Here is a 44,466-nt window from a genome sequence, read left to right as displayed (position 1 = left end):
ATGAACTGCTCTTTATAGGTACCCGACAGCGAGTCGATGTACTGCTCGTCCTCGCCGGTGCCAAGCGTGGTCACCACCATCGCCTGGGTTTCACCGCGGGTGAACAGCGCCGAGCCGTGGGCACGCGGCAGCACGCCGACTTCGGCGATGATGTTGCGCACGGTCTTGACGTCGCGGCCGTCGATGCGTTTGCCGGTGTCGAGGATGTTCCAGCGCACGATCTTGGCTTCCAGCGACTTGAACACGTCGGCGACGCGCAGCTTGTCGTATTTCGGTTCCTGCCCTTCCGGGAAGAAGTGCGCCATCGCCTTTTCCTTGGCGGCGCCGACCGCGGCGTAGCGGTCCTGCTTCACGGGAATGGCGTAGGCCTTGCGCAGGTCCTGCTCGATCAGGCCGAGCATTTCCTTTTCGATCGCGGAATTGTCGATCGGCGTGACTTCGAGCGGCTCCTTGGCGGCCTTCTCGGCCAGCTCGATGATCGCATTGATCACCGGCTGGAAGTGGCGATGGCCGAACATCACGGCCCCTAGCATCACGTCTTCGTTGAGCTCCTTGGCCTCCGATTCCACCATCAGCACAGCGTCGGCGGTGCCGGCGACGACGAGATCGAGCTGTGTCTCGGTCATCTCATCGAGCGTCGGATTGAGGATGAACTCGTCGTTGGCGAAGCCGACGCGCGCGGCGCCGATCGGACCCTTGAACGGCACGCCCGACAGCGTCAGCGCCGCGGAAGCGGCGACCATCGCCAGCACGTCGGGATCGTTCTCCATGTCGTGCGACAGCGTGGTGATGATCACCTGGGTTTCGTTGCGCCAGCCGTCGACGAACAGCGGACGGATCGGCCGGTCGATCAGGCGGGAGACCAGCGTCTCCTTTTCGGTGGGGCGGCCTTCGCGCTTGAAATAGCCGCCGGGGATGCGGCCCGCGGCATAGGCCTTTTCCTGATAGTCGACGGTCAGCGGCAGGAAGTCGACGCCTTCGCGCGGCGCCTTGGCGGCCACCACGGTGGCCAGCACGATGGTCTCGCCGTAAGTGGCAACGACGGCGCCGCCAGCCTGGCGCGCAATCTTTCCGGTTTCAAGTTTGAGCGGACGCCCGCCCCAATCGATCTCGACCGAATGAGTCTTAAACATAGCAATCTTCTTTCATGAGTTAGCGAAAAGAAGAGACGCCACAAAACAAAAAACCATGCGCAAGATGGCGGGATGCTGCACGCCTCGCGGCGTCAGCATCCGGCGATCCTGCCATGGTTTCTGGTTTTAGGATGGCATCCATCCTTTCGCTTCAATCACGGGCACCTTGCCCGTTTCGCCCAGCGAGCCGGATTGCTGCTGGACGCTTGAAAAGGGCGAGACAGCTTCTGCTTTCTGCCCTTGCGCATCATCGTTTCGTCGAGCCCGACAACGGGCTGGCAAACGATCATGCAAAAACGCGCGCCAGATGACGCGCGTGTACTTCACTAAAAGCTCAACGACGGATGTTGTGCTTTTCAAGCAGCGCCTGATAGCGCGCCTCGTCCTTCTTCTTCAGGTAATCGAGGAGCGAACGGCGCGTGGCGACCATTTTCAGCAAGCCGCGGCGCGAATGGTTATCCTTCACGTGGCTCTTGAAATGATCGGTGAGGTTGTTGATGCGTTCCGACAGGATCGCAACCTGGACCTCGGGCGAGCCGGTGTCGCCGGCCTTGTTGGCATTCTTCTTGATGACTTCCGCTTTGCGTTCGGCGGTAATCGACATCGTCAGTTACTTTCGTTGTTGCGAGCCGGGCTGGCAGTCAGCCCGGTCAGGTTGAACACGCGCTTGGGGATGAGTTCGCCATTGCCAATTTCGGCAAGCGCCAAAAGACGGCCTGCCACCGTGACATAGACTGTGCCGCTACAATTGGGCGCATCCCGTCCGCGCAACAAAACGGCCTGGCCCCTGTGGAGCCTTGCCGCATCCGCCCGAGTGACGGCCAGTGCCGGGATGTCGTCCAGCGCGGTCTCAACGGGCAAAAGCGCGTCGGCGAGGCTGCCCTCGCCGGACGCGGCTCTATCGCACAAAGCCTCGAGCTGTTCCAGCGAAATCATGTCGTTTTCGTCGAACGGGCCGACCAGCGTTCGCCGCAGCGCGCTGATATGGCCGAAACAGCCGAGAATCCGGCCCATATCGCGGGCCAAAGCCCGCACATAAGTGCCTTTCCCGCACTCCGCTTCGAACACGGAGAGGTCGTTATCTAATTGTTCCGTAAGGGTTAATTCGTGAATCTCGACCGGCCGCGGCTTCAGCTCGACGGCCTCGCCATCGCGCGCCAGATCATAGGCCCGCTCGCCCTGCACCTTGATGGCCGAATATTGCGGCGGGATCTGCTCGATCAGGCCGGTAAACTGCGGCAGCAGTGCGCGGATCGCCTCGGCGGTGGGACGCAGCTCGCTCGACCTGACCACCCGGCCTTCGGTGTCGTCGGTGACGCGCTCCTCGCCCCAGGTCACGGTGAAACGATAACGCTTGCGACCATCCATCACGAAGGGAACGGTCTTGGTCGCTTCGCCGATCGCGATCGGCAGCCCGCCGGAGGCGAGCGGATCGAGTGTGCCGGCGTGGCCGGCGCGTTTCGCTGAAAACAGCCGCTTCACCACCGCGACCGCATGGGTCGAGGTCATGCCGATCGGCTTGTCGAGCACAACCCAGCCATGGACGTCGCGCTTGTCGCGGCGCGGCTGTTTGTTCTGTTTCGGTTGCTGCTGGCGCGGATCGTTATTGACGCGCCGCGCATCGTCGCGCTCTTCCGAAAAAATATTTTTGTCGGCCGCGGCCGAATCGACGTTTTGCGATTCGGTTGGGTGATCGGCGGTCGTCACAGTCATCATTCATCATCCTCGCCGGGTGCGAGATCTCGCTGCACCTCAGGTGTTCGCAGTAATTTCTCGATACGTTCCGCTTCGTCGAATCGATCGTCGACGCGGAATCGAATCTCAGGAGCAAATTTCAGGTTAACGCGATGCGCGATCTCGCCGCGCAGGAACCTCTTGTTGCGATTGAGCGCCGCGATCACGACTTCGGTGTCGCGTCCGCCGAGCGGCATCACGTAGATTGTCGCGAGCTTGAGGTCGGGCGACATCTTCACTTCGGGGACGGTGATGATGTGACCTTCCAGATCGGGGTCGTGGACGTTGCCCTGCGCGAGGACCTCGGCGATCGCATGGCGCACGGTCTCGCCGACGCGCAATTGGCGCTGCGAACCGCCGGCGGCGGAACCCTTGTTGTGATGGCGGGGCATTGTCAAAAATCCCGATGGTCGTCATCACCCGCGAAAGCGGGTGATCCGGTACGCCGTGCCAAGAGTATTCCGGTGATACCTGGATGCCCCGCCTCCGCGGGGCATGACCTTTTGATTTAGACTTCCAACGAAGCCGTAAGGTTCAGACTTACAGGCTGCGCTGGATCGTTTCGATACGATAGCACTCGATGACGTCGCCGACGCGCATGTCGCCGTAATTCTCGAACGCCATGCCGCATTCCTGACCGGCCTGCACTTCCTTCACTTCGTCCTTGAAGCGCTTGAGCGTCGACAGCTTGCCTTCGTGTACGACGACGTTGTCGCGGATCAGGCGGACATTGGCGCCGCGTTCCACGGTGCCGTCGGTAACGCGGCAGCCGGCGACCTTGCCGACCTTGGAAATGTTGAAGACTTCCAGGATCTGGGCGTTGCCGAGCATGGTTTCGCGCAAGGTAGGCGCAAGCAGGCCGCTCATCGCCTTCTTCACGTCATCCACGAGGTCGTAGATGATGTTGTAGTAGCGGATCTCGATGCCGTTGCGCTTGGCCGCGGCCGCCGCTTCCTTGTTGGCGCGAACCGAGAAGCCGATGATCGCGGCGTTAAAGCCTTCCGCCAGCGTGACGTCGGATTCCGAAATGCCGCCGACGCCGGCGTGCAGGATGCGCGCGGCCACTTCCTCGGTGCCGAGCTTTTCGAGCGATCCCAAGATCGCTTCCAGCGAACCCTGCACGTCGGCCTTGACCACCAGCGGAAATTCCTTGCGGCCGGAGGTCTTGAGCTGCGACATCATCTGCTCGAGCGAGCCGCGCATGCCGGAAACCGAGGCGGCGGCATTCTCGCGCTTCTGGTGTGCACGATAGCTTGTGACCTGACGGGCGCGGGCTTCGTTCTCGACCACGGCGAGGCGGTCGCCGGCCTCCGGCGGACCGTTGAAGCCGAGCACTTCAACCGGCACGGAGGGACCCGCTTCCTGGACGGTGTCGCCCTGATCGGAAATCAGCGCGCGTACGCGGCCCATCTCGGCCCCGGCCACGATAATGTCGCCGACCTTGAGCGTGCCGCGCTGGACCAGCACGGTGGCGACCGGGCCGCGGCCGCGATCGAGTTTGGCTTCGATCACGGTACCTTCGGCCGGACGCGTCGAATTGGTCTTGAGGTCGAGGATTTCGGCCTGCAGCGCGATCATCTCGAGCAGACGGTCGAGATTGGTCTTGTTCTTGGCGGAAACTTCGACGTCGACCACTTCGCCGCCGAGCGATTCGACCTGAACCTCGTGCTGCAGCAGTTCGGTGCGCACGCGCTCGGGTCTGGCGTCGGGCTTGTCGATCTTGTTGATGGCGACGATCATCGGCACCTTCGCCGCCTTGGCGTGGTTGATCGCTTCCACCGTCTGCGGCATCACGCCGTCATCGGCGGCAACCACCAGCACCACGATGTCGGTGACCTTGGCGCCGCGGGCGCGCATCGCGGTGAACGCGGCGTGGCCGGGCGTGTCGATGAAGGTGATCTTCTTGCCGCTTTCGGGCGAGGTGACCTGATAAGCGCCGATATGCTGGGTGATACCACCGGCTTCGCCCGACACCACGTTGGCATGGCGCAGCGCATCGAGCAGCGAGGTCTTGCCGTGGTCGACGTGGCCCATCACGGTCACGACCGGCGAACGCGGCTCGGTATCGGTGGAATCGTCCACCACGTCGAACAGGCCTTCCTCAACGTCGGAGGCGGCGACACGCTTGACGGTGTGGCCGAGTTCTTCCGCGATCAGTTGCGCGGTGTCGGCGTCGATCACGTCGGTGATCTTGTGCATCGCGCCCTGCTTCATCAGCATGCGGATGACGTCGACGGCCCGCTCCGACATGCGGTTGGCGAGTTCCTGGATGGTGATGGCTTCCGGAATCGTCACCTCGCGGACCAGCTTTTCCTTCGGCTCGCTGGACTGATGTCCCTTGAGCCGCTGGGTGCGGCGGCGGAACGAGGCGATCGAGCGCTCGCGCACGTCGTCGGCATCGAGCGCGGTGACGACGGTCAGGCGGCCGCGCTGTTTCTGCGGCGAGGGTTTGGCGGTCGTCTTCGGAGCGGCGGCGGGACGGCCGGGGCCGCCGGGACGCCGGCTCGGGCGCGGACCTTCATCCTCGTCGGAGGCGTCGGCCGCGATCCCCGGCGCACGTGCGACCGGAATCGGGGGCCGGGCTGCCGGACGCGTGGGGGCCGGGGCCGGGGTGCGCGCTTCGGTTTCGCCAAAACGCTTCTTGGCCTCGAGTTCGGCCTTGCGTTTGGCTTCTTCGTCCTGGCGGTGGCGTTCTTCCTCGGCCTTGCGGCGGGCTTCGGCGGCCTCACGCTCGGCCTGCTCGATGCCTTCGCGGCTGGCACGACGCTTGGCTTCTTCCTCGGCGATGCGCCGTTCTTCGACGTCGCGGAGCTTGGCATCAGCGAGCGCGCTGGCGCGGGCCGAACGCTCGTCCTCGGTGAGCGTACGCAGCACCACGCCGGAATTGCCGCGCGGCGCAGCCGGGGCTGGCGCGGTACGGGCGGCAGGCGCTGCCGCCGCCGGCTTGGCGGCCACCGGCTCGGGCGCATGGGTCTCGGGGACCGGGGTATCGCCGCCGACGCGGCGCTTGCCGCGCTTTTCCACCACGACCTGCTTGGTCCGGCCGTGGCTGAAGCTCTGGCGCACGGTTCCGGTCTCGACCCGCGGCTTGAGCGACAGGGTCTTGGTCGGCACACTGAGCTTCTTGTCGCCAGGCGTTTTGGTATCAACCATTCAGCAGTCCTAATCCTGTTCTTGCCGTGCGCATCCGCACGGTCCTTCAATTCGGCGAATTCTTGTCCGTGGCCACGGTTCCGTCCTCGTCCGCCATCCGGTATCGGACCAGCATTTGGCTACGTGACAGGAACGTATCGCTCGCCGGGCCCGCGAGCAGGGCAGCATGTATCACATTTGACCGCCCAAGTGCCAAATCCAATTGCGCCGATGTCAGCACATTAACGATACGAACTTCGGCCGAATGGTCGTTATTCCCGCCATTTTGCCTAACGACAGCGTCCAGCTTGCGGATTCCGTCCGCCGCCCCGTCGGTGGCGTGGATCAGCGCCCGAACCAGGCCCGGCGCCTGCCGCGCGAGGGCCTCCTCAACCTTGGCAAATCCGGAGATGACCTGGCCGGCCTTGGCCGCCATGGCAAGGGCGTCAATAACGAACCGTTCCAGCAGCGCCTCGGTGTCCGCCGGCAGCGTTGCCGCCACCTGGACGTCGCGTTTGAAACCCCTGCTAAATTGGTGACGCCGGACCGCTTCTGCAACCAGCCGGCGGGAGGCCGAAATCCAGAGACCTCGACCCGGCAGCTTGCGTTTCAAGTCCGCGACCACCTCCCCGGAAGGGGCGACCACAAAACGGATCAGCTCGTCGATCGGCCGAACTTCCCGCCTGACCGCACACATCCGCATGGTCGCGGACTTCTCAGCCCGCGGCCCATGGTCGAGTTCCGGATCAGCGATGGCGAGCATGGCGTCGGCATGGCTCCGGACATCAGGCCGGCTGACCTTCGGGGGCCGCGGCCTCCGCGGTCTGCTTGTCGAGTTCGGCCTGCGTGATCCAGCCGGCATGCACGCGCGCCTGCATGATCATGGCTTCGGCGTCGTCGCGTGACACTTCGCTGCCGTCGAGGATGCCGGCGTGCTTGGTGGTTTCGCCGCCTTCCTTGCGCTCGGTCCAGCCGACGAGATCGTCGGTGGCGCAGCCGGCGAGGTCTTCGACGGTCTTGATGTCGTTCTCGCCGAATTTCACCAGCATCTTCGACGTGACGCCCGGCACCTGCTTAAGTTCGTCGGCCACCCCAAGTTCCTTGCGCTTGTTCTCAAGCTCGGTCTCGAGCCGCTCCAGATATTCCTTGGCGCGAGCCTGCAATTCGTTGGCGGTCTCTTCGTCGAAACCTTCGATGCCGGCGAGTTCCCGGATATCGACCATCGCGAGCTCCTCCACCGAGGTGAAGCCTTCGGACGCGAGCAACTGGCCGACGACCTCGTCGACATTGAGCGCTTCCATGAATACGCGCGTGGAATTCTCGAAGTCAGCCTGGCGGCGCTCGGATTCTTCCTGCTCGGTGAGAATGTCGATGTCCCAGCCGGTCAGCTGCGAGGCAAGGCGCACATTCTGGCCACGACGGCCGATCGCCAGCGAGAGCTGGTTGTTGGTGTCGGGCACCACGACCTCGATGCGCTCGCGGTCTTCGTCGATCACGACCTTGGAGACTTCGGCGGGCGCCAGCGCGTTGACCACGAAGGTCGCGATATCGGGCGACCAGGGAATAATGTCGATCTTTTCGCCCTGCAACTCGTTGACCACGGCCTGCACGCGCGATCCGCGCATGCCGACGCAGGCGCCGACCGGGTCGACCGAGGAATCGCGCGAGATGACGCCGATCTTGGCGCGCGAGCCAGGATCGCGGGCGACCGCCTTGATCTCGACGATTCCGTCATAGATCTCTGGCACTTCCTGCGCGAATAGCTTCGCCATGAATTGCGGATGGGTGCGCGACAGGAAGATCTGCGGGCCGCGGGTTTCGCGCCGCACGTCGAAAATATAGGCGCGGACCCGGTCGCCGTTGCGGAACACCTCGCGCGGCAGCATCTCGTCACGCCGCACGATGGCCTCGCCGCGGCCGAGGTCGACGATCACGCTGCCATATTCGACGCGCTTGACGATGCCGTTGACGATATCGCCGATGCGATCCTTGAATTCCTGGTATTGCCGGTCGCGTTCGGCCTCGCGCACCTTCTGCACGATCACCTGCTTGGCCGATTGCGCCGCGATGCGGCCATATTCCAGCGGCGGCAGCGTGTCGGCAATGGTGTCGCCGACCTGAGCGCCGGGATTGGCGCGCTGCGCATCGACCAGCGAAATCTGGTTGGCCGAGTTCTCGACGTGCTCGACCACCAGCATGTGGCGCGACAGCCGCAGTTCGCCCTTCTTGGCGTCGATTTCAGCGTGAACGTCGGTCTCGCTGCCGTAGCGGGCGCGGGCCGCCTTGGCGATGGCGTCTTCCATCGCCGAAATCACGATGCTGCGGTCGATCGATTTCTCGCGCGCAACGGCGTCGGCGATCTGCAGCAATTCAAGCTTGTTGGCACTGACGGCCATGGCTCAGTCTCCTCTCACAGGATCGATGTCGCCGCGCCGCGCTCTCTCGGCGGCGAGGCGATGTTGTTTGGTGTTCTTTGGAGCCGGTTTCTTGGCCGGCTTGCGATTGGCATGCGGCGCTGCCGGCGGTTCGAGACCGAGGCTGCGCTTCAATTCGCGTTCGGCCTGCTTGCCGCGCCGCATCGATTCCGCAATCAGCTCGTCGGTGAGGACAAGCCGGGCTTCGGCGATGTCTTCCATCACCAAAAGAACGTCCGCGTCCTCGCCAGCCTTGATGTCGTCGCGCTTCAGCCGCACCGCCGAGCCCTCGACACCGACGATGGTGCCGCGAAAGCGCTTGCGTCCCTCATGGGCGACCGCCATCTCGATTTTCACGAGATGGCCGGCAAAGCGTTCGAAGTCCGAGCGTCGCACCAGCGGCCGGTCGATCCCCGGCGAGGAAATCTCCAGCCGATAGGCCCGGTCGATCGGGTCGGCGATATCAAGCACGGGCGAGAGCGCCCGCGAGATCGCCTCGCAATCCTCGATCTGCATCGAGCCGTCGGGGCGTTCGGCCATGATCTGGACGGTACAGCCGGCTTCTCCCGAAATCTTGATCCGGACCAGCCGATAGCCCATGCCGTGCAACACCGGCGCGGCCACCGCCGACACGCGCGCCGCGGCGCCCGGCTCGACCACGAGCCGCGGCTCGTCGAGCAGGTCGGTGTCAAAGGAACCAGGCGTCGGATCGGTCATATCCAGGGTCAATTTGCCGGTCTTGCTGTCGTCTCGGCGCGCATCTTGCCCGGGTTCTCAGGCCTACCGGGCTGAGGTGACTTCAGGTAATAAAAAAGAGCGGGTCCCGGGGGGCCCACTCTCGATACGCGACCGTATGAGAAACTGTAAGTTGAGGCGGATATAGCGGTTTTTCGCCAACCCGACAAGGCCCGCAGCGCACCGGCGCCATTAATTTTGTCGCCCCTTTCGGCTCCTTGCTGAGCCTGCCCTAACCCTTCCTTCACTACGCCCACCTAGATTTCCGGTGACCTGCGCTAGTGGCGTGGATTTGTCGTTCGCTACCCACCTAGCCGCGATTTCGAGAAGCGAACGTCAAATCCAAAACTCCACTAGAAGCTTATATTTGCTAGTGGTCCTTCTAATTCTAACATTCGCAAAAGCGCTGCTGAGAAGGGATGCGAATGTTAGAATTGGACCACTCGGGGCTCGGGATCGACGGTGCATGGCCGGGTTGGGTAGAGTTTCATGAGCGTCGCCACGTCGTTGCTCCCCGAGTTGGAGGAGATGATTTCGCGGGGCGATCCCAAGCGCCTTGCGCAAGTAAGCCGCGGCATTGCCGAGATGTTCGTGCAGGGCGCGTCCGGCTTCCAGACCCATCACGTCCAACTCTTCGATCACCTCTTGACCGGCATCGTTCCGCAAACCGAGCTTGCCGCCCGCGCCGATATCGCTGAACGCATTGCAGCGATCGCCAATGGGCCGCCGAAACTGATCGGTCAGCTCGCGCGTGAAGACAATATATCGGTCGCGGGTCCGGTGTTGCGCCGCTCACCGGTGCTGGACGAGCAGGCGCTGGTCGAGATCGCACGCATCAAGGGCCAGGATCATCTGCTCGCCATGACGGAGCGTGCAAGCCTTTCGCCCGGCCTGACCGATGTCATGGTCCAGCGCGGCGAGCGCGATGTCATTCGCCGTGCCGCGGCCAATACAGGAGCGGCCTTTTCGCCGATCGGTTATTCGGCACTGGTCAAGCGTGCGGCCAAGGACGGCGTGCTGACGATCACCGTCGGACAGCGCAACGATCTGCCCGACCGCTTGCTAAAAGAGCTTTTGGCGGGAACGGTCGATGTCGTGCGACGCCGGCTGTTCGATATGGCCGACCCTACCCGGCAGGCGGCCGTCGCCAAAGCGATGAGCGATCTTTCCGGCAAGCAGCAGGCGGAAAAGCAGAGGGATTTTGCGCCGGCGCAGCGCACGATTCTGTCGCTGTACCGTGCCGGCGAACTGAGCGAGACCGCGCTGCTGGATTTTGCCAAGGCTTACCGGTACACCGAATCGGTCGCCGCATTGTCGGCCATGTCCGGCGTGCCGATCGCGGCGGTCGATCGACTGATGGCAGGCGATCGCCATGATCCGATCCTGATCATCGCCAAGGCCATCGGGCTGGAATGGGCGACGGTGCGCGCCTTGGTGCTGCTGCGGCTCGGACCGGCGCGAATACCGGCCTCCGCCGATATCGACAATGTGCGCGCCAATTTCATGCGCCTATCGCCTTCGACCGCCGAACGCGTGGTCGGTTTTTGGCGGACCCGCGAAACGGCATAACGTTATCTATCCAGTCTTCCTGAAGATCAGATAGGCGGCGCGGCGCCCCTCTCGCTGCGCTTTGCGGCCGTATCGCGTCATCGTGTAACCGGGCCAGGGTTCGCGCCAATCGCGGGCGCGCTCCGCAGTCCAGATGAAGGAGCGGGCACGCGCAAAATGCCAAAGCGTCCAGGCGCAATAGTCGGCGATGTCGCAGACGAAGCGAAACTCGCCGCCGTTCTTCAAGACACGCGCCATCGCTGTTATCGTCAGGTCCTGCACGAAGCGCCGCTTCCAGTGCCGGCGTTTCGGCCACGGATCGGGATGGATCAGATCGATCCGTGCCAGCGCGCCTGCCGGCAACCAGGCCAGCAACTCCGCCGCATCGCCGGCAAACAGCCGGATGTTCTTCACGCCGTGGGCCTCAATCAACGACAGGATCTTCGCCATGCCGTTGACGTAAGGTTCGCAGCCGATGAAGCCGGTGTTCGGAAAGGCTTGTGCCTCCGCGATCAGATGCTCGCCGCCGCCAAATCCGATCTCGAGCCGCACAGCATCGACGGGGGTGCCGAACAATCGGCTCAGGCTTTCCGGCTGCGGGCCGGAAATATCGAGCGACAGCTTCGGCAATAGATGCGCGATCAGGTCGGCCTGATGCGCGCGCAGTTTGTGGCCCTTGCGGCGGCCGAAGAAAGCGCGCTGCGCCTGCAAGCTGGCATCGTTGTCGCCGTCTGGTTCGTTCATCGCAGCGTCTGGCAAATTCAAGAAGGGACTACTATCGAGGTCGTCCGCGCCATTTTTGTCGCGGCTTCGTCATGCGGTTTGCCGGTTCAATATCATCATTGTTGTTTCGGGCAATGGGCGGGCGACAGATGCGCTCAGAATGGCGAAGCTGCTGCCTGATCCTGGAAATCCGCATGACGGGCGCACCGCGCCCCGGGATGCTGGTTTCAGGCCGCTGCGCTAGCGCTTGTCGGGATTCCCGTTGGCGGCGATCTGTTCGACGAGGTCGACGATGCTGCGGCGGAGCTTGGCGTCGCTGATGCGGGTGAAAGCGCGGGTCAGCGCCAATCCCTCCGCGGTCGCAAGGAAGTCCGAAACGTAGGAGGGCGAAGCGGCCTCGGAAGTGCGATCGGCTTTCGTCGTTGAGGTCGGGCCGCCCTCGAACAAAAACGACACCGGCACCTGAAGGATTTCCGTGATCTGCTGAATGCGGCTCGCGCTGACGCGGTTGGTGCCCTTCTCGTATTTCTGCACCTGCTGGAAGGTAAGCCCAAGCGCCTCGCCCAGTTTTTCCTGGCTCATGCCGAGCATGATGCGGCGCATACGCACCCGGCTGCCGACATATTTGTCAACAGGATCGGGCGCCTTGGTTGACATCGCCTACGCTCCTCCAGACCGCGGGTGCTGCCACTGCACCAGTGCCCTGATTCCGAAATTCGCAACGGTTTTCGGAGCCGCGTTTCGAACTTCGGAATCGAAAGAACACCAGCAAACCTATTGATCCAGTGTGGCTTTGATTCAGAAGGCCGCATGATGGGCTCGCGCCACCAATGATGCGGACGTCTGGACCGCCACTAGAAGCGGATTATGCCTCAGCTGCCGATGTCGTCAAAGGAAAGTCGAGGGCGAACCCTGAACCAAAATGACGCTGCCCACTTATTTTGCGCTGCGACGGCGAATCACGAACAGCCATGCCCCTGCGAGCAGGATTGCGATCGGAATATCGCCGGTGCGCGCATAAGGCGTCGGCGCGATCGCGGCCGGCAGGCGGGAATCGAGCACCCCTTCAAGCCCAAGCCCCAGCTGCGCCACCACGCGGCCCAACGGGTCGATCACGGCGGAGATGCCTGTATTTGCGGCGCGAACCAGCGGCAGGCCCTGTTCGATCGCGCGCAACCGCGCCTGCTGCAAGTGCTGATAGGGGCCGGTTGAAATTCCAAACCAGCCGTCATTGGTGAGATTGACGATCCAGCCCGGCCGATCGCCGCGTTCGACAACATCGCCGGGAAAGATCGCTTCGTAGCATATTAGAGGTAGCATTCTTGGCGCGTTCGGCACATCCATGCTGCGCCTTCGGGCGCCCGGAATGAACCCGCCCTGAACCTTCGTCAGCTGTTCGAAGCCGATTTTTTCCATCAGGTTCTGAAACGGCAGGAACTCGCCGAACGGCACGAGGTGGAGCTTGTCGTAGACCGAGAGCACATTGCCGTCGTGATCGATAACGTAGATCGAATTATAGGCGCGGGTGATCCGCGTGCCGGGCGGCACGTCGGGCGCGCGCACCGATCCCGTGATCAGCACCGTTCCCTTCGGCAGGAGATCGGCGATCTCCGCCATCACGTCGGCCTCGCGGGTCAGGAAGAACGGAAACGCCGACTCCGGCCAGATCAGGATGTTGACGTCTTTCACGCCGGTCGATTGCGGACCGGAGGCGCGATCGGACAGCGTGAGGTATTTTTTCATCACCTCGGCCTTGGCGCCGTAGTTGAACTTCGCGTCCTGCTGCAGGTCCGGCTGCATGATCCGCAGCTTGGTGTTCGCGAGCATGACGGTCGGCTGCCGGGTGAGGCGGATCGCGCCAAACACCGTCATTGCGAGCAACACCGTGAGCGCCAGCGCCGGCGCCACCCAGGGCTTGCGTCCGCGCGATGTGCCGTCGATCAGCACGGCTGGGCTTGCGAAAATCGCGACGGCGAGAAACGTCAGCCCCCACAGCCCGATCAGCGATGCGGTTTGCGCCAGCGCCAGCGGTTCGCTCAAGGCGTAGCCGAGCGCGTTCCACGGAAAGCCCGTCAGTGCCTGGCCGCGCAGCCACTCGCTCATCGTCAGATTTGCGGCCAGCGCGATCACGCGCGAGGCATCGCGGGTCCATAGCAGTCGCGCCAGCGCAAAACCCAGCGCCATGAACAGCGCGAGATAGGCCGGCAGTCCCAGGATCGCAAATGGCATCAGCCAGGCGAAGGTCGGTGCGTCGACCAGAAAGGCGTAGCCGATCCAGTAAAGCCCGGGCACGAAATAGCCGAGGCCAAACCACCAGCCGGTCAGCGCGGCGGCCGGCACGCCGCGCCAGCGTCCCGCCGCGGCGCCGTCGATCTGCCACACCGCGACGGGCAGGGTCAGAAACAGGATCGGCCAGGCATTGAACGGTGCCATCGCGAGCGAGGACAGCGCGCCGGCGAGCAGCGCCAGAAGCGCGCGCTTCCAGCCCCAGGTCAGGATGATCGCCAGTCCGATGGAGCGAAATTTGCTGGGAGCCGTCACGATGAGGCAGCTCCGTCTCCCGGCGGGCTGGTCTGATCGCCCGGTTGCGTATTGTCCTGTGTCGGCTCGCGGCGGCGGTTTTCGCGCTGGGCGCGCAGCGGCGGGCGCTCCTTGCGCGGGGCGATGCGCAGGCGCTTGACGCGCCGCGGATCGGCATCAAGCACCTCGATCTCGAAATTGCCGGGACCGGAGATCACTTCCCCGCGCACCGGCAGCCGGCCGACATGGGTCACGAGGAAACCACCGAGCGTCTCGACTTCCTCGCCGGCCGCGCCGGTCACGAATTCGTCGCCGATCACCGAACGCACATCATCCAGGCTCGCGCGCGCATCCGCAATGAAGGAGTTGTCGGCCTGCCGCACCACGGCCGGCGGCTCGTCGCTGTCGTGTTCGTCGTCGATCTCGCCGACGATCTGCTCGACGATATCTTCGATCGAGACCAGCCCGTCCGTCCCGCCATATTCGTCGACCACCAGCGCCAGATGAATACGCGACGCCTGCATCTGCGCCAGCAGATCGATGGCGCGCATCGACGGCGGCACGAACAGCAATTTGCGGATGATGTTGGCCTCCGACAGCGGCATCGAAAGATCGACCGCGCGCAGGTCGAGGCCCGCCGCAGGCGGCTTCTTGGCTTTCGACTTGGCCTTGGGCTTGGCGGCACGCGATGTCATGAATGCGAGGAGATCGCGGATGTGGACCATGCCTTCCGGATCATCGAGGGTCTCGTTGTAGACGACGAGGCGCGAATGTGCGGCGCTTTCGAACAGGCTCATCAATTCGCCGAGTGCAATGTCGCGCTTGACCGCGACGATATCGGCGCGGTGGATCATGACGTCGGCGATCCGCCGCTCGTGCAGCGACAGGATGTTGCGCAGCATGGTGCGCTCGACGGCGGAAAAGCCGACCTCGTCGGGCGTCGAGGTGTCGAGCACAACCTGCAGGTCGTCGCGGACCGATCCCGGTTTCCAGCCAAACAGCGTACGGATCGCGCGCGTCAGCCAGTTGTCCGCGGCCGGGCGCATGATCTCGCCCTCCTGCACCACCGCCGGTAGGTTGCGCGTGGTGCGCGGATTGTCGTGGGTCGGGTCGGAGTCCGGCATTCTAGTGCCCACTTTCCGAAGTTCGTGCACCACCGCAGCGCCCACCTTTGACGAACTTCGGAAAGTCATGGGCACTAGCACAAATTTTTATTCTAGTGATCCCAATGATTCCAGCATTCGCAAAAGCTGCTGCTGAGAAGGGGTGCGAATGCTGGAATCGGGTCACTAGTGATTTCCCCGCTCCGCATAGGGGTCGGGAATGCCGAGCTGCGACAGGATCTCGCGCTCCAGCGCTTCCATCGTTTCGGCCTCCTGATCCTGCTCATGGTCGTGGCCGATCAGGTGCAGGAAGCCATGCACCGCCAGGTGGCTTAGATGATGTTGGAACGGCTTTTGTTCGTCATCGGCCTCGCGGCGCGTGGTTTCATAGGCAATCGCGATGTCGCCGAGCATGCGCGGCGCATCGCCGGGCTTTCGCGTGCCTTGCGGCGGCAACGCCGGAAACGACAACACGTTGGTCGGCTTGTCGATGCCGCGCCAGTTGCGGTTCAGCGTCTGAATGCCGTCATCGTCGGTCAGCATGACCGCAAGCTCGCTGTCGCCGACATCGGCGTTGACGAATTCGGCTGCGGCCGCGATCGCGCGTTCGATCACGGCCTCGGCCTCGGGCTCCGCCTGCCAGCAATCGGCAACGACGAGAATTTCGGTAATCGGAAGGGCAGACGACGCCATGAGTTTTGTAATTCGATCTTGATCCGCGCGCGCGGCGGTTCCCGCAATCACGTCTTGTCGGGCGCCGGCCGTTGCGGCAGCCCTTCATAGGCCGCCACGATCCGCGCCACCAGCTCGTGACGGATCACGTCTTCGGCCGTGAAGCGGACCTGGGCGATGCCCGTGACCCCTTCGAGCAGCTTGACGGCTTCGGCGAGACCCGAGGCCTGGCCATGCGGCAGGTCGACCTGGGACGGATCGCCGGTAACGATCATACGGCTGTTCTCGCCAAGGCGGGTCAGGAACATCTTCATCTGCATGGACGTGGTGTTTTGCGCCTCGTCCAGGATGATGACAGCGTTGGTGAGCGTGCGGCCACGCATGAAGGCGAGCGGCGCGATTTCGATCTCGCCGGTCTGCAGCGCGCGTTCGACAATTCGTGCATCCATCAGGTCGTACAGCGCGTCGTAGATCGGCCGCAAATACGGATCGACTTTTTCGCGCAGGTCACCGGGCAGGAAGCCGAGCCGCTCGCCGGCTTCCACCGCCGGACGCGACAGGATGATGCGGTCGACTTCCTTGCGTTCGAACAGCTGTGCGGCATGCGCCACCGCGAGCCAGGTCTTGCCGGTGCCGGCAGGGCCGATACCGAATACCAGCTCGTGGCGCTTGAGCGCGCGAATGTAGGAATCCTGGGCGGCCGTGCGTGCCCGCACCGGGCGCTTGCGCAGATTGATGGTGTCGAACGAGGATTTGGCAACCTTGGGATCGAATTCGAATAGCGAGCCCTGCGCGATCACCGCACGGATCGCGCCTTCGACTTCGCCCTGATCGACGTCCTGTCCCTTCACCGCCTGGGCATACAGCGCCTCCAGCACGCGTCGCGCCGCATCGCAGCCGTCGCGAGAGCCGGCGACCGTGATGTGGTTGCCGCGCGAGTCGACGACGACGCCAAGCCGACGCTCGATCAACGCAAGATTCTGGCCATAGGGTCCGACCAGCGCAGATGCGGCGCGGTTGTCGTCGAAATCGATGACGAACTGGGTCTCGGGCGGTACTTGCATGTCGCGGTCAGGTCTGCGGCTGGTGCTCACTTTGCGGGGTTCGTATTCTGTCGCGGAGGCCATCTGTTACGCACCCCGAAAAGTGATGAGCACCGGTAAAGCTAAGTTTCCTGAACCAGTGCGCTGCCAGCCATGCGGAAACTTCAAGTCGGCACCATGAGCGAGTGAAGGTGAATCCGATGCGCTCTTGGGCAAGGGTTCAGGCTCCGATGACCGTTTCAGGCGAATTGATGGAAGCTTGCGGCTGAGGCGCGGTCGGAGGGGCCGCCAGCTCGCCCAAGAGGCTGTAGCGCTCGAGACTGTCGATGCGGACCGGCAGCACCTGGCCGATGATGGATTCCGGCGCCATCACGTGCGCCGGCTGAAGGTAGGCGGTTCGGCCGACGATCTGGCCCGGATTCCGCGCCGCGCGCTCGAACAACACATCGACAGTGGTCCCAATCGCGGCCCTGTTGAAGGCCGATTGCTGGCTGTCGATCAATTCCTGAAGTCGCGCCAATCGCTCGTCCATTTCGTCCGCTGGCACCATCTCCTGCATGTCCGCCGCCGGCGTGCCCGGCCGCGGCGAATATTTGAACGAATAGGCGCCAGCGTAACCGATTTGTGTGACCAGAGCGAGTGTGGCCTGAAAATCTTCCCGGGTTTCGCCGGGGAAACCAACGATAAAATCCGATGAAAATGCAATGTCTTGGCAGACGGCGCGGAATCGCTCGACCGAGCGGCGGTAGTCATCGGCGGTATGTTTGCGGTTCATGGCCGCCAGGATGCGGTCCGAGCCGGATTGCACCGGCAAGTGCACGAACGGCATCACCGCGGGAATATCGCGATGCGCCTCGATCAGTGTCTCGTCGATGTCGCGGGGGTGGCTGGTGGAATAGCGCAGGCGGACGATCCCGGGGATCTCAGCGAGCCGACGCAGCAGCCTGCCGAGCGACCAGGTGCGGCCATCCGGTCCCTCGCCGTGATAGGCATTGACGTTCTGACCGATCAGCGTGATTTCGCGAACCCCGTGATCGGCGAGCCGCTTCACGTCATCGATGATCTTTGAAACCGGCCGCGAGACCTCGGCGCCGCGCGTATAGGGCACCACGCAGAAGGTGCAGAACTTGTCGCAGCCTTCCTGAATGGTGACGAACGAGGAGATGCCGCGCGCGCGGATCAGCTCCGGCTTCGGCGGCGGCAGAAATGCGAATTTGTCTTCGGCCGGAAATTCCGTCTCCAGCGCGCGGCCGTGTTTTTCGGCACGCGCGAGCAGTTCCGGCAGATGATGATAGCTCTGCGGCCCCACCACGACATCGACCACAGGCGCGCGGTTGACGATCTCTTCGCCTTCGGCCTGCGCGACGCAGCCCGCGACCGCGATGTTCATGCGTCGGCCCTGGCGCGCCGCCTCGTCCTTCATCACGCGCAGCCGGCCGAGCTCGGAATATACCTTCTCGGAGGCCTTCTCGCGGATATGACAGGTGTTGAGGATGACGAGATCGGCATCGTCGACGCTCGCGGTCTCGACAAAGCCTTCGCCCGCCAGTGTGTCCACCATGCGCTGAGCATCGTAGACGTTCATCTGGCAGCCATAGGACTTGATGTGCAGTTTGCGGGGCTTCATGGAACCGATCGTTGGTCGAAAAGGCGGCGTTCGCGCGCCGTCACGATTTATCGTCGTCGAGCGGAACGCAGTAGAGTTCCAGCCGGTGATCGACCAGGCGATAGCCGAGCTTGCGGGCGATTTCAGCCTGCAGCTTCTCGATCTCTTCGGAGGTGAATTCGATCACCTTGCCGTCGCGCAGGTCGATCAAATGATCGTGGTGACTGTCGCGCATCTGCTCGTAGCGGGCGCGGCCCTCGCGGAAATCATGCCGCTCGATAATGCCGGCGTCCTCGAACAACTTGACCGTGCGGTAGACCGTCGAAATCGAGATCTTGTCGTCGACCGCGACGCAGCGACGGTACAGTTCCTCGACATCGGGATGATCCTCCGCTTCCGCCAGCACGCGCGCGATCACACGGCGCTGCTCGGTCATGCGCATGCCGGTGGCGGCGCAGCGCGCCTCGATGCCGCCGGTTGCGAGCGCGGGATTGGGTTTCAGCGAGGTCATTTTCCGGATGTCACCAGAACAGGTTTGCAGCCATCATCGATCATCATATCACGTTCTGCCATCGCTAGTGGAGCGGCTTTGACATTCGCTACCTAGGTCGCCGCTTGTTCGTCAAGCGAATGTCTAAGACCAAGCTCCACTAGAAGTATAAATTTGCTAGTGGTCCTTTGAATATAACGTTCGCAAAAGTGCCTGCCTCGAAGGGATGCGAACGTTACATTCGGACCACTAGGATGTCACGACAAGTCGCGCCGCATCAGAAGCGCGTCCAGCGCTTCGGTACCGCTTTGCCGGTAATAGCGTTCGCGGCGGCCCACGATGCCAAATCCGGCCCCCTCATACAGCCGGCGGGCCGGCTGGTTGTTTTCTTCGACTTCCAGAAACACCGTCCGGACGCCCCGGCCGGCGAGGTGACCCAGGTGGGTCAACAACAGCTTGTTCGAAAGCCCGCGGCCGCGATGGGATTCGGCCACGGCGATCGACAGGATTTCGGCTTCGTCGGCGCCGATCCGCGACACTGAGAAGCCGATGGTTTTCCGTCCCATTCGCAAGCGATGGACCAGCGTGTTGCGTTCCGTCAGCATGCGCTCGAATTCGCTCTCGCCCCAGCCGCGATGAAACGAGGCGCCATGAATCTGCGAGAGCGCCGTCGCATCGCGCAAACTCGCCGGTTCGACCACTGCCGGCTGGTTGCCCCACAACTCGGATAACCACGTCATCATGGCGAAACCGGCGCCGCGCCCGCAAGGTGTTCTTTTGCCGGCTTGGCATCGGGTGCGCGCAGATAAAACGGTCGCGCGGGGGCCGTGTTCGGACTGACCGCCGCGCCGAGCCATCCGACCCATGCGATGTCGGGCGCGGCCTGCGGCTCGACCTTGGCAGGCGCAACGGCGTGCGAAGGCCAGCGTTCGGCGACAATGCTCGCGGCATTGCCGACGATATGCGGCGCGCCGAACCGCCAGGCGTTGAGCGCTTCCGAGATCGACGCAATGCATGGCCTCACCAATGCACTTCCGTTGCCGGCAACGACTTGAAGGTAGATATGGTCATGCCGCGCATCGATCGCCGAAATCACCGGATTTTCCGCGTTCTGGCTGACGATCGGCGCGGCATAGGCCGCGAGCGTGGTGACGCCGACCACGGGAATATTGGCGGCGAGTGCAATGCCGCGCGCCGCCGACAGCCCAACGCGAAGCCCGGTAAAGCTTCCGGGGCCCGTGGTGACGGCGATGCGGCCAAGGTTGGTGAAGGCCGTCCCGGACGCCGCGATCACGCGCGCTATCAGCGGCATCAGCGCCTCCGCATGGCCGCGTTTCATGGCCTGCGATTCCTGCGCGATCAATTTGCCGGTCTCGGTATCGAGCACCGCGGCGGCGCAGGCATCAAGCGCCGTATCAATGGCAAGGATCAGCATGGAGACGAGGCGAATAGCGAGTGGCGAGTAGCGAATGCAAGACCATCAACAATCATTCGCCATTCGCTATTCACTATTCGCGTCTCCATCACATCGGCCGCACTTCGACCACTTCTGGCACGAAGTGGCGCAGCAGGTTCTGGATGCCATGCTGCAGGGTCGCGGTGGAGGAAGGACAGCCCGCGCAGGAGCCCTTCATATTGAGATAGACGATGCCGTCCTTGAAGCCGCGGAAGGTGATGTCGCCGCCGTCATTGGCGACCGCTGGGCGCACCCGGGTTTCGATCAGGTCCTTGATCATGTCGACCGTCTCGGCATCGGCCTCGCTGAAGAACTCGTCGGCCTCGTCAGTTGCCTCGTCACTGCCAGCGCTGCCGTCGGCGAGCAGCGGCGCGCCCGACATGTAGTGCTCCATGATGGCGCCGAGGATCGCCGGCTTGAGGTGTTGCCAGTCGCTGTCGTCCTTGGTGACGGTGACGAAGTCCGACCCGTAAAACACGCCGGTCACGCCGGGTACGCTGAACAGCTTTTCGGCCAGTGGCGAGCGGCTCGCGGCCTCCCGGCTGGTAAATTCCATGGTGCCGCCATCGAGCACGGTGCGGCCCGGAATGAACTTCAAGGTGGCGGGATTGGGTGTGGCTTCGGTCTGAATGAACATGGTTTTCTCCGGCAACATTGGTTCAAGGCCAATGCGTGAGGTCTCTCTATCAAATGGCGATCGGGAACGCACGGTCAAGAGCGGAAATCGGCCTCGAAATCCGTCTAAGTGCTTACGAAAGCGCGTCGATTTCAGAATCGCTGAGCCCGCCGGGAACGATCACGATGGGGATCGGGAAGGTCCCGACCGCATTGGCCATCGCCGTGATGATCGGTCCCGGGCCCTCGGGGCCGGGATTGGCCGCCAAAACCAGCATGGCGATGTCGACGTCCTTTTCGATCACGTCGACCACCTGCTCGGCCGGGTTGCCCTCGCGGATCACGCGCTCGGGCGTAATCGCGGCAATGCCGTTGGCCCGGCCGGAGGCGCGATCCAGCGCCGCATTGGCGTCCTCCATCGCCTCGGCGCGCATGATGTCGGCCACCCCAAGCCATTGCTGATTCTGATCTTCGATCTCGATGATGCGAAGCATCACGACGCCGCCGCCGGCGCGAATCGCCCAGCGGCTTGCATAACGAACCGCACGATCCCATTCCGCGGTGTCGTCAACGATGACGAGACATTTCGGCTTGTGACCCGTCTCGTAGCTACGTCGCTGGGTGGTCATGCATGTTCCGAAGCTGCAACAAGCTGATCGCATGCTGCCATGGCGTGGCCATCCACGACAAGCGGAGCGCGGCGCGGTTTTCGCAAAATCTGAACCTGACTTGCGTGCGGCGCCACCGCGGTGCGCCGCGGCAATTCTCTCGGAACTAATGTTTCCGAATGAAGCCGACGATGTCCCGCGTGAGTTTCATGGTTTCATCGGCAATGGCTCGCGCCCGATCGGAGCCATCGACCAGGATGGCGTCGACATGGCCGGGATCGGCGACCAGCCGTTTCATCTCGGACGCGATCGGCGACAGCTTTGCGACGCAAAGCTCGACCAGCGCATTCTTGAAGCTGGAGAACTGCCCGCCACCGAATTCAGCGAGCACATCGACCTTGGCTCGGCCCGACAGCGCCGCGAAAATTCCGACGAGATTGTCGGCCTCGGGGCGGCTCTCCAGACCTTTTTCCTCCGACGGCAACGGCTCGGGATCGGTCTTCGCTTTCCGGATCTTCTGCGCGATGGTGTCGGCATCGTCGGTAAGATTGATCCGCGAATAATCCGACGGGTCGGATTTCGACATCTTCTTAGTGCCGTCGCGCAAGCTCATCACCCGCGTCGCCGGTCCCGTGATCAACGGCTCCGGCTGCGGGAAAAAAACTCCATCGTTGAAGCCGTGGCTGCGAACGGAATCGCTGAAGTCGTTGTTGAACTTCTGTGCGATGTCGCGCGACAGCTCGAGATGCTGCTTCTGGTCTTCTCCGACCGGCACATGGGTGGCGCGGTAGAGCAGAATGTCGGCCGCCATCAGCACGGGATAATCGTAAAGACCCACCGATGCGTTCTCGCGGTCCTTGCCGGCCTTCTCCTTGAACTGGGTCATGCGGTTCAGCCAGCCGACCCGGGCGACGCAGTTGAAGATCCAGGCGAGTTCGGCATGGCCGGTCACCTGGCTCTGGTTGAACACGATATGCTTCTTTGGATCGATGCCCGCGGCGATGAAAGCCGCAGTCACCTCGCGCGTGTTGCGCGCAAGTTCGGCCGGGCCGCCCCAGACGTCGATGCCCTGGGTGATCGCGTGCAGATCGACCACGCAGTAGAGGCAGTTGTGCGTTTCCTGCAGCTTCACGAAATTGACGATCGCGCCGAGGTAATTGCCGAGATGCAAGTTACCGGTCGGCTGCACGCCTGAAAAAACCCGTTCAACAATCGCCATGATCAGTGTTCCGAACAGCTAGCCATTTGTTGCGTCGTCCATTGCCATGCAAGTCTTGGCCGCGCAAGCTTTCAGGCCCGGCTTTGGCGCAAGTTGCGGATCGCGTCAGCCCAGCGCAGCACGCCGAACAAGGCCAGAAACAAGCCGTAGACGGTCATGCCGGCGACGATCAGCGCCGCAACCAGGAAGAAATGCAGCGGTCCGGCGTGGTTTCCGCTTAAGGCCAGCACCGGCGGCGCCGCGAGCCACAACAATCCCCCCATCGCGAGCGCGGCCGCCACAATGCGCCATAGCCGCCGGTGCGCAACTGCGTCGATCGCGAGGCCGAAGGTGGCGAGGCCGCGCCGGGCCAAATCGAGCGCGCTGCTCCAGCCGCCGAGCGCAATGGCCGCGGCGATGCCGCGGACATCGAACAGCCGGCCGAGCACGACCGCGAGCGCAATCGTCACCGCAAGGCCTTTGAGGGTGGACCATAATGGCGTGGCGGTATCTCCACGGGCAAAGAATGCTGGCGACAGCGCCTTGACCAGAACCTGCGCGGGGAGGGCAAGCGCAAGCCATCGCAGGGACGCCGACGTGCCGTCGCTGTCGGCTGCGGTAAATGCGCCATGCTGGAACAAGAGCTGTACGATCGATGTGCTCAGCACCATCAAGCCAAGTGTCGCCGGCAGCGCGAGCCCAATAGCCAATTCCAGGCCGCGCGATTGAGCGCGCGCCGCCGCAGCCGAATCCGCGGTATGGACGCTACGCGCCAGTTCAGGCACGAGCACGGCACCAACGGCAACGCCGACGATGCCGAGCGGCAGTTCGATCAGACGGTTGGCGAAATAGAGCCACGACACCGCGGATGGCGAAGCTGATGCGACGATCGCACTGGCCACGATCAGCAGTTGCGGCCCGGCGCCCGCCACCATTCCAGGAATGGCCTTGACGAGAAAGCCGCGCATTTCCGCGTCGAAACCAATACGCAATGGGGTCGCGAAATGGGTACCGCGCGATCGCCCGATCAGGATCAACAACTGCAGGAATCCGGCGATGCCGACCGTGGCGGCGATCGCAAGCGCGGTCTCCGCAGCGTCCCATCGCTGCAGCATCAGCACGATCATCGCCGCGATCAGCGCGCCGTTGAACAACAGCGGCGCAAATGCCGTCAGCGCGAAACGGCCTTGCGCGTTCAATAGCGCGATGGTCACAGCCGCCGGTCCTGCGAAGGCGAGATAGGGCAGCATCAGGCGCGCATCGTTGACGGCCAGATGCAGCATCTCTTTGCCGGCAAAGCCCGGCGCCAGCGCGACGATGATCCAGGGCATCAGAACGCCGGCGATGACGGTCACCCCGATCAGCGCGGCGCTGATGGTGCCGAGCACGCGGCCGGCGAAGGCTGCCGCCGCATCAGTGCCTCTTGTTTCCCTGACGGCAAGCCAGGCTGGCACCAGCGCGTTGTTCAGCGCGCCTTCCGTCAGCAGCCGCCGCACCACGTTGACGAGTTGAAATGCCACCAGAAACGCATCGGCCACCGGGCTTGCACCAAGCAGCGCGGCGACCATGGCATCGCGCGCAAAGCCCAGCAGGCGCGAGGCCAGCGTTCCCGTCGAGACCGTCAGAAACGAGCGAATCATGGCCTTTTCTATAGCAGAGTGCTGGATTGAGTTTGCCTCGGTCCCGGGGATCGTGATAGGCGGCTACCACCGTGAGCAGCCTCAAACGCCTCGTCAGGACAGATAAATGACCGCAGCGAAATACGATGTGCTCGGAATCGGCAATGCCCTTTTCGATGTGCTGGTGCAAACTGACGAAGGCTTTTTGAGTCGCCACGGCATGAGCAAAGGCGGCATGTCGCTGATCGACGAGGCACGCGCGGCGGCGATCTATCGCGACATGGGGCCGGCGACCCAGATGTCGGGCGGATCGGCCGCCAATACCATTGTCGGCATCGCCAGCCTTGGGGCACGCGCCGCCTATGTCGGCAAGGTCAGAGACGACGAAATCGGCCGCTTGTATACGCACGACATCCGCGCCGCCGGCGTCAGCTTTGAGACCAGGCCCGCGGCAAGCGGCCCGGCGACCGGCTGCTCCTATATTCTGGTGACGGGCGACGGCGAGCGCACGATGAATACCTATCTCGGCGCGGCGCAGGATTTGACGCCGGCCGACATCGATGCCGATCAGGTCGCGGCTTCCGCGATCCTTTATCTTGAAGGTTATCTGTGGGATCCCAAGAGCGCGAAGGAAGCCTTTGTGAAGGCGGCGACGATTGCGCACCAGGCCGGCCGTCAGGTCGCCTTGACCCTGTCGGACGCGTTTTGCGTCGATCGCTACCGTGATGAGTTTCTCGGATTGATGCGGAACGGGACCGTGGATCTGGTGTTCGCCAATGAGGCCGAGCTGCATTCTTTATATCAGACATCGGATTTCGATACGGCGCTGAAGCAGCTGCGCAGCGACGTCGGCCTCGCGGCGGTCACGCGGAGCGAGAAGGGATGCGTTGTCGCGTCGAAGCAAGACGTCACGGCGGTGCCGGCCTATCCGATCGAGAAGCTGGTCGACACTACCGGTGCGGGCGATCTGTTCGCGGCAGGCTTTTTGTTCGGTCTTTCGCGCGGCGTGGGCCACGAAAACGCCGGGCGGCTGGGTTCGCTCGCCGCTGCCGAGATCATCCAGCATATCGGTGCGCGGCCCCAGGTCTCGCTGAAGGAATTGGCGCGGCAGAGCGGCTTGCCGGTTTAACTCGCTTGAGAGTCTCTCCCCGCCACGAGCGGGGAGAGACGTGACAGCTTACGCCGCCTTCCGTCCGCCGGCCGCGTCGAGCCCGTCATAGACGCCGCGCTCGAAGCCGGCGAAGGCCTCCAGGCATTTGGCGTCTGCGAACGGCAATACCTGCATCAGGATGACCCCGCTCACATCGCGGGCCGGATCGATCCAGTAATAGGTATTGGCAAGGCCGGCCCAGGCGAGACTGCCGGGGCTGCGGCCTTCCGGTGTTGCGGCGGTCGTGATCAGGAACGAGAGACCCCATTTCTTGACCATGTCCGGATAGAGGTCGACGTCATTGGTGTAGGGCGGCGCCGCCGAGATCATCTTGGTAACGACGAGATCGCCGATCTGGTTCTCCCCCATCATCGCAACGGTCTCAGGCTTGAGCACCTGATTGCCGTTGCCGCGGCCCTTATTGAGAATCATCTGCGTGAACTTGATGTAATCGCCGGCGGTGCCGTAAAGGCCGCCACCGCCCATGTGGAATTCCGGATTCTGCTCCAGTTCGAATTCGAACGTCGCCAGCGAGCCATCCGCGCCGCGCGTATGCATGCCGACGCGCCGCTTGCGCATGGAATCGGTCAGCTTGAAAGCGGTGTCGTTCATGCCGAGCGGTGCGAACAGATGATCGTGCAGATAGGCGTCGAGCCGTTTGCCGCTCACCGCCTCAACCGCTTTGCCGACGAAGTCGATGTTGGTGCCATATTCCCAGCGCGTGCCGGGGTCCGACGCGATCGGGGTTTTCAGCGCGGCGTTCTGGCAGGTGATGATGCCGGGGATGGCGGCCTTTGCCAGATAGGTCCCCATATCGCCGTTCCACATGTCATAGCAGAAGCCGGCGGTGTGGGTCATGAGCTGGCGCAGCGTGATGGCGCCCTTGGCGGCCCGCAGCTTCGGCTCGCCCGCGGCGTCGAACCCCTCCAGCACCTGAGGCGCGGCGAGATCGGGCAACAATTTGCCGATCGGCGCATCCAGCGCGAGCTTGCCTTGTTCGACCAGCTGCATCGCAGCCGCCGTCGTGATCGCCTTGGTCATCGAGGCGATCCAGAACACGCTGTCGGCGGTCATGGCGTCCGGCCTCGACAAGTCGCGTTTGCCGAATGCGCCCTGATAGAGCACTTCACTGCCGCTGGCGGCCACGGCAACGACGCCGGGAATTTCCATGGCATCGCTCTTCTGACGGAGAATCTGGTCGATCTGGGCTTTGCTCTGCATGGGTCTCCTCCAGATTGTTTTTTGAAAACGTTTGATCTTCCTCCCCGGGTTTTTCTGCCGCAAGCGCGGCGCATTCCGGTCGCGGTCTCGTGAACTTCGAAAGCAAGTTGGGGATGGCGCATTGCGCCCGACCTGCGCCACAATTTTTGACGAATCGGGCCGCATCGTTGGCAAGTTCCGATTGATGGCGATGGCCCCCCTGTGTCAGACTTCGCCATCTGCATTCCGGTATTGCGTTTTCGTCAAAGCAAAAACGCCACCTAGATATTGCGTTTGGTGGGCTGGCGGATCAATTGATTGATCGGCGGATCGCCGCCAAGAGGAACTCAGATGATTTCGACTTGGAGTGAGTGGAAGCGGTACCCCCGGACTGGCCGTGGCGAAAATCTGGAAGCCCCGATTTCGCCCGGTATTTACGAAGTCCGCTTTGCCGCCACCGGCGCGCTGCATTCGTTCGGCGCGGTCGACAATGTGGCCCAGGCCCTGGCGCAGCTGCCTGCAGCGTCCAAATCGTGGTTCAGCCGCCGCGCGCCGACAGAAACGCTCGACCTTGAATATCGCACCTGCGCAACCTCGACGAAGGCGGACGCCAAGGCGGTGGCGGACCGCATGATCGGCCGGCGGGAAACCTATCTGAGCGGCGCCGCCTGATAGCGCCGGCACTTTTGGTTCTCTGAAATCTGCAAATTTGTTTGATGCCTTGCGCTGGTGGGGGCGGTGCATCATGTCCGGTTCCAGCCTATATTTGGCGCCACGACCGAAAATATCTGGAGTGACGCCATGACCCCGACCGCAGCCGCCCGCGCTTCGCAACCTTCCGCGCCGAACTTGCGGGATCGTCTGAAGGACCCCTCGCTGTTGCGTGAGCAGTGCTATATCGACGGCACCTGGGTCGGGCAGCCCGAACTTCCGGTCAACAATCCCGCAACCGGCGTTGAAATTGCCAAGGTGGCCCAGCTCGGCGCAGCGGATGCGACGCGTGCGGTCGAAGCCGCCGAGCGCGCCTTTCCTGCCTGGGCGAAGCTGACCGCCAAGCAACGTTCGAACATCCTGCGCAAATGGTTCGAGCTGATCATCGCCAGCCGCGAGGATCTCGCGCTGATCCTGACCTCCGAGCAGGGCAAGCCGCTGTCCGAGGCGCTTGGCGAAGTCGACATTGGCGGCGCCTATGTCGAGTTCTTCGCGGAAGAAGCGCGTCGCGTCTACGGCGAGACCATTCCGACGCAGCGGGGCGATGCGCGTCTGCTCGCGATCAAGCAGCCGATCGGGGTCTGCGGCGCAATCACGCCATGGAATTTTCCGAACTCGATGATCACGCGAAAGGTCTCGCCGGCGCTGGCCGCGGGATGCACCGTCGTGCTCAAGCCGGCCAACGAAACGCCGCTCTCGGCCCTGGCGCTGGTGGCGCTCGCCGAGAAGGCTGGCGTGCCGAAGGGCGTCTTCAACGTCATCACCGGCGACGCGCCGCCGATCGGGCTCGTGCTGTGCGAGCATCCGGCGGTGCGCTTTGTCGGTTTCACCGGATCGACCGAGGTCGGCAAGATTCTCTACAAGCAGGCCTCGGTCGGGGTGAAGAAGCTCGGGCTCGAGCTCGGCGGCAACGCGCCGTTTGTGGTGTTCGACGACGCGGATATCGATGCTGCGGTCGAGGGCGCCATCGTCTCCAAGTACCGCAACATGGGCCAGACCTGTGTCTGCGCCAACCGCATGTACGCGCAGGACAAGATCTACGATCAGTTCGTCGAAAAGCTTTCCAAGAAAGTCGCTGCGATGAAAATCGGCGATGGCACCGAACAAGGCGTAGTGCAGGGGCCGCTGATCAACATGGAAGCGATCGACAAGGTCGAGCGCCACATCGCCGATGCCGTCAAGGGCGGCGCCAAGGTCGTGACCGGGGGAAAACGGCATTCGCTCGGCCGCACCTTCTTCGAGCCGACCGTGCTTGCGGACGTGAAGGCGGATGCGCTGGTCTCGCGGGAGGAGACCTTCGGGCCGCTTGCGCCAGTGATCCGCTTCAAGGACGAAGCCGAGGTGATCGCGATGTGCAACAAATCGCCGTTTGGCCTCGCCTCGTATTTCTATGCCCGCGATCTTGGCCGCGTGTGGCGGGTCGCCGAAGCGCTGGAATCCGGCATGGTCGGCGTCAATTCCGGCCTGATCACCACCGAGGTCGCGCCGTTCGGTGGCGTCAAGGAGTCCGGTCTCGGCCGTGAAGGATCGCACCACGGTATCGAAGAATATCTCGAGATCAAATACGTGATGATGGCGGGCGTATAGCGCAGGATCCCGGTGGGGCCCCGCCTTCGCCAGGACGACACAGTCCCATTGACTCAGATCAATGATTTTGCGTCCCGGCTTCGTATTCTTCACGGTCGTTTCTCAGGCCAGGCGTGATTGCGGGCCCGACGTGAAGCCGAAGGAAGAATGCTTAGACGGACACGCTTGGCCCCGGCGGAAAAGCAGCTTCTTGCACGATTCTGGCGAAGCGCCTCCGGCTTTTGGTCTGGTTCGTCCGCATGGCTTGCCTGGTTTCTGGTCGCGGTGCTGATCGCCATCGTTATCCTGCAGCTGCTTACGCAATATGGATTGAATTTCTGGAATCGGCACTTCTTCGATGCGATCGACCGCAGGGACAGGGCGGAGATTGTGGCTCAGGCGGTGCGTTTCGTGCCGCTGGCGGCGGCCAGTCTGGCGCTGTCTGTCGTCTCGGTTTGGACGCGCATGACCATGCAGCGCAGCTGGCGCGAGTGGTTGAGCAATCATCTCTATGACTTCTGGCTGAAGGACGATCGCTTCGTTCGGCTCCGCTTTACGAACTCGGATCATCAGGCTCCCGAATACCGCATTGCGGAGGATGCAAGGATCGCGACGGACCTGCCGATCGACCTGGTCGTGGGACTGCTCTCGTCGTTGCTCAATGCGATCACCTTCATAGGAATCTTGTGGTCGATCGGCGGCGCGCTGGACCTGAGCTATCGCGGGTTCACGCTGACGATACCCTGCTATCTCGTGATCGCCATTATCGTCTATTCGCTGCTGCTGACGGCCGCGATGGCGCTGATCGCCCGCCACCTCACGCGGATCATCGAGGAAAACAAAAGGAACGAAGCCGAGTTGAGGTCGATCGGAACGCATGTGCGCGAGTCCGGCGAAGGTAAGGTCTTGCCGGATGACAAGAGAGACGCGCGCCGCGTGATCGGGGCGGCCCTGAAGGGCGTTATCGCGATTTGGCGAATTTATTGCTGGCAGCTGATGCGGATGACGTCGGTGACTGCTGCCAATGCCGTGGTGACGCCGGTCTTGGGCTTGCTGCTGTGCGTTCCGAAATACCTTGCCGACACGATGACGCTTGGGGAGGTGGTTCAAGTTTCCGCCGCCTTCGTCATCGTGCAAGGGGCATTCGGTTGGTTCACCGACAATTACGCCACTCTTGCAGATTGGGCCGCATCGGCCAATCGCGTCGGCTCGCTGTTGCTTGCGCTCGACGAGGTCGACCCGCACAATAACGATCTTGAGGGATGACGGTCCACCCAGGCTGCGTGCCGGCGACAAGTGCAAACCCTAAAGCCCCAGCGTCACCTCGGCCCAGTGCACGACCGGCTCGCTGTTGAGGAATTCGATCACGCTGGGCTCGAGCGCCGCCGGGCGGTCGTGCGCGACGGTTGCGGTGGCGACGATGGCGTCGCAACGGTCGTTGAAGGCGATCGCGAGTGTCGAGCCCGGCGCGCGATAGGGCTCGCTCACGGCATAGGCGCGGCTCCGGCCCTTCATCCAGGCGATCTTGATCTCGTGGCCGGCGCCGAGAACGGCAGGCTTGCCGCCCATCAGGTTGAAGTCGCTGAGGCGATCGAGCTCATTGTCGTCGGAGACGCCGGTCAGACAGTTGCAGAACCCGATCTTGGCGCGGATGTAGACGTTGACCTCAACGCCGCAATCCGCCGACGCGCAGCGAAACGCCTTTCCCTCGCCCCACTCGTCGGTCGGAAACGGCCAGCGCACCTCGGCAAATTTCGGATGGCTCGGGGCTGTCAGCGCTTTGCTCTGAAGCAGCATCGGCCAGGCGAAGAACGCCGACAGTCCCGCCAACGCGCCGAGCGCAAGGCCGCCCAAAACCCCTGCAACGATGGCGTTTCGGCTTCGCATCACCGCTCCATCAGTTGCTCGCGACGAAGCTGCGCGCGGCAGCCAGCACCGGCCGATCGGAACTGGAGTCGGCGGCGAGCCCGAGCAGCTTTTCGTAATTGGCTTTGGCTGTGGCCGGATCGCCCAGCTTCTGCGCAGCCTGTGCCGCACCGGCATAGCCGTTGAAACGGTTCGGCTCCTTGGCCTTGGTCGCCTCGAACGCGGCAAGCGCCTCCTTGGCCTGGCCATGGTCGAGCAGCATGAAGCCATAGAGTTCGCGTGCGGGCACCAGCGGCCCGGGTGTGACCGGAGCCTTTTCGGTTTTGTCCTCGGCGTCGGCCGAGGCCGCCATCGCCTTGATCGCCTCGTCCTGCTTGCCATCGGCATAGAGAATCCAGGCGTTTGCCGTTTGGGCTTCGATATCGACTTGGGTCGCCCAATAGTCGTTCTTGTCTTCGCGCAGGCGGTCGCGAATTTCGATGAGTTTGGCGGCATCGACGCGCGCGGCGGCAACATCGCCGGAGCGGGCCGCACCGAGCGCCCGGGCGAAATGCGAAATCGCCATCGCGTGAAGGAACTTGGTCGGCTTGACGTCGAGCTTCGCCGCACCCTTCCAGTCGCCGCGCTCGAACACGTAACGGGCAGGCGCCGCAGCGCGCGAAAATGCGCTGGCGGCGGATTCGGCATCGGGTGTCATTGCCTCGATGGCGTCGATGGTCTTGCGCGCATTGTCGTCCTGCGCCAGTTGCAGATAGGCATAGACCATATAGTCCTCGCCATGCAGCTGCTCGCCGCGCTCGCTGTCGTGGCCCTTGGCGGCTTCGACCGAGGCAAGGTTGGCTGCGATCGACTCCTTCCAGTAGCCGACCCGGGTGAAAATGTGCGACGGCATATGCTGGGCGTGCGGCGCGTTCGGCGCGATCTTGGAATAGCGCAACGCCGCCGGCAGGCCTTTGGCGGCGATCGGCGGATAGTCGTAGAGGTGGATCAGGTAGTGGGCGATGCCCGGATGCTGGGGCTGACGCTGCCAGATCGGCTCGAGAATGGCGGCGCCCTTGAGCTGGTTGGCATAGGTCTTGTCGGCGGGCGAGGCCGCCGCGTTCAGCGTGATCGCGTAGAAGATCTGCGCTTCGTCGTCGTCAGGGTATTTGGCGGCGAGCGCTTCCATCTTTTTCAGGTAAGACTGAATGCGCACCTGCTGCGGAATCTTGTCGTAATCGACATACATCACCGACATCGCGTCGATGTAATCGCGCTCGCGCTCGCTTTTGGCGCCGATCGCCTTGGCCTTCTCGATCGCCGCAAGCCCAGGCGCGAGATTTGGCGCCGGGATTGCGCTGTGCGGGTTGGCCAGCAGCGACAGCGCGATGCCCCAATAGGCGATGGCGCAGGCGTCGTCGGCCTTGATCGCCTCTTCGTAGATCTCCTTGGATTCGGCGTACCAGAACGAATGCTGGTAGCGCATCGCGCGGTCGAACCGGCGTTGCGCGACCTCGTTGCAGGTCGTCGCGAAGTGGACCTTGCCCAACTTCTGATCCATCTCATCCTGCGCCGCGGCTAAAGAACCGCCGGTGACGGCGAGGATCGCTGCGAGCAGGAATTTGCGCATGGACGTTCCCCTTTCTAACCAGAGAATTGAAGCCAGCTGCCCGATCATAGGCCGCTGGCGGCGAGTTCTCAACACTCCCAGTCCCATTCCGGTCATAAGCGCGCGATGATCTGTTACCGACGCAGCACGCCGATGAGGCGGTTGGCGAAAGTGAGCCGCTCGGCGATGACCAGCACGAAAAACGTCAGCAATTTCTGGCTAAGAACCGGATTCTCGGTCTTGATCGCCTCGAACTGACTGGCGCTCAGGATATAGAGTACGCTGTCGACTTCAGCCTGGATGGTCGCGTTGCGCGGCGTCTTCGCCACCAGGCCCATTTCGCCGATTGTTGTGTAGCGGCCGAGACTTCGCACCCGCGTCAGCTCACCATCGGCGGTCGGGATCATGACGCCCACGCGTCCGTCGAGAATGAAGTGCATGGAATCGGCGGCGTCGCCGGCGCGGACGATGACGTCGCCGGCAGTGACCTCGAGCCGCTCGCAGCGATGGATCAGCTCGGCGGCGTCCTCCTCGGTGCCGAGAATGCGCAAGAACCAGTCCCGCAGCGAAGCTTCTTCATCGCCGCGGCCCTCGTGCTGCGCGATGATCTCGTTCTCGCACCACTCCAGAGCATGATCCAGCTCGGGCATGATGCTGACGTCGCGGGAGACGAATTCGCTCGACCGCAGCGCCTTTTCCGTCGCGGCCTGAAGATGGACCAGAACCAGCTTGATGCCGCGCTCGCTGGCGGCGCGCTTGATCTGCGCGAAGCTGTAGGCGGCCGAGGAATCGATGCCGGTCACGAGCTTGAAGTCGAACACCAGAAAGCGGCATTCCGGATGGCGCGCCAGCAGCGCCTTGACATGCTGGTAGAGGCGGTTGGCCGAGCCGAAGAACAGATAGCTTTGCAGGTTCAGGCCCTGGATCGCGCCGCCGTGGGCGGCAAGCACCGAAAGCTGTTCGCGGGATCGATCAAGCGAACTGCGATATTCGGAGCCGTCGAACGAAAACTTGATGGAATCGATGCGCGAGGCGCTCAGGGCAAAGGTGGCGCAGCCGATGACGACGCCGATCAGGATGCCGGCAATGAAGCCCCATTCGACGATGATGACGACGATGGCGAGCAGCGACAGATAGTCGGTCAGCGAAAGCCGCAGCCGCGACTGAACGATCCATTTGTGAAGGGCGTCGGCGCCGAGATAAATCAGTAGGCCGCCGAGCACGAATTTCGGCATGTAGCCGAGCAGGGCCGGCGCGAAGATCAGCATCAACAGCGAAATCGCTGCAACCGTCAGTCCGGCGAGCGGCCCGGTGCCGCCGCCGTTATAATTGAGGACGGTGCGGCTGATCGAAATGCATCCGGTATAGCCGCCGAAGGCGCCGGACAGCATGTTGGCGATGCCGGTGACGTTAAGCTCGCGCTCCAGATTGGCTTCGCGATTGGTCGCGACCTCGACGCCGGTGGTGTTGAACAGCGTGGTTGAGGCGGTGACGAAGATCACCGCGATCAGGTTGCCGGAGAGTTCAGCCAGAATCTTCCAGGGATAGCGCGAGAGGCCCTCGACGCTCCACGGCAGCATGAATGTGACGCTCGGCGGCGGCTCAAAAGTCCAGCCCGCGGCCTGCGCATCCGCCGGCGACAGGCCCGCCAGCCAAAACAGGAGGTGCGCGGCAACGACGCCGCCGATCAGAAGGACCGGCAATCCGAACGGTGAACGCGAACGGTGCCAGGTCATATAGAGCACCAACGCCATGGCGCAGGCGGCGCCAAGCTTGGAAAGCGTGAGGGTGTCCTCGAAGCGCCCGAGCGTCTCGAACTGCAAGGGGTGACCGGTGATGACGCGCACCGCGCCGAGCAGGATCAGGCATCCGGTCGCGGCAAGAAAGCCGCCGACCACCGGATAGGGGACATAGCGGATCGCGCGGCCCATCCGCGTCATTCCGAAACAGCACAGCACGATGCCGGTCAGGATCGTCGTCACCGCGAGCGTGATCAGGACCGCAGGAAGCACCGGCGCCGACGGGTCGGCGACGACCAGGCGCTCCACGACCGAAGAGGCGAGAATGCCGGTCATGGCCGCGGTCGAACTGTCAGGTCCCGAAACCGCAAACGGCAGCGAGCTGCCGACCGCAATCACGGCGGCGAGGATCGCCGAGGTGATGAAGGTCGCGGCAACGCCGTAAGACAGATAGGGGGAAAGCGGCCCGCCGAAGATCAGAAGCGAATAGGACAGCCCGAAAGTGACGGTCAGAACGCTGGCGGCGCTACCGCCGAGAACGTCCTTCAGAAGCACGCGCAGCGGCGGCCTGGCGCCTACTTTCCGAAGTTCGTATTCCATCTCGCTCATTTTGGGACGGCCCCGGGCGCTGACAGCTTCGCAAGCTATATCCTGAGATCGCTGCCGGTGACGCGGCGGTAGGCTTCGAGATAACGCTTGCTGGTCGCGTCCACCACGCTTGGCGGCAATGGCGGCGGCGGCGCTTCACCATTCCAGCGGCCGGCGCGGCGCTCGGCGTCGAGATAGTCACGCAGCGGCTGCTTGTCGAAACTCGGCTGCGGCTGGCCTGGCCTGTAGACGTCCACCGCCCAGAAGCGCGAACTGTCCGGGGTCATGACTTCATCGATCAGGATGATCGCGCCATTGGCGTCACGGCCGAATTCGAACTTGGTGTCGGCGATGATGATGCCATGTTCGCGGCTGATCTTTTCGCCCCGGGTGTAGATCGCGCGCGTCATCCGTTCCAGCGCTTCGGTCACCTCGGGACCTACGATCTCGCGCATCCGGCCGACCGTGATGTTCTCGTCGTGGCCGGTTTCGGCCTTGGTCGCCGGACTGAAGATCGCGGGCTCCAGCCTGCCGCTTTCCAGCAGCCCTGAGCCGAGCTTTTCGCCGGCCAGCGTGCCGCTCGCGGCATATTCCTTCCATGCCGAGCCGGAGAGATAACCACGGATCACGCATTCGATCGGAAATACCTTGGTGCGCTTGCACAGCATCGCGCGTCCGAGCAGCGAAGCGCGATGATCCTTCAGCGCCGGTACTTCGCGAATGATGGTATCGGCATCGGCGCTGATCATGTGGTGCGGCACCACGCCTTCGAGCTGCTTGAACCACCAGGCGCTGATCTGGGTGAGCACCGCGCCTTTCATCGGAATGGTCTCGGCCATCACGATATCGAAGGCGGAGATGCGATCGGTGGTCAGCAGCAGCACGCGATCCTCGCCGACGGCGTAGATGTCGCGGACCTTGCCGCGTCCGATCCGGGGCAGCGGCAGGTCGCTTGCAAGCATGGCGGTCATATCGGTCACTTTCAGAGAAAACTTCACTCCGGCAGCGGAATGAACTCGTGCTCGTTGGGTACAGGCGCGAAGCGGCCGGACTTCCAGTCCTGCTTGGCCTGCTCGATCCGCTCTTTACTGGAGGAGACGAAATTCCACCAGATGTGACGCGGGCCTTCGAGCGCGTCTCCACCGAGAAACATCATCCGCGTGGCCTTTAACGTTTTCACGGTGATGCGATCGCCGGGGCGAAACACCAGGAGGCGCGGGCCCTCGTAACGCTCATTGGCAATTTCGACTTCGCCGTCGACGAGATAGATCGCGCGCTCTTCATGATCCGAATCAAGCGGCACGCTGGTGCCCTGCTTTGCGGTCACCTCGACATAGAACCAGGGCGAGACCATCGCCACCGGCGAGGTCGCGCCGAAAGAACTGCCGGCGATGATGCGCGCGGAGATGCCGCCATCGCTGACGATCGGCAGATCGGCCGCCGCATAATGCTGAAAGGTCGGGTCGATTTCCTCCTTGCCGGCGGGGAGCGCGATCCAGCTTTGCAGCCCCAGCATCTGCTGACCGGTCGTTCGCTGCAGATCCGGCGTGCGCTCGGAATGGGCGATGCCGCGGCCTGCGGTCATCAGGTTCATGGCGCCGGGCTGGATTTCGCGGATATTGCCCTCGCTGTCGCGGTGCATGATGCTGCCGTCGAACAAATAGGTGACGGTGGCTAGGCCGATATGCGGATGCGGCCGCACGTCCATGCCCTTGCCGGCCATGAACTGCACCGGGCCGAAATGGTCGAAGAAGATGAAGGGTCCGACCATCTGCCGCTTGCCATGTGGCAGCGCGCGGCGCACCTCAAATCCGTCGCCGAGGTCGCGGGTGCGCGGCACGATCACGAGTTCCAGCGCGTCGCAGGACAGCGGATCGCCGAGGACGGGATCGTGAGAAGGTTGCCAGCTCATGAGGTCCTCCATTTTACGTTTCGGGGCATCATAGCAGCAATTGCATGGGGCGGTTCAAGCGTCGCCAACGCAATCGTCGTTGCAGACGCACTCCGTCCTTGCCGCGGCGTGAACCACGCCCGGGGTTTGGGTTTCGACCCGCCCCTTGCAAACAGAGGGCGCGCGGGAATGCCGGGTGCCAACGCACCCGCAGCCTCATGTGCAAAAGAAAAAGCACATGAGTAAGTTCACCGCAGGTAGCGCCGGATAACCCGGCATTCCCGCACACGAATGGTTTTAACGGCTTGCTTCGTGCTCGCCCTGGTGAACCGGGCTTTGTTGCCACCATCCCCTTGAGAAGCGTTAGCTTCTTAAGAGTTGACGCCAGCGTCGGGGCGTCAGGCCCACACGACTTCGCCGTCCGCCGTTGCTGCGCTCGTCCGATGCAGCACAAGCGTCCACCGTATCCCGCGCCAACGTGTCGTGACGATCGCGATACGCCCCTCTTTGACGGGCGCGAGACGCGCGGGCTTCTAAAGGTGATTTGCCCGACGGCACAAGCGAAATCTTGAGCCGGCGGCGTCCCTCAGATCACGCGTTTGCCGGATTTGGCCGCAATCGGCCGTTGCACGAAATACATCAAGACGAGGGAAATCACCGCCGTCGTCACCACGACATATCCGAGCCGGTCGAAATGCAGCAGCGAGCCGTTGGCGTCTTCCGCGATCAGCGCGGCCGCGAGGACGGAACCGAGCCCGCCGGAGAGTTGTTGCAACGAAGCGCCCACCGCGCTGAAGGAGCCGCGCTGCGAGGCATCCGGTATCGCCGATATCAGCGCTTGCGACGGGATCATGCGCGAAAAAATGCCGACAAACAGCAGCACGTTGACCACGATGACCACCGTCAGGCTGACCTGGCCGAGATGCGTATAGATCAGCACCATCACGACTGACATTGCGGTCCCAAAGGCGAAGGTGGGAAATTTGCCGAAGGTATCGCTGAGGCGTCCCACCAGCGGTCCGATGAAAATGCTGAACAGGCCGGAAACCAGATAGATCGTCGGCAAATGAACGATGTCGATGCCGAGATTGTGCACGGTGTAGGCGCTGCCGAACGGCATCAGCATGTAGCCGCCTGTCGCAAGCAGCGTCGTCACCGAGAACGCTAGCCAATAACGCGGTTCTGCGACCGTTGCGATCAGATGGCGCAAGGCGTTCTTGTCCTGCTTCAGCGAAAGATGGCCGTCCACCGGCTGCATCAGCAGCAGTACGGCCGCCATTCCGGCAATCGACAGTCCGACCAGAGCGCCAAAGGTGACATGCCAGTTCCAATGGTTGGAGAGAAACAGACCGGCCGGAATGCCGAGCACCTGGCTCGCGGCAAAGGCGGTTTGCACGAAGCCCATGACGCGGCCGCGCAATTGCAGTGGAAACAGGTCGGTGACGATGGCCAGCACGACCGAGCCGATCACGCCGCTGAACAGGCCGGTGACGATGCGGCCGGTCAACAGCACGTGATAATTCGGCGCGAGTGCGCAGAGCGCCGTTCCAAGGGTGAAACCGGCATAAAAAAACAACAGCAGCCGCTTGCGATCGAACCGATCGGCAAAACCGGCAGCGAGAATGCCGGAAATTCCCGCGCTGAATGCATAGGCCGAGACCGCCGCGCCGAACTGTGCGGGCGAAATGGTCAGCGCCGGCATGATAATGGCGCCGAGCGGCGACATGATCATGAAATCGATAATGATCGTGAACTGGACCAGCGCGAGTAGCGCAACGAGGATTGACTGGTAGCGCGAAAAGCCGCGGGACCGTTCTTGCGGGGCGTCGATCGGCTCGTTGAGAGTTTGTTCGGTCATGCCATTCATTTGGAAAAGAGTCGGGTGAAGAGGCGTCCCGCGGCCGCAGGACGCCGGCACTATCTATTCCCGTTCCGCATGATTTCGATGGCTTGACAAATAGTTTTGATTTCGCCCGTCGCATCGGCGCGAATCCCGGCCGTGGTCTGATGCAGCCGGTCCGAAGCGCCTGCACGATGGGCGGCGCGTTCGATCAGCGGTCGTCGCCGTGGTCGAGCCCGAACGCGCGCTCGTGTCGCGTACAATGACGCGCGTTCGCCAGATCGGCCTCCAACTCCTCCACGATCATGTGCAGCAGACACAGCGCCAGAGGATCGGTGACTTCTCGTTCCAGATCGCGGTAGCGCGCGATTCGAATCTGTTCCTGTCTGAAATCGTAATGAACGGTCATGTCGGGCCCTCCCGCGAGATGACCCGCAGGACGGCGGAAGGTTTCGCCGAGAATTTTCAGACAGTTTGATATGGTTTTTATTCGGTAAATGGCGGGCAGCGATGCCCCGGTCGTTCCAGTCAGGCCGTGCCGATCGCAGCCGCGCAGTGCGCCACCACCTCCGGATGGGCCGCGCAAAGATGATGCGCGCCGGCATCGGTCAGCTCGGTGAGGCTGCCATATCCGTAAAGCACGCCGATCGCCTTCATGCCGTTTTTTCTGGCGCCGATCATGTCGTGGCTGCGGTCGCCGATCATGATTGCACGCCTCGGGTCCGTATGGGTTTCGGCGAGCGCATAGGCCAGAAGTTCCGCCTTGTCGGTGCGCGTGCCGTCGAGCTCCGAGCCGAACACCCGCTCGAAATGACGCGACAGACCGAAATGCGCGATGATGCGGTCGGCATAGACCTTCGGTTTGCTGGTGGCGACGAACAGGCGCCGTCCGGTCGCGGCAACGTCGGACAGGGTCTGCTCGATGCCGTCATAGACCTCGTTCTCGAACAGGCCGACGTCGCCAAAGCGTTCGCGATAGAGTTCGACGGCGCGGGTGGCAAGCTCGTCGGTGCCGACGAACTTCTTCATGCTGGCATGCAGCGGCGGCCCGATGCACCAGATGAGATCGTCGGCCGGTGGGGCGACGAATCCGAGCCGGTCGAGCGCATATTGAATGCAGCCGGTAATGCCGGGCTTCGGATCGGTCAGCGTGCCGTCGAGATCGAAGAAGGCGGTATTCATCTTGCGGGTCAGCCGCAGTTCCAGACCGGACCGATCGGCGTGCGTGTCCAGCACGGGCCGAAAGTGCCGCCATTGTAGTTGCCACGGTAAAAGCCCGGCCAGCCGAAATAGTGCCAGTCGCCGTCATAGTCCAAATATTCGGGGGTAGGGTCGATGTACCAGGGGCGGCGGGCATGCTGCGCGATCCGCGCCAGACGCGCCTTCTGACCATAAAGCGGCTGGCTGTTGCTCGGCGGCTGATGATAGCCGGGCAGGAAGCCGTAGCCATGCCAGACCGGCGCCGGCCGCTTGTGTGCCGGCGCGGCCAGCGCGAGCGACGAAAGCAGCGACAGAGCGACAGCCACCGATGAAAATAAAACGCGCTTCATGCTGCGGACCTTAGACAATCGGCCGTGGGAAGGCCATTCAAATCCACTCCAGTCGCAAACCTGTTGATCAGGTGTGGCATCGGTTCAAGAGTGGCTTTGTTTCAAGGTTTCGCCTGACCTGCGCGCGGCGCAGACCGCGCGGGCTTCCAGACCGTCACGCTGGCACGCCGGACTGCTATGCTCGCTCAGGCGCCGAACGCCCTGAACGGAGCGGCGCCACGGGAGATGTGAAATGGAAGTCGCCAATCTGGTGCTGCCGGTCTTTGCCATCATCGTCACCGGTTGGCTCGCCGGCCAGCTTGGTTACGTCTCGCGGTCGCTGGCCGATGGCCTCGTGCATTTTGCCTACAATATCGCGATGCCCGCGCTGTTGGTGGTGACGATCGCGCAGGAATCGGCGCGCAGTTTCCTGGAGTGGCGCTTTCTGCTCGCCTTCGGCGGCGGCTCCCTGCTCTGCTTCCTGCTGGTGTTTGCCGCAGCTCGCGTCGGCCTGCGCCGCGACGCCGCGAGCAGCACGATGTACGGAATGACGGCAGCGATGACCAATACCGGCTTCGTGGCGCTGCCGATCCTTCATTCGATCTATGGCCAGCCGGCCGTGTTGCCGGTCGCGGTCGCAACCGTGTTCCTGGCCGCGGTGATGTTTCCGCTCGCTGTCATTCTCCTGCAGCGCGAGGAAAGCGACACGCGCGGCCAGATCGCTGCGCCGTTGACGCTGGCAAAACAGATCGTGCTCAATCCGGTTATGCTGTCGACCCTGATCGGCCTTGCCTGGGCGATCGCGGGCGTGCCGATTCCACCGCCGCTCGCCGCCTATCTGAATATTTTCGCCGGTGCGCTGACGCCCTGCGCGCTGTTTGCCATCGGGCTCGGCCTGTCGATCGAAGCCATGGCCTCGAACCTTGGCGCATCGATCGCGCTCACCGTCGTGAAGCTGTTGATCATGCCGTTGATCGTTTACGCGCTGTGCGTCGCGACCGGGCTCGATCCGCTCTACACCATCGCCGCCGTGATCTGTGCCGCGGTCCCGACCGCCAAGACGACCTTTATCCTGGCCGGGACCTACAAAGTGGAGGAGCCGCTGGTCGCAGCCACGGTCTCGATCACGACGGTGCTGTCGGTCGTGACGCTGCTCGGCTGGCTCTATGCGCTCGGAGCGGCGGCGAGCTGAGGCCCGCGGACTGTGAAGCGTTGCCTCACAATCCGCCGGAGCCGCCTTCGACGATCTTCTCGTTGAGCTTCTGATCGACAGTCGAAACCGTGCGGTCGATCTCCGGATTGGGCGTGCCGAGCTGATGGGTGATCAGCTTCACCAGAAGATCGACCCGTTCGATGAAAGGCGCGCCGGCCGCGACCGCGCGCGCGGCCGACGACGGCTTGAGCAGGCTCTCGGCGGCTTTGGCATATTTGTCGAACGGCACCTGGTCGGCGGGATCGGCGCCCAGCCGCCGGGCCACCGCGTCAACATGCTCGTAGATCGACTGCGAGAGCTTGAGGTCGCCATGCACCGCATCCTTGATCGAGCGCGGCTCCTGCGGCGTGATGCAGCGATAGTTGCCGGTCAGGAGCATCGACCATTTCGCCAGCGGCACGAACGGCGAAGCGAACACCTTGAGCTTCACCGGAACGTCCTGGCCATCGAGCCGCACCGCATCGATGTCGGCTTCCAGTTCGCGAAGGATCTTGTTGTGCGCTTCGCTGGCGAAGGCGGCGGCTTTGAAATTGGTGGCGAGGCCGACATGCAGCACGTTCGCCGCCTCTTCCGGCGGGCGAAACGCCTGCGGGTCCGGCGAGCAGAGCGTGACCAGGCCGGGCTCGAAACGCTCCCAGACCTGCGCGTTGGTGTAGGCCTCCTCGAGGTCCATTTCGGCGAGCGCCGGAATCCGCTTCAGATAGGGCAGCGGCGGCATGTTCATGATCGAAAGACAAGGCAGCTTCGCTTCCGCGATCTTGATCATCAGAACGCGGATGGTGTGATTGGTGTATTGCGGCTCCTGCATCGCAAGGCCGACCAGGTCATAGCGGGAGATATCGACCTCCTGCGGCGTGACCGCATCGAGCTTGCCGGGCAGGTCGCGGGAAAAAATCGCGCGATGCGCCGGTTCGTCGCGCAGCTTGATGCGGACCTGCGTGCCTTCGCGGTTGATGAGATCGGCCGTCTTCCGCCGGCACACCAGCGTGACGTTGTGGCCGGCCATCAGCAGCTTGGTCGCCAAAAGAGATCCATAGGATGCTCCCAGGATCAGGATATTGCGGGCCATGTGGGTCTCCTGTTGCGATGCTCGTAGTGGCTCGGATCGTTCGCGCGACAAAGCGCCAACGCCTTCAAACCACGTTCGCCGCAGGAGCTCCTAATTGTATCTTGTCAACCGCCGGGATGACAAAGTGACACAATTTTACAAATCGTCAGGTCATGCCTGTCATCCATGCAACCTATCGCTTGATCGCAAAATCTGATGTATCAGGGCGGCCTGCCTCAGCTCCTAGTCAAATCTGTCGTCAGCCCAAATGACCGACCGCCGCTTCCAGCAGGCCCCAGGCCTGCTCGCCGTGTTTGGCTTTCCATTCGGCATAGAAACCGGCCTTCTTCAGCACCTCGCGGAAGGGCGCAGGGTCGGTGTCGTTGAAGGCGATGCCCTTCTGCTTCAATGAGGCGACCAGGCCGTCATTGAGCGCGGTGACGGCATCGCGCTGCCTCAGCGCACTGTCGTTGAAGCTTGCCGCCACCTTGGTCTTGATGTCGTCGGGCACACCGCGCCAGGTGCGATTGCTGGTCACGATCCATGAACCGTCCCAGACGTGATTGGTGCGCGAGCAGAATTTCTGCACCTCGTAGAACTTGGACGTTTCGGCGACGACCAGGGGATTCTCCTGTCCGTCGACGACGCCGGTCTGCAGCGCGGTATAGACGTCGGAAAGGTTGATGCTGGTCGGGGCGGCGCCGAGCGCCTTGAACAGCGACACGTAGACCTGGCTGACCGGAACGCGGATCTTGAAACCTTCGAGATCGGACGGATCCTTGATCGGCTTCTTGCTGGTGGTGATCTGCCGAAAGCCGTTGTTCCAGATTTTCTCGAAGGCGTAGAGATCGGCCTTGTCGAAACCCTTGCGGATCAGCGCGCCCAGTTCGCCATCCATCGCGGGCCACACCGCATCAGTGTTCTTGAACGCAAAGCCCGTGCCGTTGATCGCCGCGACCGGCACCAGCGTTGCGAAGATCAGCCCGCCGGTCGAGAAGAAATCGATCGCGCCCGCGCGCACCTGTGACAGCAGATCACTGTCGCCGCCGAGCTGGCTGTTGGGAAATACACCGATCTCGACCTTGCCGGCGGTATCCTGCTTGATCCGTGCCGCCGCCTCGAGCGCGAAGGTATGGACCGGATGGGTGGCCGCGAAACCGTGGCCGAACTTCCAGGAATAATCGGCGACCGCCGCGCGCGAAACATAAGGCATCGCCAGCGTCGCGCCGCCGGCAAGCATCGCCCTGCGAGATATGATCATGATCCTCCCTCGCCCTCGCTCGCGAGCACGCCGCGGCAAGAGTCTCATTGGAAGGTTATCTCTACCGCGATTTCTTGATGGCGGCTAACGCGAAGGTGGCCGGCAGTCTTACTGCTGCAGAAGCGCCTGCAAGGCGGTCCTGACTTCCCGGGAATCGTTGAGCGCCTTGCAGCTCTTGAGCAGGGGTGCCACTTCCCTGGCGCCTTCCGACTTCACGGTGCGCAATATCGTTGCCACCGTTTGCCGGCCGGCCTCTTCCAGTTCCACCCGCTTTGCCGATTGCAGGGGCCTGGCGATCTGGGATTCGATCGCGGCCGTGGCCCTTTGCGCTTCAACGTAGTTCTTCTTGGTTTCGGCATTCGACGTCATCGTCGAGAGACCGCCATACACCAGGGAGCATTCGGAAAAGCGCCGCACGGCTTTCTCGCGCAGCTCGGTGCTTTGCGGGCTTTCCTCGATCGCGCCGTTGACCGCTTTGGTGACGTCAAGCACGGTCCACATGCTGTCGCCGCCGGCCGATTGCGCCGCCGCGGGCAGTGCCGACAGCATGCCAAAGACCAGCAGCAAGATCGCGCTCTGACGGTTGGATATCACCGGTTCCTCCACTCCACTTGGCAAAAGCGCGCGGAGTAAACCGCGACAGCGGCCCGGAATCAACCGGGTCGCCGCCGTGACATTGGTCTAATTTTTTTTCGAAATCGCCGGGCTGCGATCAGCTCGGGGGATTGAAGTTCGGATCGTGATCGCCGATCCGCGAGGGATCGTAGCTGCGATCGAAATACGAACCGGCCGCCGGCGTGCGCGGGGCCACGAAGAACGGTTCGGGCGCCTGATTATACGTGCCGCGGTAATGCCGGAGCGCATGAACCGGCTTGTGCGTGGTGGCGGCGTCCTGCGCCAACACGGGACTTGCCAGTGCGGCCGTCA

The 44,466-nt window shown here is 63.0% G+C and carries 42 protein-coding genes; 6 read left to right on the top strand and 36 right to left on the bottom strand.

Annotation, left to right across the window (positions count from 1 at the left end):
* The 8 genes from VFL62_RS00945 to rimP all read right to left on the bottom strand — a co-directional run.
* On the bottom strand, window positions 1-1,133 hold a 1,133-nt coding region (locus VFL62_RS00945; RefSeq protein ID WP_325170499.1), incomplete at its 3' end, for a polyribonucleotide nucleotidyltransferase.
* 334 nt (window positions 1,134-1,467) lie between these two features.
* On the bottom strand, window positions 1,468-1,737 hold the full coding sequence (gene rpsO / locus VFL62_RS00940) for a 30S ribosomal protein S15 (protein WP_325170498.1): 270 nt from the start codon (window positions 1,735-1,737) through the stop codon (window positions 1,468-1,470).
* A 2-nt stretch (window positions 1,738-1,739) separates the two neighbouring features.
* The gene (truB, locus tag VFL62_RS00935; RefSeq protein WP_325170505.1) at window positions 1,740-2,846 is read right to left on the bottom strand and encodes a tRNA pseudouridine(55) synthase TruB; all 1,107 of its coding nucleotides are present in this window, start codon (window positions 2,844-2,846) and stop codon (window positions 1,740-1,742) included.
* Entirely contained in the window at window positions 2,846-3,259 is a 414-nt protein-coding gene (gene rbfA / locus VFL62_RS00930; protein ID WP_325170497.1) for a 30S ribosome-binding factor RbfA, read from the bottom strand. Before rbfA ends, truB begins: the two co-directional genes overlap by 1 nt.
* 148 nt (window positions 3,260-3,407) lie before the next feature.
* Window positions 3,408-6,020, bottom strand: a complete 2,613-nt coding sequence (gene infB, locus VFL62_RS00925) for a translation initiation factor IF-2 (protein WP_325170496.1) — start codon at window positions 6,018-6,020, stop codon at window positions 3,408-3,410.
* Window positions 6,021-6,066: 46 nt separating this feature from the next.
* Window positions 6,067-6,762, bottom strand: a complete 696-nt coding sequence (locus tag VFL62_RS00920) for an RNA-binding protein (RefSeq protein WP_325170495.1) — start codon at window positions 6,760-6,762, stop codon at window positions 6,067-6,069.
* Window positions 6,763-6,784: 22 nt separating this feature from the next.
* Window positions 6,785-8,395, bottom strand: a complete 1,611-nt coding sequence (gene nusA / locus VFL62_RS00915) for a transcription termination factor NusA (RefSeq protein WP_325170494.1) — start codon at window positions 8,393-8,395, stop codon at window positions 6,785-6,787.
* Window positions 8,396-8,398: 3 nt separating this feature from the next.
* The gene (rimP, locus tag VFL62_RS00910) at window positions 8,399-9,130 is read right to left on the bottom strand and encodes a ribosome maturation factor RimP (RefSeq protein WP_325170504.1); all 732 of its coding nucleotides are present in this window, start codon (window positions 9,128-9,130) and stop codon (window positions 8,399-8,401) included.
* A 507-nt stretch (window positions 9,131-9,637) separates the two neighbouring features.
* Here rimP and VFL62_RS00905 point away from each other — a divergent pair.
* A complete protein-coding gene (locus tag VFL62_RS00905; RefSeq protein WP_325170493.1) occupies window positions 9,638-10,717 on the top strand; it encodes a DUF2336 domain-containing protein in 1,080 nt (359 codons plus the stop codon).
* A 6-nt stretch (window positions 10,718-10,723) separates the two neighbouring features.
* On the opposite strand, the gene trmB is transcribed toward VFL62_RS00905, so the two are convergent.
* The 14 genes from trmB to murJ all read right to left on the bottom strand — a co-directional run bounded on the left by trmB (window position 10,724) and on the right by murJ (window position 24,370).
* Entirely contained in the window at window positions 10,724-11,440 is a 717-nt protein-coding gene (gene trmB / locus VFL62_RS00900) for a tRNA (guanosine(46)-N7)-methyltransferase TrmB (protein ID WP_325170492.1), read from the bottom strand.
* A gap of 219 nt (window positions 11,441-11,659) precedes the next feature.
* Window positions 11,660-12,076 carry a helix-turn-helix transcriptional regulator gene (locus tag VFL62_RS00895; RefSeq protein WP_325170491.1) on the bottom strand — a complete coding sequence of 139 codons (417 nt, stop codon included), beginning with the start codon at window positions 12,074-12,076 and terminating at the stop codon, window positions 11,660-11,662.
* Between the two features lie 279 nt (window positions 12,077-12,355).
* Window positions 12,356-13,960 (bottom strand): apolipoprotein N-acyltransferase, encoded by a 1,605-nt coding sequence (lnt, locus tag VFL62_RS00890; RefSeq protein ID WP_325170490.1) that lies wholly within the window; start codon window positions 13,958-13,960, stop codon window positions 12,356-12,358.
* The gene (locus VFL62_RS00885; protein ID WP_325170489.1) at window positions 13,957-15,063 is read right to left on the bottom strand and encodes a hemolysin family protein; all 1,107 of its coding nucleotides are present in this window, start codon (window positions 15,061-15,063) and stop codon (window positions 13,957-13,959) included. Before VFL62_RS00885 ends, lnt begins: the two co-directional genes overlap by 4 nt.
* A gap of 165 nt (window positions 15,064-15,228) precedes the next feature.
* Window positions 15,229-15,735 carry an rRNA maturation RNase YbeY gene (gene ybeY, locus VFL62_RS00880; RefSeq protein ID WP_325170488.1) on the bottom strand — a complete coding sequence of 169 codons (507 nt, stop codon included), beginning with the start codon at window positions 15,733-15,735 and terminating at the stop codon, window positions 15,229-15,231.
* Between the two features lie 47 nt (window positions 15,736-15,782).
* A complete protein-coding gene (locus VFL62_RS00875; RefSeq protein ID WP_325170503.1) occupies window positions 15,783-16,778 on the bottom strand; it encodes a PhoH family protein in 996 nt (331 codons plus the stop codon).
* A 199-nt stretch (window positions 16,779-16,977) separates the two neighbouring features.
* Window positions 16,978-18,384: a tRNA (N6-isopentenyl adenosine(37)-C2)-methylthiotransferase MiaB gene (gene miaB, locus VFL62_RS00870; RefSeq protein WP_325170487.1), complete on the bottom strand. Its 1,407-nt coding sequence runs from the start codon at window positions 18,382-18,384 to the stop codon at window positions 16,978-16,980.
* 40 nt (window positions 18,385-18,424) lie between these two features.
* Window positions 18,425-18,874 (bottom strand): Fur family transcriptional regulator, encoded by a 450-nt coding sequence (locus VFL62_RS00865; protein ID WP_325170486.1) that lies wholly within the window; start codon window positions 18,872-18,874, stop codon window positions 18,425-18,427.
* A gap of 236 nt (window positions 18,875-19,110) precedes the next feature.
* Window positions 19,111-19,596, bottom strand: a complete 486-nt coding sequence (rimI, locus tag VFL62_RS00860; protein ID WP_325170485.1) for a ribosomal protein S18-alanine N-acetyltransferase — start codon at window positions 19,594-19,596, stop codon at window positions 19,111-19,113.
* On the bottom strand, window positions 19,593-20,288 hold the full coding sequence (gene tsaB, locus VFL62_RS00855; protein WP_325170484.1) for a tRNA (adenosine(37)-N6)-threonylcarbamoyltransferase complex dimerization subunit type 1 TsaB: 696 nt from the start codon (window positions 20,286-20,288) through the stop codon (window positions 19,593-19,595). Before tsaB ends, rimI begins: the two co-directional genes overlap by 4 nt.
* A gap of 88 nt (window positions 20,289-20,376) precedes the next feature.
* Window positions 20,377-20,946, bottom strand: coding sequence for a NifU family protein (locus tag VFL62_RS00850; RefSeq protein WP_325170483.1), 570 nt, complete (start codon window positions 20,944-20,946; stop codon window positions 20,377-20,379).
* 112 nt (window positions 20,947-21,058) lie between these two features.
* Window positions 21,059-21,553: a universal stress protein gene (locus tag VFL62_RS00845; RefSeq protein ID WP_325170482.1), complete on the bottom strand. Its 495-nt coding sequence runs from the start codon at window positions 21,551-21,553 to the stop codon at window positions 21,059-21,061.
* A gap of 145 nt (window positions 21,554-21,698) precedes the next feature.
* Window positions 21,699-22,751, bottom strand: coding sequence for a tryptophan--tRNA ligase (gene trpS, locus VFL62_RS00840; protein ID WP_325170481.1), 1,053 nt, complete (start codon window positions 22,749-22,751; stop codon window positions 21,699-21,701).
* A gap of 71 nt (window positions 22,752-22,822) precedes the next feature.
* Window positions 22,823-24,370 (bottom strand): murein biosynthesis integral membrane protein MurJ, encoded by a 1,548-nt coding sequence (gene murJ / locus VFL62_RS00835; RefSeq protein ID WP_325170480.1) that lies wholly within the window; start codon window positions 24,368-24,370, stop codon window positions 22,823-22,825.
* A 106-nt stretch (window positions 24,371-24,476) separates the two neighbouring features.
* On the opposite strand from murJ, the gene VFL62_RS00830 reads away from it, so the two are divergent.
* Window positions 24,477-25,478, top strand: coding sequence for an adenosine kinase (locus VFL62_RS00830; RefSeq protein ID WP_325170479.1), 1,002 nt, complete (start codon window positions 24,477-24,479; stop codon window positions 25,476-25,478).
* Between the two features lie 48 nt (window positions 25,479-25,526).
* Here VFL62_RS00830 and VFL62_RS00825 read toward each other — a convergent pair whose 3' ends face one another.
* On the bottom strand, window positions 25,527-26,720 hold the full coding sequence (locus VFL62_RS00825; RefSeq protein WP_325170478.1) for a serine hydrolase domain-containing protein: 1,194 nt from the start codon (window positions 26,718-26,720) through the stop codon (window positions 25,527-25,529).
* Window positions 26,721-27,050: 330 nt separating this feature from the next.
* On the opposite strand from VFL62_RS00825, the gene VFL62_RS00820 reads away from it, so the two are divergent.
* From VFL62_RS00820 to VFL62_RS00810, 3 genes are all read left to right on the top strand, one after another.
* On the top strand, window positions 27,051-27,371 hold the full coding sequence (locus VFL62_RS00820) for a hypothetical protein (RefSeq protein ID WP_325170502.1): 321 nt from the start codon (window positions 27,051-27,053) through the stop codon (window positions 27,369-27,371).
* 129 nt (window positions 27,372-27,500) lie between these two features.
* On the top strand, window positions 27,501-28,997 hold the full coding sequence (locus VFL62_RS00815; RefSeq protein WP_325170477.1) for an NAD-dependent succinate-semialdehyde dehydrogenase: 1,497 nt from the start codon (window positions 27,501-27,503) through the stop codon (window positions 28,995-28,997).
* Window positions 28,998-29,144: 147 nt separating this feature from the next.
* Window positions 29,145-30,242, top strand: coding sequence for an SbmA/BacA-like family transporter (locus tag VFL62_RS00810; RefSeq protein WP_325170476.1), 1,098 nt, complete (start codon window positions 29,145-29,147; stop codon window positions 30,240-30,242).
* Window positions 30,243-30,281: 39 nt separating this feature from the next.
* Here the strand turns inward: VFL62_RS00810 and VFL62_RS00805 are convergent, their stop codons facing one another.
* The 9 genes from VFL62_RS00805 to VFL62_RS00765 form a co-directional block, all read right to left on the bottom strand.
* Window positions 30,282-30,863 carry a hypothetical protein gene (locus tag VFL62_RS00805; RefSeq protein WP_325170475.1) on the bottom strand — a complete coding sequence of 194 codons (582 nt, stop codon included), beginning with the start codon at window positions 30,861-30,863 and terminating at the stop codon, window positions 30,282-30,284.
* Between the two features lie 10 nt (window positions 30,864-30,873).
* Window positions 30,874-32,451, bottom strand: a complete 1,578-nt coding sequence (locus VFL62_RS00800; RefSeq protein WP_325170474.1) for a hypothetical protein — start codon at window positions 32,449-32,451, stop codon at window positions 30,874-30,876.
* 113 nt (window positions 32,452-32,564) lie between these two features.
* Window positions 32,565-34,769 (bottom strand): SLC26A/SulP transporter family protein, encoded by a 2,205-nt coding sequence (locus tag VFL62_RS00795; protein ID WP_325170501.1) that lies wholly within the window; start codon window positions 34,767-34,769, stop codon window positions 32,565-32,567.
* A 44-nt stretch (window positions 34,770-34,813) separates the two neighbouring features.
* Window positions 34,814-35,728: a phosphoribosylaminoimidazolesuccinocarboxamide synthase gene (locus VFL62_RS00790; RefSeq protein WP_325170473.1), complete on the bottom strand. Its 915-nt coding sequence runs from the start codon at window positions 35,726-35,728 to the stop codon at window positions 34,814-34,816.
* A 23-nt stretch (window positions 35,729-35,751) separates the two neighbouring features.
* Window positions 35,752-36,669 carry a pirin family protein gene (locus VFL62_RS00785; RefSeq protein WP_325170472.1) on the bottom strand — a complete coding sequence of 306 codons (918 nt, stop codon included), beginning with the start codon at window positions 36,667-36,669 and terminating at the stop codon, window positions 35,752-35,754.
* Between the two features lie 565 nt (window positions 36,670-37,234).
* Complete coding sequence (locus tag VFL62_RS00780; protein ID WP_325170471.1) at window positions 37,235-38,506, bottom strand: MFS transporter; 1,272 nt, start codon at window positions 38,504-38,506, stop codon at window positions 37,235-37,237.
* A gap of 193 nt (window positions 38,507-38,699) precedes the next feature.
* A complete protein-coding gene (locus tag VFL62_RS00775) occupies window positions 38,700-38,897 on the bottom strand; it encodes a hypothetical protein (protein WP_325170470.1) in 198 nt (65 codons plus the stop codon).
* A gap of 119 nt (window positions 38,898-39,016) precedes the next feature.
* Window positions 39,017-39,670: an HAD family hydrolase gene (locus VFL62_RS00770; protein ID WP_325170500.1), complete on the bottom strand. Its 654-nt coding sequence runs from the start codon at window positions 39,668-39,670 to the stop codon at window positions 39,017-39,019.
* A gap of 8 nt (window positions 39,671-39,678) precedes the next feature.
* Entirely contained in the window at window positions 39,679-40,038 is a 360-nt protein-coding gene (locus VFL62_RS00765) for a hypothetical protein (protein ID WP_325170469.1), read from the bottom strand.
* 232 nt (window positions 40,039-40,270) lie between these two features.
* Here VFL62_RS00765 and VFL62_RS00760 point away from each other — a divergent pair, with 232 nt between their 5' ends.
* Window positions 40,271-41,209: an AEC family transporter gene (locus VFL62_RS00760; RefSeq protein ID WP_325170468.1), complete on the top strand. Its 939-nt coding sequence runs from the start codon at window positions 40,271-40,273 to the stop codon at window positions 41,207-41,209.
* 25 nt (window positions 41,210-41,234) lie between these two features.
* Here VFL62_RS00760 and VFL62_RS00755 read toward each other — a convergent pair whose 3' ends face one another.
* From VFL62_RS00755 to VFL62_RS00740, 4 genes are all read right to left on the bottom strand, one after another.
* Entirely contained in the window at window positions 41,235-42,299 is a 1,065-nt protein-coding gene (locus VFL62_RS00755; protein ID WP_325170467.1) for a 2-dehydropantoate 2-reductase N-terminal domain-containing protein, read from the bottom strand.
* Window positions 42,300-42,537: 238 nt separating this feature from the next.
* Window positions 42,538-43,539, bottom strand: a complete 1,002-nt coding sequence (locus VFL62_RS00750; protein WP_325170466.1) for a TRAP transporter substrate-binding protein — start codon at window positions 43,537-43,539, stop codon at window positions 42,538-42,540.
* Window positions 43,540-43,647: 108 nt separating this feature from the next.
* Window positions 43,648-44,133 (bottom strand): hypothetical protein, encoded by a 486-nt coding sequence (locus tag VFL62_RS00745; RefSeq protein WP_325170465.1) that lies wholly within the window; start codon window positions 44,131-44,133, stop codon window positions 43,648-43,650.
* A 118-nt stretch (window positions 44,134-44,251) separates the two neighbouring features.
* Window positions 44,252-44,466 (bottom strand): hypothetical protein (locus VFL62_RS00740; RefSeq protein ID WP_325170464.1); only part of this gene is annotated, 215 nt, incomplete at its 5' end.

The organism is Bradyrhizobium sp. (genome assembly GCF_035701725.1).
Lineage (GTDB): Bacteria > Pseudomonadota > Alphaproteobacteria > Rhizobiales > Xanthobacteraceae > Bradyrhizobium.
The sequence above is the reverse complement of the archived record's forward strand: the minus strand, read 5'-3'. Positions and strand labels throughout refer to the sequence as shown.

What these genes read in the sequence shown, in the direction of transcription:
- truB (WP_325170505.1), bottom strand. Translation starts at nt 2,846, where the DNA reads ATGACTGTGACGACCGCCGATCACCCAACCGAATCGCAAAACGTCGAT.
- VFL62_RS00800 (WP_325170474.1), bottom strand. Translation starts at nt 32,451, where the DNA reads ATGCGCAAATTCCTGCTCGCAGCGATCCTCGCCGTCACCGGCGGTTCT.
- VFL62_RS00845 (WP_325170482.1), bottom strand. Translation starts at nt 21,553, where the DNA reads ATGACCACCCAGCGACGTAGCTACGAGACGGGTCACAAGCCGAAATGT.
- VFL62_RS00755 (WP_325170467.1), bottom strand. Translation starts at nt 42,299, where the DNA reads ATGGCCCGCAATATCCTGATCCTGGGAGCATCCTATGGATCTCTTTTG.
- infB (WP_325170496.1), bottom strand. Translation starts at nt 6,020, where the DNA reads ATGGTTGATACCAAAACGCCTGGCGACAAGAAGCTCAGTGTGCCGACC.
- VFL62_RS00885 (WP_325170489.1), bottom strand. Translation starts at nt 15,063, where the DNA reads ATGCCGGACTCCGACCCGACCCACGACAATCCGCGCACCACGCGCAAC.
- trmB (WP_325170492.1), bottom strand. Translation starts at nt 11,440, where the DNA reads ATGAACGAACCAGACGGCGACAACGATGCCAGCTTGCAGGCGCAGCGC.
- VFL62_RS00795 (WP_325170501.1), bottom strand. Translation starts at nt 34,769, where the DNA reads ATGGAATACGAACTTCGGAAAGTAGGCGCCAGGCCGCCGCTGCGCGTG.
- VFL62_RS00750 (WP_325170466.1), bottom strand. Translation starts at nt 43,539, where the DNA reads ATGATCATATCTCGCAGGGCGATGCTTGCCGGCGGCGCGACGCTGGCG.
- miaB (WP_325170487.1), bottom strand. Translation starts at nt 18,384, where the DNA reads ATGAAGCCCCGCAAACTGCACATCAAGTCCTATGGCTGCCAGATGAAC.
- VFL62_RS00765 (WP_325170469.1), bottom strand. Translation starts at nt 40,038, where the DNA reads ATGAAGCGCGTTTTATTTTCATCGGTGGCTGTCGCTCTGTCGCTGCTT.
- VFL62_RS00830 (WP_325170479.1), top strand. Translation starts at nt 24,477, where the DNA reads ATGACCGCAGCGAAATACGATGTGCTCGGAATCGGCAATGCCCTTTTC.
- VFL62_RS00905 (WP_325170493.1), top strand. Translation starts at nt 9,638, where the DNA reads ATGAGCGTCGCCACGTCGTTGCTCCCCGAGTTGGAGGAGATGATTTCG.
- VFL62_RS00810 (WP_325170476.1), top strand. Translation starts at nt 29,145, where the DNA reads ATGCTTAGACGGACACGCTTGGCCCCGGCGGAAAAGCAGCTTCTTGCA.
- VFL62_RS00865 (WP_325170486.1), bottom strand. Translation starts at nt 18,874, where the DNA reads ATGACCTCGCTGAAACCCAATCCCGCGCTCGCAACCGGCGGCATCGAG.
- nusA (WP_325170494.1), bottom strand. Translation starts at nt 8,395, where the DNA reads ATGGCCGTCAGTGCCAACAAGCTTGAATTGCTGCAGATCGCCGACGCC.
- tsaB (WP_325170484.1), bottom strand. Translation starts at nt 20,288, where the DNA reads ATGCTGATCCTTGCCATTGATACGGCGCTTGATGCCTGCGCCGCCGCG.
- VFL62_RS00825 (WP_325170478.1), bottom strand. Translation starts at nt 26,720, where the DNA reads ATGCAGAGCAAAGCCCAGATCGACCAGATTCTCCGTCAGAAGAGCGAT.
- VFL62_RS00805 (WP_325170475.1), bottom strand. Translation starts at nt 30,863, where the DNA reads ATGCGAAGCCGAAACGCCATCGTTGCAGGGGTTTTGGGCGGCCTTGCG.
- VFL62_RS00815 (WP_325170477.1), top strand. Translation starts at nt 27,501, where the DNA reads ATGACCCCGACCGCAGCCGCCCGCGCTTCGCAACCTTCCGCGCCGAAC.
- rimP (WP_325170504.1), bottom strand. Translation starts at nt 9,130, where the DNA reads ATGACCGATCCGACGCCTGGTTCCTTTGACACCGACCTGCTCGACGAG.
- VFL62_RS00820 (WP_325170502.1), top strand. Translation starts at nt 27,051, where the DNA reads ATGATTTCGACTTGGAGTGAGTGGAAGCGGTACCCCCGGACTGGCCGT.
- VFL62_RS00770 (WP_325170500.1), bottom strand. Translation starts at nt 39,670, where the DNA reads ATGAATACCGCCTTCTTCGATCTCGACGGCACGCTGACCGATCCGAAG.
- ybeY (WP_325170488.1), bottom strand. Translation starts at nt 15,735, where the DNA reads ATGGCGTCGTCTGCCCTTCCGATTACCGAAATTCTCGTCGTTGCCGAT.
- VFL62_RS00760 (WP_325170468.1), top strand. Translation starts at nt 40,271, where the DNA reads ATGGAAGTCGCCAATCTGGTGCTGCCGGTCTTTGCCATCATCGTCACC.
- VFL62_RS00775 (WP_325170470.1), bottom strand. Translation starts at nt 38,897, where the DNA reads ATGACCGTTCATTACGATTTCAGACAGGAACAGATTCGAATCGCGCGC.
- VFL62_RS00790 (WP_325170473.1), bottom strand. Translation starts at nt 35,728, where the DNA reads ATGACCGCCATGCTTGCAAGCGACCTGCCGCTGCCCCGGATCGGACGC.
- VFL62_RS00875 (WP_325170503.1), bottom strand. Translation starts at nt 16,778, where the DNA reads ATGCAAGTACCGCCCGAGACCCAGTTCGTCATCGATTTCGACGACAAC.
- rimI (WP_325170485.1), bottom strand. Translation starts at nt 19,596, where the DNA reads ATGATGACGTGGTTATCCGAGTTGTGGGGCAACCAGCCGGCAGTGGTC.
- rbfA (WP_325170497.1), bottom strand. Translation starts at nt 3,259, where the DNA reads ATGCCCCGCCATCACAACAAGGGTTCCGCCGCCGGCGGTTCGCAGCGC.
- VFL62_RS00920 (WP_325170495.1), bottom strand. Translation starts at nt 6,762, where the DNA reads ATGCTCGCCATCGCTGATCCGGAACTCGACCATGGGCCGCGGGCTGAG.
- rpsO (WP_325170498.1), bottom strand. Translation starts at nt 1,737, where the DNA reads ATGTCGATTACCGCCGAACGCAAAGCGGAAGTCATCAAGAAGAATGCC.
- VFL62_RS00785 (WP_325170472.1), bottom strand. Translation starts at nt 36,669, where the DNA reads ATGAGCTGGCAACCTTCTCACGATCCCGTCCTCGGCGATCCGCTGTCC.
- murJ (WP_325170480.1), bottom strand. Translation starts at nt 24,370, where the DNA reads ATGATTCGCTCGTTTCTGACGGTCTCGACGGGAACGCTGGCCTCGCGC.
- VFL62_RS00850 (WP_325170483.1), bottom strand. Translation starts at nt 20,946, where the DNA reads ATGTTCATTCAGACCGAAGCCACACCCAATCCCGCCACCTTGAAGTTC.
- trpS (WP_325170481.1), bottom strand. Translation starts at nt 22,751, where the DNA reads ATGGCGATTGTTGAACGGGTTTTTTCAGGCGTGCAGCCGACCGGTAAC.
- VFL62_RS00895 (WP_325170491.1), bottom strand. Translation starts at nt 12,076, where the DNA reads ATGTCAACCAAGGCGCCCGATCCTGTTGACAAATATGTCGGCAGCCGG.
- VFL62_RS00780 (WP_325170471.1), bottom strand. Translation starts at nt 38,506, where the DNA reads ATGACCGAACAAACTCTCAACGAGCCGATCGACGCCCCGCAAGAACGG.